The organism is Tritonibacter horizontis, from assembly GCF_001518015.1.
Lineage (GTDB): Bacteria > Pseudomonadota > Alphaproteobacteria > Rhodobacterales > Rhodobacteraceae > Epibacterium > Epibacterium horizontis.
Genome location: NZ_LPUY01000012.1, coordinates 1 through 55,903, shown reverse-complemented (window position 1 = coordinate 55,903; position 55,903 = coordinate 1). Strand labels below are relative to the sequence as shown.

The window sequence follows — 55,903 nt, the reverse complement described above, 5'->3', positions numbered from 1 at the left end:
ACATGTTCCATCTCAGCACGCAACGCAATTGCGCGTTCCGTCGACGGTGGACATGGTGCCACGCTGGTCGCTGCAGGGCCACATCTGTCAAGAGGATGCCAGGTGATATCGTTTTTGTTTGACAAAACTGCATGCTCCGGTTGAGCAAGAAAGATAGCGGGCGTCAGGCGCGCGGATGGATTTCCGATTGACCCCTGGTGAGAGACCACCAATCGGGAAACCTCTTGAGCCTCTGGTCTCCCACGGGACTGTTGCCGCCGCGACTGCGAACGAAACCCTTTGCATCCAAGCGATGGGATGCATCGTTGCAGTGTTCAATGGAGATGTAATCGTGTTTGAACAAATTGAAGCCCCTGCAGAAACAACAGCTCACCGCAGGCTTTCAGAAAGCGAACAGATCGCAGCGTGGAACACGCAAAAAGAACAGCGGCGTAAGGATTTTTCCGATGCCATGAAGCTGCGCCCTCAAACGAAGGTTCTTTTGAGTGACGGAATTTTTGGCAAAGCCGAAACGACGGATCAGATTTCCTTTGTAAATCTGAACACTATCGACCACTTCGAGCCAGCAACGATTTACATTCTGAACAATAACGACATCGCAAAAGCGGGATTGCAAAAATATATCGGCATGTACACCAGTCAGCCCCGCGCGCATGTGTGCATCTGGGATTTCGACAATCACCATCAGATCGCAGAGTCGCTTAACCTCGCTGTGCTGTCCGACTTCTATGTGCCTTGCCATCCCCACAACAACGAAACCTTTCAGGCGGCGACCAATGCAATGGGCGCCCCTGTCAGCGCCGGGGTTATCCAATGGTCGCGCGCTTATCTGACCGAGCATCGCGAACGTCTTCTTGCCGTTTCCCGGAACCCTGCACCCCTGGGACGTCATATCGTCTATCCGCAATTTCCCGAGCGAAACGCGATGTTGCAAAGCCTGAACACCCATTTCCAGCATGTTGGCCCCTCGACCCGGACCTATCATGATCGGACAGAACTTGACCGGCTGGATGAATGGGCCTCGCATATGAGCCATTGGATCGTACCAACCCGCGATGATCTTCCGATCCGGGTCTTTGATGCCTTGATTACCGGGGGCCTGCCAATCCTGCCTGCAAGCCTGAAGGACCTGCCGGCGCTGTCCCCACTGCAGGACCATCTGTTTTATTTCAAGCCGACAGATGTGGATGCCCCCTACGCGATTGCAAAGGCCGCGACGGATCAGTTTCGGGCCCAGGGCGAGGCGGGGGTGATCGCGCGCCACGACCTGGCGATGGCGACCAGCCATGTTGACACGAGAGTGCAGGAGATCCTCGCCCAGATTTACCGGCACCTCACGCCGGGCAACTAGCCATCATCAGGCGCCCCTTTGCCGCGACCGAACGTTCAATCGCATCCAGGCTGCGCATCACCGCCTCGGCCTCGCTCAGGGGGGAGGGGTTCGGGCAGGACCCCTGGATCATGGCCACAAAGGCCCGCAATTCACGTGTCAGCGGAGGCTCAGGATCGTAGGTAAGAGCTTGGCAGCTCTCGGAACGGTGCAGCATCACTTTCTGGTCGGCCTTGTCGTCAAAAACAAGGCGTCCCTCCGGTCCGATGGCGGTGATCTGAAAGCAGGGTGTGGCGGCACGCCAGCTTGCCTCAAGATCGAAGGAACGCCCCTGATAGGACAGTGTCGCCGCGACATGTTGCGGGCACGTGCCGCCCACAAGGCTGCGGGCTGTCACCTGTTCTGCCGGGGTATCAAACAGTCGCCCTGCCAGGGACAGCGGATGAGGCAGCCAATCCCAGATGACCGAAGTATCCGACCGAGGTTTGCCATTGCCGCAGATCGCGGTGGCCGATTGGATCGGCCCGATCTGTGGCAGGGCTGCGCAAAACGCCTCTGCTGCCGGGTTGAACCGATGCAGATGCCCGGCAAAGACCTCGGATCCGCGCGCCTCCGCCGCGGCCTTCAGGCGCAGAAAATCCTCCAGACAGGTGGCCAGAGGTTTTTCGACAAAACACGGGACCCCGGCCTCCACAAAGGGGAGCGCCGAGGCAAGGTGATCGCGGCTTTTGTTGGCGATAAGGACGCCGTCCACCGCCACACCGGGACCAGACAGGGATGTCCAGGCCACACCGTCCAGGCGGTCCAGAGTGGCGCCGATCACGCGGGCCCAGGCACCCCGCCCAATGAGGCCCAGCGTGACCATGATATCTTAGCCCGCCATTTTGGCCGCTGAACCGGTGTCTGCAGTTTCGGCTGGCAGATCAATATAGCTGCGCTCATTTCGCGCCCAGTCAATGAACCGCGCCAGGCCATCTTCGACATCGACCTCGGACCTGTAGCCGAAGGCATCGCGCGCCTTGGTGATATCCGGGCACCGGCGGTTCGGCTCGCCGGCCGGATAGGTGTCCGGATAGTCGATGGTCTGAAAGGCCGCGCCCGGCACCAGTCTGGGGTACATCGCCGCCAGCTCATTCATGGAGATTTCATTGTCCGGATTGCCGATGTTATAGGCCTCACCCGGTTGCCCTTCGAGAAGCGTCATCAGGAAGCCGTAGATCGCATCGCTGATGTAGCAGAAGGTGCGCGTCTGAAGACCCGTACCATGGACGGGGATGGTGCGGCCATTGAGCGCCTGATAGGTGAACATCGGGATCACACGACGGTCGTTGTGCCCCATGCCGGGACCAAAGACGTTGAACGGCCGGACGATCTTGGTTGGCACGCCGTGATGCTCATTGAAGATGGAGCAGAGCGTTTCCCCCAAACGTTTGGATTCATCATAGCAGGCACGAGGGCCGACGGTGGAGACATTGCCGTGATAGTCTTCCTTGATCGGCACCGCACGGGGGTCCGGATCACCGTAGATTTCCGACGAACTGAAGAACAGGAACCCTTCAAGACCCGCGTTGCGCGCGGCCAGGTCCAGCAGGTTCCGGGTGCCATGCACCGCACTCTCGATCGTTTCCAGCGGGTAGCGCATGTAGTACACCGGCGAGGCAATGCCCGCCCCGTGAATGATAAAGTCGATGTCTTCGCGCACCGGCAGCGGATGGGTCACGTCCGCCCAGACCTGAGAGATATTGGGATCTCTGGCGATGCTCTCATCGACGTTCTTGGTGCCCGTGATGTAGTTGTCCACCGAGATCACCTGGCATGGCTTGCGCAGCACCTCATCGTTCAGGCGCTGGAACACCTTGAGGAAGTGTTTCCCGAGAAATCCGGCTCCACCCGCCAACAGGACGGTTTTACCGGAAAAACGGTGAGCGTTCACGCCGAGGCGCTGAACAATGCATTGAATTTCATCAGACATTTCGATTTCCATTCTAGAGATCAGGGAGCTTTGAGTTCAACAAGCGGAATGGGCATGTAGTAGTCGTAGAGGTTGCCGGTCTTCTTCCGAATGTCGTCGATGTATTCGTAGGCAAACACCACCAGCACATCCGGCCGAAAGGCCTCAAGTTCCGAAGCCGCCACCACAGGTATATGCGCCCCCGGAGAGGTTCGGCCCTGTTTCAGCGGGCTGTCGTCAACGGTGAAAGGCAGCAATTCACTGTCGATCCCGCCAAAGTTCGTGATTGTCGAAAGCCGGGCCGGCGCCCCATATCCGGCCACCTTGACCCCTTCGTCGCGCCAGCGCTTCAGGCCGGCGACCAGTTTTTCGGTCAGGTCGCGGCAACGCTGTCCGAAATCCGTCAGGGCTGCGGTGTTCAGGACCTGCAACTCTGTCTCGATCAGGTCCTGCAACTCCGGCGCCTCTGTTCCCGCGGCAGCGCGCATCAAGGTGAACCGCAGCGACCCACCGTGCTGGGCAACCGGCTCAACCCCGGTGATCACCATCCCATGTTTGGCAAAAAGCGCCTTCATCGACGAAATCGAATAATAAAAGATGCGGTCGAGGTAGAACCGTTCGAATTGCACCTGGTTGATCATGTTGAGAATATACTCGACCTCGATCACCAGCTTGCCGTCACCGGCCAACAAAATCTCGGCGGCGCGAATAAAGTCATCTGGCGCGTCAAGATGGGTGAACACGCTGCTGGCCACGATCACATCGGCAGCACCATGGCTGTCCAGCACCCGCCTGGCAGAGGTCTCATCAAAGAAGGCGCAGAGCGTTTCCAGCCCTTCGTCATTCGCGAGTTTGGACACATTGACCGAGGGTTCGACCCCCATTGCACGCACGCCAAGGCTCTTGAGCGGCCGCAACAGCACCCCATCGTTGGAGCCCACGTCCACCACGAAACGCGCCGCTTTCAGCTCTTCTGCCAGGGCTTCAAAGTGGCGGACCAGACCGCCATTGACCGAACTGAGGTAATAATAATCCTCAAACATGATGGACCTGGGCACCATCTCGCCCAACTGCACGTTTTTGCATTCCTCGCAAAAGAAAACCTCAAGCGGGAAGAATTTCTCATCCTTGAACGCGGATGGTTTTGGGTACTTGTTCGCAAGGGGCTGGCGCCCCAGGTCCAAGAACTTGTGCAGGCTTTGCCCTTGGCAAAGAGAACAGCAGGTTTCCATTGGTGATCCTTCACCGCATACAATAAATGGCGCTCATTTCACTGCCGAGCAGGGCTGTCAGAGCAATTCAGAATCCGGTCTAGTCGAATTAGCCTAATAGAATCTAAAATTGTCCGAGATATCTGAACCGGGTATTAAATCGGTGGGGTCCATTGCGTGACTTTTGTTTCCCGCAATCAGGCCCAGTGGTGCCCTCAATCCCTTGGCATCAGAAATACATCGCGGAACGGGCTGATGATGACATCAAGATCTGAGTTCCCTCAACGTCCCGATTTCAAACTGTCCAATCCGATTGGCGCGGCAGGTTTCGACACCTGTGATCCGATTGCCAACTGGCCCTGAGCGCACAGGGATCGCGCGATCCTCAACGCGACAGCACCGGCGCGCAGCTCCTATCCGAAAAGCAGATGGAAGACTTCAGAAATTTTCAATTTTTCTTCTGGGCGCTCTCCTCCAATGATTGCAGGACACTCAAGGAGGAGCCCAATGAAACTCTCATTCTTCACGATGCCAATCCATCCTGTGGGCAAGCCCTACGCCAAAAGTCTGGCAGAGGACCGTGAGGCTTTCTTGTTGGCTGACAAACTGGGATATGCCGAGGCCTACTGCGGCGAACACACCACCGACCAAGCGGAAATCATCACCTCTTGCGTCGCGTTCCTGTCCAGCCTCGCCTATGAAACCAAGAACATCCGCCTTGGGACCGGCACGGTAAACATGCCCAATTCCCACCCTGCGCGCATTGCAGCCGAGGTCGCGATGCTGGACCACATGCTGGAAGGCCGGTTGAATTTCGGCATCTCGCCGGGCGGGTTGATGTCTGATGCAGAAGTCTTTGGCAGCATCGACAAAGATCGCAACGCCATGTTTGTCGAATCCATCAACATGGTGCTCGACATCTGGGCCGGTGAAGCGCCTTACAACCTGAAGGGCGACTTCTGGGAGGTTTCGACAGAACGCACCATGATGCGCGAGATCGGCCAGGGCGACATCATGAAGCCGTACCAGGATCCGCACCCGCCGATTATCGGGACTGCCGTGGCGCCTTTTTCCAAAGGAGTCAGTGCGATGGCAGAGCGCGGGTGGCAGCCAATTTCGGCGAACTTCCTGTTGCCCAAATGGGTGGCGACCCATTGGCCGAAATTTGTCGAAGGCTGTGAAAAAGGCGGGATCGTCCCCGACTATGCCGATTGGCGCGTGGCCAAGAACATCTGTGTTGCTGACGACATGGAAACCGCCCGTGCCTATGCCCGCGATCCGGGCAGCCCCTATGTGCTGTACTACAGCCAGTTGCTGACCAAACTGCGCGCCGGTGGCCGGTTGAACCTGTTCAAGGAAGATCAGGACATGGCGGATGACGACGTTACGCTGGACTATGTGCTTGACCGGTTGGTCATTCACGGAGATCCGCAATCCGTCGCCGATCAGGTCCTCGCCCTGCGCGAACAGACCGGTCCGTTCAAACACCTTGTCTATGCTGGCCACGACTGGACCGACTATGATCTGGGACGCAAGAGCATGATCCTGATGGGCGAAAAGGTGATGCCGATCCTGACGGAGGCCACCAAGTCCGAACCGGTCAACGCCGCCGCCTGATCCTGTGACATTGCGGGGCTTGTGCCCCGACCCTCCTCCCAACAAGAAACGGGGCGCCAGCGGATTTGGCGCCCCGTTTCTTGTGTTGACCCCGCCCTCTGATGTGAGGGCATGCGTGGGGCGCATTGGGCCTGATCACGCCACTCAGTGGCGTCAGCTATACAACAGGGCCCCAAGCCCTCTGCCGCGTTGCGAGGGCCTTGTGGAGCCGCCCGCCGACATAAATGGGGGTGGATGGGTTTGAAGCTGGCCGGCCTGACCCCCGGCCCCACCCAACCAGAGGCTGGCGGCGCCGGGGCAGGTTTCACCCCTACATTAGATTATACGGAAGCCAGGTGCTGAGGCCGGGGAACACCAGCACCAGAACCGCCACTGCAAGGATCAGGATCCAGAACGGGATCGACCCCAGAAAAATGTCTCCGAGGGCGACATCCCTGTCCGGGACCGCCGCCTTGACGGTAAAGACAAGTATTCCAAAGGGCGGTGTCAGCAGTCCCGCCTCGATCACGAGAATGCCAAAGATCGCAAAGGACAAAGGGTCAATGCCCAAGGTTGTCGCGATCGGCGCAAAGATCGGAACCGTCAGCAGGATGATCGAGGTGGAATCGATAAACATCCCCAGCAGGAGCCATACAGAGAAAATGATCCCCATGATAACGGCAGGGTTTTCGCTGATCGAAAGCAGCAGCTCCGCAATGACCTGTGTCGCGCCGCCCATGGCGAGGAACCTCGAATACATCGATGCCGCAATGAGCAGGATCATAATGGGGGCGGTGGTCCGACCTGCATTGTAGATTGCATCCATGACATCCGCGCGGGTCATGCCCTTTGCCAGCCCGAGCAGAAAGGCCCCCATGGTGCCAAACCCAGCCGCCTCGGTCGGGGTCAGGAAGCCGCCCCAGATCCCACCGATGACGATGCCGATCAGCCCGAGAATTGCCAGCCCCCCGGTCATCTGCCGACGAAGCTCTGCCGGGTCGGTCTCTTCTGCGGTGGGTGCGGCTTGCAACGGCGCGCTCTCCGGGTTTCGAATAGCATAGACAACGCAATAGCCACAGAACCCGACGGCGAGCAGCAGCCCAGGCACCAGTCCGGCGATGAACAGCGCGCCGATGGATTGCTCGGTCAGGACGGCCCAGACGATCATCAGGATCGACGGCGGGATCAACATCCCCAGGCAGGCGCTGCCCGCGACCGTTCCAAGCGAAAACCGCTTGGAATAGCCAAGCGCGACCATTTCGGGATAGGCGATTCGCGAGAACGTGGCCGCCGCCGCGATGGAGACCCCGGTAATGGCCGCGAAAACCGCATTGCCGACGACCGTGGCCACCCCCAGACATCCCGGCACCCGACGAAAGGCACGGTTGCACAGGGCATATAGGTCATTGGCAGAGCCTGAGCGGCTTACAAAATCGCCCATGAGCACGAACAGCGGAATGATGATGAACACATCCTTGCGCAACGCTTCGTAGGCGGTGGTGCTGAGGATGGAAAGGCCGATATCAAAGCTGCCCAGCATCCAGAAAACACCCAGGAAACTGACCGCCCCGAGCGCCACCGCGAGGTGAACGCCCAAGAAGATCAGCAGCATCAACAGGCCCAGAACGGCAAAAATAGTCAAAGTCATGTCATATCCGAACTGTTGAGGGGGCGTTTCGCGACAGGGTCCGGCGTATTCGGTCCCGTCAGGTCATCGATCATCATCGAAACATACGCGATTGCAGCAAATCCACTGCTGCCGACCAGCAGGAAACGAACCGGCCAGGTGTAGATCCGCATCGCACCTTCGCCCTCATATTCGCCAAGTCGGACCGCGGAAAAGGCCGCAGGCAGCGAGGCATAGGCGATAGCTGCAAACAGCAGGGCCCCCAGGATCCAGGCAAACACGCGCAGCGCCCGCGCAGCCCGCGGCCCGAGGAAATCCAAAAGCAGCGTGGTGCGCAGCATCGAGCCGGAATAGATGGCCAGAGGAAGCTGCAGAAACGTGACCGCGATGACAGAGTTTTGCAGGATCTCCTTCGTGCCAGCGATTGGTTGCAGGAAAAGCGTCCTCCCCAGAACATCTGCGATGATCAGCACGGCCAGAAGGAAAACCCATCCAGCCGAAAGAATATGCGCCCACCGCGCTAGTGTTACTTGAATTTTCATCACCCCTCCTCGGCGCCGTCAGTAGAACCAGCGTAAATTCAGTCAGGCCCATGTACAAGATTTCTGTTTATCGATTGATAAATTAATGTAACACTCAAGGTCAGGGATACGTTTCACGGATGCGGTTCTGCATGCCTGAAGCGACAAAACGGCATTGTCTTACGATGGGGAGGAGAATTTGACATGACCAGCACCACAGGCCTTTCGGCAACGTTAGGGGGCATCGTTCTGGGGGCTACCCTGGTGGCATCAGCGGCCCAGGCGGATCGCTTTACCTTTCGCATGGGATCCGGCCACCCAAAGGGACCAGCCCCCTATGTGACCACGATGTCTGATTTCTTCGTGACAGAGGTGAAACGCCGGGCCGCCGAAGAAACCGATCACACGGTGACCTTTATCGAATCCTACGGCGGCGGTATCGCTGGGGTGTCCGAGACATTGGAAGCGGTGCAGAGCGGGTTGCTGGATTTCGGCGGCTACTGCGTCTGCTTTGAGCCATCGAACCTCTATCTGCACAACTTCCCGTATTTCGAACCCTTTGGCCCACAGGCCTCGTCCGATGCAATCGCGGCCGTGCGGGTCGTCTATGACAAGAACCCATGGCTCTCCGACGTGTTCGAAGATGAGTTTGGCCAGGTGTTGCTCGGGCTTGGTGCCTGGGACAACTATCATCTCGGCACCACCAAGGAATGGAAGACAGTCGCAGACCTGAAAGGTGTGAAAATCGGCGGCGCCGGGCCGAACCTGCCCTGGCTGGAATATGCCGGCGCGGTGCCTGTCCAATCGAGCCTGCCCGAAGGCTACATGGCAATGAAAACCGGTGTGTATGATGGGTGGCTGATGACACCCGCAGGCTACAACGGGTTCAAATACTACGAGCCTGCACCGTATTACACATTGATCGGATACGGCGCGATGCCGGTTGTGGTCATGACCGCGAACAAAACCAAAATGGAATCGTTGCCCGACGACCTGCGTCAGATCATCGAAGAGGTCGGGCGCGCATGGGAAGATCGCAACGGCAAAGCCATGGATGACAGTCAGGCTGCGGGTCTGGCGGCCCTGGCGGAAAACGGTGCAATCATCAACGAACTTCCGGAAGGCGTTCGCGCGGAATGGGCGCAGAGCCTGGCGGAATTGCCCCGCAAAAGCGCCGAGGAAGCGAACGCACGCGGCATGCCCGGAACGAAGGTATTGCAGGATTTCATCGATGCCGCCCGTGATGCAGGCCATGACTGGCCCGTCGACTACGTGCTGAACTAAACGACCCTGCCGCGGCGTCTATCACATTTCCTGATAGATGCCGCGCGTAGATGTAATTTCATTTGTTGCCCGTCCTGCCCTTAGCGTTGTCGGGAGGAGGCCGTTGCCAAGGCCTCCACCTTTGGGAGGAGGCCAGAATGAAACTTGGGTACCTGTTTGTTCCACCATCCGGATCGTGGGCACATGCTCCCAAAGCGCCCGAGGCGGGGCGCGCGCAGCTCGCACGGTCGCTTGGCTTCTCTGAATTCTATGTTCCGACCACCGGCGCCGCTGCCCGTGTACGCGCGCTCCCCGGCCCCGAAGCCCACCCCATGTTGCAAATCTTGTCCGGGTCGCACTCAGTGGCGGGACCGCAATTGGCCTATACGGATCAGGCGATCAATCGCGGTTTGGCACCGGGCCGCACCCGACTGGCGGCACCTCAGGCCTGTGAACATGCCCTGCTGGAACAGTCCCGGTCGGGCCTCCTGCCGTTCTCGACTAGCTGGGTCAGTACCGATCAGTTGTCCCGGCATTGGGCGGCGCATGTAACCGGTTCGACCTATGCCGCCCGCAAATCCTGCCCGGACGATTGGCGCATTGCCCGCACGGTGCTGGTCGACGACGATGCTGCCCGCGCCGAAGCCATGATCAAATCCCCCGACAGTCCCTGCCGTGCCTATTATGCCTCGCTGTTGGCTCCAGACGCAGACGATGCCACCATCGAGACGCTGATCGACGCCTGCGTCCTCTACGGCGATGGGCCAAGCGTCGCACATCAGTTGGATTGCATCAGGCAGGCGACGGCCGCGTTCGGCACGCTGGTGTTGGTGGACCACGCCTGGGCAGATGCGGCCCGGGCCCGCAGGTCCATGGCCTTGTTTGCCGAAATGGTACACGAGAGCCTCGGCAGTGCCCCCGAACCCGCACCCCGGTTGGAGCGGGCGTAACGGCGCGGCGCACCCGTTTCGCGCCCGATGAATAAATTATCATACGATAAGTTGATGGACTGATCGTGCGAAATGCTATCTGTTGGGACAAGAATTGCGAAACCGACGGATTTCAGGTGCCGATACAGAAACAAAGCAAGCCCAGCGATGGCGCGACACCCGTGCGCAAGCGATTGTCTGCACAAGCCCGACGCGCAGAAATCGTTCAAGCCGCGATCGAGTTGTTTTCGGAAACCGGTTTTGACGGCAGCACCCGCGACGTGGCGCGTCGCGCCGGGATCACGCAGCCGCTGCTGTACCGCTACTTTCCCAACAAAGAAAACCTGATCGAAGCGGTCTACAGCCGGGTATTTCTCGAAACCTGGGACATGCAATGGGATGGCATGCTGCTGGACAGAACCCAGTCCGTGCGCGACCGGTTTCAGCGGTTCTACGAGGCCTATACCGAAACCGTTTTTCAACCTGTCTGGCTGCGTCTTTGGTATTTTGCCTTGTTGCGCGATGCCAATGTGCACGCCTGGTACCGGGAGGTGGTGCAGGAGCAAATCCTGAAGCCACTGGTCCGGGAACGCCGCGTCGAACTTGGCCGCAGCGAAGTGTTCGCGGTCACGGCGGAGGAGCTGGACGCCACCTGGCTCTTGCACGGCGGATTGCTGAACTACGGTTTGCGACAGCAGGCGGCTGGTCAGCTTGACCAGACCAACCGCCCCCGTGTCATTGCCGAGGCACTCGACATGTATATGCTGTACTCCGCCGCACGGATGCCGCCGCAGATAAATTGACCGCAAGGCCGCTCACCCAGCCGTGGCCGTCGTGTGACGGCGGCCTGCCTAGGTTCGGGGCTGGGCAAGATCGCTGTCGGACAAATGCGCCACTGTTTCGCCCGTCGCCGCAAATGTACGGGTTACAGCCCCGGAACCATAGATGAACAACATCAGCACGGGATCTGCACCAACATTGTGAAAACAATGGACCGTATCCTTGGGGATGAACGCGACCTCCATCGGGCCGATGGGATGCCGCGTGCCGTTGAATTCGGCTTCGGCCTGCCCGGCAAGGATGACGATCTGCTCATCGCAGTTGTGGCTGTGCAATTGCACCGACCGCCCCACCGGCAGCGACGTCGTTCCAGTGGTGACATCCGCTGCACAGCGCCCTTTTGAACAGAACAGCCGCGTGGAGACACCATTGCCCCGATCATGAGCGGGGATGTCGGCGGTTGTGAAAATGCGCGGCGCTTTGGCTTGCTCATTCATTGTTGAAACTCCAATGGGGCAAGGCCTGCACCCTGCGCAACACGGTTCAAGGCCTCGATCAAGACCGTTGAACAAGGGATACCGTTGGCCCGTCGGTCGCTGCGCGTGGCCAGTGCGCGGTCACCAGGCAGCCGGATCGCATCAAATCCCGGACGTTTGGCGGAGGTGCTCAGCTCCTTTCGGATCTGGTCCACCTGGCGTTTGAAAAACTCTGGCGCGCCGAGGGCTTTGAGGTCGATCACAAGGATCGATTGCCCGGTATTCGTCGGGGTTTCGTCGTCGGCGTTGAAATCCACCAGATCCCGGCCCAATGCAGCGCCGTTCAACGTGCCGGCAAGCAACCCGATCATCAGCGCCAGCCCGTAGCCCTTTGGTCCGCCGATGGGCAGCAATGTGCCCTCACCGGCGCGCTCAGGATCGGTCAACGGCGCGCCATCGGCATCGATCATCCAGCCTTCGGGCAGGTCCTGTCCCAGCGCGGCGGCCATCTTGATCTTGCCGTAGGCCGCGTTGGTCGTGGCCATATCCAGCAACACCGGACCGTCGCGCCCGCCCGGAACGCCAATGGCAATCGGGTTGGTGGACAACAACGCCTCGGTCCCGCCCCAGGGCGCCATGTGATTGGCGCTGCCGACCGCCATGTAAATGCCGATCATGTCCTGGGGCACGGGGCGCATGGCCCAGACTCCGGCAGCGCCGGCATGGTTGGAATTGTGACATCCGACCCAGGACACCCCATGGTCACTGGCCCGGGCGATCGCCTCATCAACGCAGCGGTGCACAACAAGATGCCCCATCGCGCCGTCCCCATCGATGCGCGCAAGGCCCCCCTTGCTGCGGTCGACCCGGATCTGCGGGGTCCGGTTGAACCCTCCGGCCTTCAGCCGGTCGAGATAGCGCGGCAGACGAAACAATCCATGCGCATCAGAGCCATGCAGGTCGGCCTCGATCATCATTTCGGCAACCGTCGCGGCATCCTCTTCGGGCAGACCATGATGCGCGAGCGCGGCGCTTGCGAAGTGGTGCAGGACGGAAACAGGAAGCCGTCTCACATCTGAAAGTGTCACGCGCATACCTCCTACGCTTAGCTCTTATAACTCTTATATAAGAATCATAAGGCAGCTGCGTCAACGAAGATTGCTCAGGGGCAATTTTCAGCGTCGGTCTACCAGATAGTCATGCGCGGCCGTGTTGCACCGGCTACAGCGCCACTCCAAGGGCACACGATCAAATTCATAGGCGACCCGGTCGATTTCCAGCAGGGGCGTGCCCGGATCGATGCCCAGCAGCTGCGCATCTTCGACGGTGGCGGCGGCGGCGCGCAACCGCTCTTCGGCAGAGGTCACCGTCTTGCCATAGGCCCGTTCATAGTGGCGAAAAAGATGATCAGGCAGGCTCATTTCATCGCCAAGGCCCGGCAAAACCGCTTCGGAGACCACGATCCGTTCGATGATTGTCGGAAGGCCACGCAGATGGCGCACCCGCAAAAGTCGGCGCACCGGGCTTCCCGGCGACAGCGCGAGCCGTTCTGCCTCCGCCGGTGTGGCCTGTCCTGTGTCGCATGAAATCAATTCTGCCGGGGGCAGTTCATGCTGACCATCATGGCCGATCATGTTGAAAAACAGGAACAACGAACGCCGGTCCTCGATTTCGGGAACGAAAGTACCGAGCCCCTGCCGCCGCGTCAGCAACCCTTCGTCCACCAGACCATTCAGCGCCCGGCGCACCGTCCCCTGGCTGACCCCCAATTCGGCAGCGAGTTTCATTTCGCTGGGGATCATGGACCCGGGGGGATAGGTCTTGTGCAACAACCTCTGGCGTAGTTCGCCATCGACCATTTCATAAAGCGGCACCTGACCGATCTTTCGGGACGACCCTCTGCGCGGCGCCATCAGCCGTTTCTCTGCGATGGGCAAGACGGCACGATGCGGCGCATGGACGGTTTCCTTGTCAAGACATCAGGGGCCGTACCTGTCTAGCGTGCCGCCTTGCCCCATGTAAACGCAGGAACCCAGATCGACCGGAAAAACCGCCACATGGGGATCCCCACGGGCGGTGTCCTTGCGCTGCCTGTCCCGGCCACGGGGGCCGTCAGGATCCCGACAACTGCAATTGTCGCAACGCGGCATCCACCTCTCTCACCCGCTCTGCGTTGTCGGACGCAACCGAGCCGTCGGCGTTATGAAACGAGTTCTCAAATCCGACGCGAGCCTTGCCACCAAAACGCGCAGCTTCGACCAGACTGGCCGTTTCGTCCGCTCCAAAGGCGCAGAGCATCCAGTCAAAGGTATGTCCCGCCCCCCGCTCAAGCTCCGCCAGATACTGTGACAGCGCATGGGCATTCAGACTGCCGTCGGCATAGGTTCCGCGCACCAGCTGGATCAGGTGATGCTGTCCCGGGATGTGCCCGTTTTCTATGGCAATGATGAAGCCCTGGACCTCTTGCGGGGTATAAAGAATATGCTGGATCTCGACGCCGGAGGCGGCGGCCCAGTCATAAAATGCATGGGCTGCGGGCCAATCTTCGGGGCGGCGCACCATCTCGCGCAGGGCGACCGACACATAGCGCGGCTTCAGCCGACGCACCATTGTGCGCTGCGCGTCGCCGTCATAGCGCCCCGCCGCTTCGGAGGTCACCTGCAAGTAACAGTCGGGCACATCTGTTTCCAGTTGATCCAGAAGATCGCGATAGCGCGCGACATCCAACAGATGCGCCCCCTGCGCGTCCCGCAGGTGAAGATGGATGCCATCCGCCCCCGCCGCCACGCAGCGTTTTGCGGTTTCGATCAATTCGGCATCCGTCACCGGAAGCGCCGGATGGTCGCTCTTGCTGCGGCGGGCACCGTTTGGCGCGACCATCAGCCGGGGAAGTGGCGTCATAGGGCCGGCCCCATTTCCGCGAACCGACCCCGGTGAAACAGCAAGGGTGCGACATCCTGATGATCGACCCGCAGCACCCGCCCGATAAAGATCTCGTGGTCGCCACTGATGATCCGTTTCTCGGTCCGACATTCCAGCGTCGCCAGTGCACTGCGCAAAACGGGAACCCCGAAATGGCCGGCCCACCAGTCCACGCCGGCAAACTTGTCCTCTGCCGGTGTGCAAAAGCGCATCGTCTCATCCTTGGCATCCGCGCCCATGATATTCACCGCAAAGCCCTCATGCGCACAAAACGCATCACGCGACGGCGAATTCAGACCAATACTCCACAGGATCTGCGGCGGATCGAGCGAAACCGAGGAGAAGGAATTCACCACCAGACCCACGGGGCGCCCGGTGTCGCCTAGGGAAGTGACCACGGTCACACCGGTCGCAAAACACCCAAAGACATCCCGCAAAAGTCGGCTTTCGATTTGATCGAGTTCAGTATCGTCCGACATGCTTTTCCTTTCCTATGCGTCGTTTGAGCCAGAATATGAGCGGTTGAAGCATCAAGACAATTAATATTAGACTGTAGAACGTAGAAGGAAAATGGATAGCCCGATATGAAGCTTCAGCAGTTGCGTTATTTTGTTGCGGTTTACGAGCAGGGCTCGTTTTCAGCAGCGGCGGAAAAGGTCAATGCGACCCAGTCGGGCCTTTCGATGCATGTCGGACAAATCGAAAAGAGATATGGCGTCGTGCTGTTTTTACGCAGCTCCTCCGGCGTCAGCCCCACCGAAGCAGGGAGATCATTCTACCGCGAGGCCGTGAAGGTGCTGGCCGCGGCATACCGCGCCGAGGATCGCATCCGGTCGCTGTCGAAATCTGTCACCGGGCATATCCAGGTCGGGCTGATGCCAACCTTCACGCGGGCTGTCCTCACGCCCGCCTTGCTGCGGTTCGCCGAAGCCTTTCCCGAGGTACGCCTGTCGATCCTGGAAGCCTATTCCGGGGCCCTGGCCAATGATGTGACCGAGGGGCGACTGGATTTTGCGGTGGTGCCGGCGTCTTTCGACCTTGGCGATATGTTGGTTGCGACACCGATGGGGCAGGATCAGGAATGTCTGGTCTGCGCCGCCGACCGCGACTTTCCCACGACGCCGGATGGCGTGCGTCTGCGCGACCTGCCGCCACAGAAATTTGTCCTGCCCGGGCAAGGAAATGCGCGGCGCAATCGGATCGAGGCGTATTTCGCACAAAACCAGATTGAGGTGCAGGAGCGGCTTCAACTGGATACCATGCATGGCACCATGGGGTTGGTGGCCAATTCGGACTGGGTGTCGATTTTGCCGGGCATCCTCTGCCTGCCCGATCTGGACGGCGAACGGCGCAAGGTCGTGCCGCTGGCGGACCCGCCGCTGACCGTGGACTATCTGCGCATCGAACATGCATCCCGCCCGCTCAGTCAGGGCGCACAAGGGTTTGCCGATGTTCTGCAGGCCGAACTGACCCAAGCGCTTGCGATCCCGCCCATCAGCATCCGCAATCCAAAGTCGGCTCAACCGGGCCTGCAGCCCGAAGATCCAACCGACCCAGCCTAAGCGGATACTGCGGCGAGAAAACCGGCGCGCATCGGGTTTGCACAGCCCAATGCATGCTGTCGACGGCCGCATGCTCTATCAAGAAATCAGATAGACACTCTTATTTTAAATCATTTCTTTTATGCGATCCAGAGCGATAGCGTTTTCTCAAGGAACGCAAATAGTCCGGCTAAATAGCTGATCTGAATAGAGTTTAGGCAGAGTTTATGCCTGCTCGACCAAATCCAGATCATGACAGTGGCCGGCAGCGCCTTTCGGGTTCGTCACATGGGCTTGGGGCGTCAAAGCATACGGGAAATAGCATGACTTCTATAAAACTTCACTCTTCCGTCCATGGTCCGTCCGATGCGCCGGTCTTGCTGCTGCTCAACAGTCTGGGCGCAACAGAATCGATGTGGGCGGCGCAAATCCCCTTGCTGAGTAGCCACTACCGCGTCATTTCCTGCGACACCCGCGGCCATGGGAACAGCCCCGCCCCGGAAGGGCCCTATCAGTTTGCCGATTTCGTGGCGGATGCCTTGGCTGTGCTGGATGATCATGGCGTTGAAAAAGCGACTGTCATGGGGGTCTCTCTGGGGGGCATGACCGCCTTGGGTCTGGGCCTGAACCATCCAGAGCGCATTGAACGGATCGTGTGCTGTGGCGCCCGTGCCGACGCCCCCGACCCTTTTGTACAAAGCTGGCACACCCGACTGGCCAAGCTGGACGAAGGCGGCCTGGAAGCCGTCTGGGCCGGGACTGTTGGCTTTTGGCTGAGCGATGAAACCCGCAAGAACCACCCCGACCGAGAGGCCACGCTGCGCGATGGTTTTCTTCAAACCGCCGAGACGGGATACCGGGGCTGCGCCCATGCCTTGATGCAACTGGACTACCTGCGTCACCTGAACACCATGACGGTGCCGACGCTATTTGTCTCTGGCGAGCACGACGCCGGTGCGACACCTGCAACAATGGAAGCCATGGCCGCCGCCTGCCCCGGATCGCACTATGCATGCGTCAGTGGCGCCAAACACGTGATCAACGTTGACCGCCCGCAAGACTTCGCCCTCGCGATTGGCGGCTTCCTCGGGCTGGATATCGAGTAAGGCCGTGCGGAACCATGTCTGGCCATATCATGTTTCAGCGGTCTCCCAGACCGAAACGCTCCAGGCGCGGGCCCCTGCCCCGATGGCAGGTGGGCGTGTCGGTTGATTGGCGAGATGCTGCCCATATTGGGGCCGATCGGGATTTTGGTTCTGATCGGCTACGCAATGGGACGCTACAGCAGCGGGCTGGACACGCGGACGCTCAGTACTGTTGTGGTCATGGTGGCGGCGCCGGCGTTGATCTTCAGCAGCCTGACGTCAATGCAAATCGCGCCCCAGGCCGTGGCAACCATCTCTGGCGCCGCGGCTCTGTGCCTGGTGATTTCAGCGGCTCTGGCAGCTTTGGTCCTGACTCTCACGGGCGGGTCGCTGCGCAGTTTTCTACCCGTTTTGATGATGCCGAACTCGGGCAATATGGGACTGCCACTGGTGATGTTGGCTTTTGGCGACACCGGCAAGGAACTGGCGGCTGCGTATTTCGTCGTGGTGGCGCTGGCCCAACATTCTATCGGCATGTCCATCTACGCGGGCAGTTTTCGCGTCGGTGTCTTGCTGCGTCAGCCACTGATCTATTCGGTCCTTCTGGTGGTGCTGGTTCTGGCAACAGGAATAGAGGTGCCCGCTGTCGTGGCCAACACGGCCGAAATGACGGGCGGCATGATGATACCCGCGATGTTGCTGCTTCTGGGCACCTCGCTGGCGCGGTTGCGGGTCGCGGACCTGCGATCGGCGGTATTTCTGGCCGTCGGACGGCTGGGGATCGGGGTGGTATCCGCCTTCTGCGTGATCTGGAGCCTGGATTTGGAAGGTCTGCCAGCCGGTGTGGTTTTCCTGATGGCCACCATGCCAACCGCCATTGTGATCCACGTCTTTTCCGAGCGGTTTGGCCGCGATCCGGAACGGGTGGTCGGAGTGGTCGTGGTCTCGACACTGCTGACGTTTGCCTGTCTTCCCGGTCTGACGTGGATCGCGCTGAGGATGGCCGCCCTGCCGACATGAACCAGATTCGAGCCTTGCCTGATGATGTGTCACCAAATGACCAATGCAACAAATTGGGTGACCAATTACGTCAATGTCAGGCGCGCGTGAGTACATCAACATACTGAAAAACATAATAAAAATACACCAGAAGGAATGTAAAAGAATTATGTTGTACGCCAAAAATGGCTGACCAAAACTAGTCAAGGCCGCCCTTTAGACACGGATCGACAGGCGCGGCAACACGGATTGGAGGATCCGTTTGCGGGACATAATCCGCATCACATAATGGGAGGAGACACCATGACAACTGACAGGAAACACCTGACACGTCGCGCGCTTTTGGCGCAGGGCGCAACCGCCACCGGCGTGGCCGCGATGACCATCACCATGCCCGGCGCAGCATTCGCACAGAGCTTTCCACGGCGACCGATCACACTGGTGGTCATGTATGCCGCAGGGGGCGGCACGGATGCCATCATGCGCAAACTGGCGGACGAAATGGCCAAGGCGCAGGGCTGGACCATCAACGTGGTCAACAAGCCCGGCGCGGTTGGCGGTGTCGCAACCCAATACGTCTCTGCAGCGCGGCCCGACGGCTATACGTTGCTGGGGGCGGCCAACTACAACCGGTTTGTCCGGGTCCTCGGCCACGCGGATTTCATCCCTTGGCAAGACTGGTTGCCGATGAAAGCCGCCGATGCGCCGGCCAGCTGGTCCGTCCGGGCAGAGTCCCCCTTCCAGACCATGCAGGACGTGATCGAGGAAGCAAAGGCAAACCCTGGCAAGCTTACGATCTCGACATCGGGAACCGGTGGGGTCTGGCACGAGGTATCGTTGATCATTGCCAATATGGCCGGGATCGAGATGAAATACGTCCCCTACAAGGGCGGCAAACCTGCGACTTTGGCCGGGCTTCAGGGCGAAACAGACGTTGCCGGTGGCGGGTTGCACGAACATATCGACCTGATCCGCAGTGGCGAGCTGCGCAACCTTTGTCACGCCAGCACCAATGATATCACGCTGGATGACGGCACCGTGCTGCCCTCGATCGGCGGAATTATCCCCGAAGCACAAAAAATCCTGCCCGTCGGTGCGACCTACAACTTCATGGTGCCGCGCAACCTGCCGGCTGATGTGCTGCAGCAAATCGCCGATGCCTTCCGGGCGGCCGCGACCTCTGAAGGGTTCACGGAGATGATGGCGCAAAAATTCTTCCAGCCTGGCTTGCTCATCGGGGAAGAGGCCGATCGGCAAGGCGCGCTGATGGAGACGATCACCGCCGATATCTTCAACAATAACAAAGAGGCAATCGGTGCCGAAATCAAATCCGCCGAGGAGCTGGGCCTGCCCGCGCCGGAGGATTTTGAAACCTGGTGGCCACCGCAGGGCTACACCCCGCCGCCAATCAGCTGATTGGGCGTTCAAGTCGGGCGGCGCAATTGCCGCCCGGAAAACCACTCCGCGATAACTGACCAGCCCCAAGGCTGGCACCCGAGGTGCCAATCATGACATCCCCCATTTCCGACGACATCAAGTTCGAAGGAGAGGACGCGAACGCGGGAAACGCGGCGCCCATCCTAGACCTAATCGCGGCCGGTTTTCTGATCGCGACCGCCATTGTGGTCATGGTGGCGTCCCTGCGGCTTCCGGTGCCGGGGTCCGCGTTGACCGCGCCCGGGTTGCTGCCCTTTCTGGCCGCGGCATCGCTGGCCGCAATGGCCGTGGTGCTGGGGCATTCCGCCCTGCGCCGCCGCAGCCAGACCGACGATGAAACGCAGCTTTTTGGTGATCTGGAAGAACAAAAGCGCATGTTGGTTCTGGCCGCAATGGTCGGAGCCTACATTCTCGCGCTGCAGGTCCTCGCCTTTCAGGTGTATTTCGATATCGCGGGGGTTCCGTTTGTCCTGTCCGCCTTTCAACCGGTCAGTTTCATCGCGCTCACCGCGATCATGCATGTGTTCTGGCGTGGCTCCCTATGGACCAAGACCGCCATTGCTGCCGGTTGGACGCTCATGCTCACCCTGACCTTTCAGAAGCTTTTCAACATTCCGCTGCCAGGAGGGTTCTGAGCCATGGTTGATGCGTTCCTTCAACTGATGTCGCCCATGCTGTTGTTCATGACGCTGGCAGGCGTGTCACTGGGTATCATCTGGGGTGCCCTGCCGGGGCTGTCCACCACCATGGCGATGGGCCTGCTGATCGGTCTTTCGGCAGGGATGTCACAGAACCTGGCCATCTGTTTTATGATCGGTGTCTACACCGGGTCGGTGTTTGGCGGCGCGATCTCGGCCATCTTGATCAATATCCCCGGCACCCCCGATGCGGTTCCGACAATGATCGAAGGTCACCAGTTGGCCCAACGAGGCCAAGGGGGACAGGCGCTTGGCATGTCGATCACGGCCTCCTTTATCGGCGGCACTTTGGGCATCCTGTTGCTGATCCTGTTCATCCCGCTGATCCTCAGTTTCGCACTGAATTTCCGCTCCTGGGAGATGTTCTGGCTGGCGGTGATCGGCATCATGGTTTCGGGGTCAATGGCCTCGGGCGAGATGCCGCTGAAAGGCTGGATCGCGGGGTGGATCGGCATGTTGATCGCGCTGGTCGGCCTGGATGAAATTCACGCGGTGCCCCGGTTTACCTTTGGCAGCTTCATGCTCTTTGACGGGATCAGCTATGTCGCCATCCTGATCGGGCTGTTCGGCTTTGCCGAGATCCTGCGCACCTTGCCGTCCCGCTCTGCTCCGACCATTCCCAGCGAGGTCGGTCGGGTCTTTCCACCGCTGCGCAGCCTGCTGCGTTATACACCGGCTGCAACCCGGTCGGGGATCCTCGGGGCGCTGATCGGTGCCGTGCCGGGGGCTGGCGCCAATGTGGCCTCGTTCCTGGCTTATGACATCGGCCGCCGCCGGGCCTCGCCCGAAGAGCAGGCGAAATGGGGCAAGGGCAGTTACCAGGCGCTGGTCTGCGCGGAAACGTCGAACAATGCCAATATCGGCGGCTCCATGCTTCCTACGCTGGCATTGGGTATCCCCGGCAACGCGGCCGCGGCCGCCCTGTTGGCCGCACTGACACTAAAGAACGTCAGCGTCGGACCGACCATCCAGATCGACCATCCGGGGCTGATTTATTTCATCTATGGCGCGCTTTTGCTGGCGAACATGATGATGTTCGCTGCCGCCTTTGCGCTGATCAAACCCTGCGTGAAACTGTTCAGCCTGCCACGCGGCGTGTTGATGCCCTTGATCATTCCGGTCTGCATCATCGGGGCGTGGTCGGTGAAACTGTCAATGTTTGATGTCTGGGTGATGTTCGGAGCGGGTGTCTTTGGCGTGCTCCTGAGCATCTTTCGCTTCCCCGTCGCGCCCATCGTGCTGGGCGTCATCCTGGCACCGCTGGCGGACGAGAACCTGCGCCGCGCCCTGCTGGTCTTCGAGGACAAAAGCTTTGGCTTCGTGCTGTCGCAGTGGATCGGGACGATCCTGATGGCGGCGGTGCTCTTTGTGGTGGTCGAAGGCATCCTGCGGGGCCTGCGTGCCCGTCGCAAGAAATCAACAGCCATCGCCGCGGAATGATTACGAAAAAGGAAGAACCGAAATGAAAACGGACAAACAACAGGTCGGCCTTGCGATTGTGGGCTGTGGTACCATCGGACGCATTCGTGCGGAACTGGCCCGCGCGTTTCCCGGCATTGGCTGGATCGGCTTGTGTGACATCAAATCCGACATCGGTCGCAAACTGGCCGAGGATGTCGAGGCGGATTTCTACACCGACGACTACCGCGAGCTTCTCAACCGCCCCGAGGTTACCGCGACGATCATCGCCACCGATGAGAATTTTCACTTCGACCCCACCATGCTCGCCATCGAGAAGGGGCACGCGCTGTTCATTGAAAAACCGCTGGCCACGGATGCGCGGCAGTCGGCGCAAATTCTGGCCGCCATCGAGGAAAATGGCATCGATGCCGTGGTCGGCTATACCCAGCGGTTCCGCCGCCGGTTCCTCGCCATCAAGGAACGACTGGTGACCGGCCAGATTGGCGATGTGCATTCGGTTGTAACGCGCGCCTTCATGAACCGGATGGTGCCCATCGCCACCACGCAACGCACCCAGGAACGCGCGACGCTCACTCCGATGGTCGTTTCGGGCACCCATAGCCTCGATATGTCCATGTGGTTGATGGAGGGCAAAAAGCCGGTCTCGGTCTTCGCTCAATCCTGCGATAAAGTCCTGAGCGCCCATGGCACTAAGGACAGCACCTTTGGCGTTTTCACCATGGAAGACGGTACGATCTGGTCGATGAACATCAGCTGGGCGTTGCCCGAGGTCTGGCCCGGTGCGGTCTATGGCATCGAAATCGGGATCGTCGGTACGGAAGGTGTTATCGATATCGAGGACACCCATCGCGACCTGGTGATGGCAACCAATGTGGCACAGGGCGGTGGCTACGTGCCTGACGGCTATGTGCCTCCGGCCCGGCACGTCGATTTCCTCACATCCTACCCGCCCGGTGATCTGCATGATGGCCAGCTGTGGGGCCCGATGCGCGAAGAAACCAACAGTTGGTTCCAGCGCGTTTACGCCGGTGCCCGCACCCCTCATGCCACGGCTGCCGATGGCCATCGCAACCTCATGATGACCATGGCAATGGATCTGTCTGCCAAGCGCGGCGTCCCGGTTGCCTTGCCGGTCGATCCCGACGAACTGATGCAGGAATTGGTCGGATGAGCGCCCCATTCCGCATCGTATTTGGTGGCTACCAAGGCCCGGCCTCCGTGCATACGCGCGGGGCAGAGGTCTTTGCCGCTGCCCTGACGCGGATCACCGATGGCGATGCCACTGTCGAATTGCGGCCCAATATCACCGCCGAGGGTCACAAGGCGGCTGATCTGCTGACCTTGGTCGAACAGGGCGACATCCATGGGTGCTACTTTTCGTCAAGCTATATGGCGGGCCGTGTGGCATCGCTGGCGCTGTTCGACATGCCCTTTGCCGCGCCAAAGCGGGACGCGCTTTTTACCAGACTGGACGGCGACCTCGGTGTCTACATTGCCGACGATGTTGCCCGTCAGACCGGCTTCGCGGTGCTGGGCTATTGGGACAACGGCTTGCGCCATATCTCGGCCCGACGTGCGTTGACAGGGCCGGACGACTGCAAGGGGCTGAGTTTGCGCACGCTTGCCAGCGAGGATCACCAGCGCGCGTTTCGGGCCCTGGGCTTTGACCCGCGTGTCATCGATGTAAAGGACCTGCCCACGGCCGTTGCCAGCGGAGAGGTGGACGCCCAGGAAAACCCGCTGACCAATATCTACAATTTCGGCCTGCATCGCGCACAACCTGAAATCACACTGACCGGGCATCTTCAGGGTGTCGCGCCGGTCTGGTTCCATCGCGCGACGCTGGAAAGCTGGCCCGCGGATCTGCGTCAGGCCATCCGGGACGCCATCACAGAAGCCAGCATCGCGCAGCGTGGGTTTGCCCTCGAAGACGACAGCAGCTGCACGCAAGCCCTGCGCGCGGATGGGGCCCGCCTGCACAGCCCGTCCGACGCGCAAATCCGGGCATTTCGCGACGCCGTCGCAGCAGAGAACGCCAGCACCAGGAAGCGGATCGAAGGCCCCGCACTGGAGCTCTTCGAACAGCCACAGGAGATCGCGGTATGATACATCACCACCATGCTTCCAGCGAACCAGACGCGCTGCAGGACCAGGCCGAGCGCAGCGGCGGTCGCTTTCGCAGCCCCGAGACGCTGACAATGCTCTTTCTGCTTGTTGCCTCGGTGCTGTCGCTGGTTTTCCTTGGCGCTCTGGTCGCGGAACCCAAGGCGCTGTTTGGCAGAGCCCTCTCGGCCATTCCGCCCAGCCTGTTTCCGGCCATTGTGTTGACCGCGCTGACCCTGCTCAGCGCGCTGGCGTTGTTCCTGAACCTTCGCGGAATCGCCCCGGAAGAGGACGCCCCGATGAGCGTTCAGCAATGGGCACGGGCGGCGGCGCTCTTTGGTATCATGCTGATCTACGCCCTGATCCTCGTAGAGTTCGGTTTCTTGATCTCGACCGTGATCGCGGTGGCGCTGATCTCTGTTCTGATGGGCGCGACATCCCTTCCCCAGATTGCAGTGGTCTCGGTTTCGGGTCCGGTGCTGCTTTACCTCGCGGCGACGCGCCTTCTGGCCGTGTCGCTGCCTGAACTCGACCTGATCGAGGCCATCTACGCCAACATTCCCGGCCTCTGACATTCAGATGCTTTCCGCCCCCATGAACCGCACCACTGCGAAGAGGCTCGCATGATCGAACAATTCACCCAAGGTGTCGCGATGGCGATGCGTCTTGATACGGTTGCCCTGATGAGTTTCGGCCTGTTTGCCGGAATGCTGGTCGGCGCGCTGCCGGGCTTCACGACGCTGATGGCCATGGCGATCCTGCTGCCGATATCATTCTTCCTCGACCCCATTGTGGGTATTCCTTTCCTGCTTGGCATCTACAAGGGCGGCATCTTTGGCGGCAGCGTTCCGGCAATTCTGATCTCGATGCCTGGCACCGGGGCCTCGGTCGCGACATCGCGTGACGGCTACAAACTGACGCAAAAGGGCCAATCCCGCAAAGCGCTGGATATGGCGCTGGTCTCCTCCGTTACCGGGGACACCATCAGCGATATCTTCACCATCGCGATGATCTTTCCCATTGCGTTCCTGGTGATGCAGTTCGGCCCGCCCGAACTCTTTGCGGTGCTGCTGATGAGCCTCGTGGTGATCGCGGCGACCTCTGGCGCCAACCCGGTCAAGAGCCTGATGATGATCATGCTGGGGCTGTGGCTGTCGTTTATCGGAACGGATCCGCTGGGCGGGGTCGAACGTTTCACCTTTGGCTCGTTCGATCTGAAATCCGGCATTCCGCTGCTGCCGATGCTGATCGGGGTCTTTGCCCTGCCCGAAGTCGCCTCTGTGGTGATCCGCAATGAAAAGGCGCGCAAACTGACCTCCCTCGTGGGCGATCGGTTGAGCTGGCCTGAATTGCGCCGCTGTATCCCGACGATCGGCCGGTCCACCGCGATCGGCACCGCGGTTGGCATTGTGCCCGGCCTGGGCCAGATCGTGGCCGCCATGATGGGCTACTCCGCCGCCAAGAACGCCTCCAAACACCCCGAAACCTTTGGCGAGGGGGAGCTGGAAGGCGTTGCCGCAGCCGAAGCGGCCAACAACGCGGTGAACGGGCCGACCATGGTGCCGTTGCTGACGCTGGGCATCCCTGGCGACAATGTGACGGCGATCCTGCTGGGCGCCTTTGTCGCGCAGGGTCTGCGCCCCGGTCCGCAGCTGTTCGAGGAACAAGGCGCCACGGTCTTTGCCATCCTTGTGGCCATGGTGATCGCGAACCTGCTGTTCCTGGTGATCGGCTATCTGTCGATCCCCTTCTTCTCGCGGCTGGTAACGATCAAGACCTCAATCCTGATCCCCCTGGTGATCATGTTCGCCTTCGCCGGCACCTATGTCTATCGCTCCGATCCGGTGGATCTGCTGATGCTGGTGGGCTTTGGGATCTTCGGGATCGTCGCGCGCGCGGCGCGGTTCGACGTGATGCCGATGGTGATGGGATTCATCCTCGGGCCCTCGATGGAATACGCCTTTGGCCAGACCATGGCCATGTCGGGCGGTGACGCCACCAGCTTTTTCCTGACGGAACGCATCGGCGCCTTCTGCGTGCTGCTTGCGACACCGGTGATCGGTTTCCTGCTTTGGAAACGGCTCAACGCCCGCTCTGTGCAAGCCTGACCAACAGAGCGGATTTTTAAGGCAACAAAAAGGGAGGACCTAAACCATGTTGAAACAAACTCTGAAAACATCACTGGCAGCCTTTGCGCTGGCGGCGGCAACCATCGCCGGAAGCACCAGCAGCGCCCGCGCGGAGTATCCTGAAAAGCCGGTCACGATGGTGATCCCGCTCGGGGCTGGGGGGTCGCATGACTTGAACGCGCGGGTCATCACCTCAATTATGCCGACCTATCTCAACCAGGGCATGATCGTTCAGTTGACACCGGGTGCTGGCGGTCAAAAGGGCACGCAGGAAGTGGCCCGTGCAAAGGCAGATGGCTACAAGCTTCTGTTCACGCACAACTACATCGACATGCTGCAGCAATATGTCGAAAACCTGCCCTATGATCCGATGGCCGACTTTGTACCCGTCGCGCGGGTCAACTATGCGCCGACCTCGGTGATCGTGCGCGCTGACAGCCCCTACCAGACCTTCGAGGATCTGGTCGCGGATGCCAAAGCCAATCCCGGCAAGGTACAAATGGCCCATTCCGGCAACTGGGGGGCCTTCTTCGTGCCCGCAGCCCAGGTGATGCAGGCGTTGGATATTTCGCTCAACCTCGTTCCCTATCAGGGTGGCGGCCCCGCTCTGCAGGCGTTGCTGTCCGGCGATGCCGATGTCACGATGGCCTTCCCCTCGGCGCTTGGTGAAATGCTGCGCGCCGGCGAAATCCGGGTTCTGGCCACCGCTGGTGACAAGCGGATCTATGACGACGTCCCGACCTTTTCCGAGGTGGGCGTCGAAGGCGACATCGGCTTTATGCACCGTGTTGTGCTGGCCCCCAAGGGCACACCGACGGAAGTTCTTGACACCCTCTCCGCAGCATTTGCAAAAATGTTCGAAGACCCGACCTTCATCAAGCTGATGAATCGGTTGGGCGAAAGCGTGGATCCGCTGACGGGTGACGAGTATCAGGCGCTGCGCGAGTCCCAGGCCACAGCCTACAAAGGACTTGTTGCGGATCTGACCTCCAACTGAGGGCCGATTGCATCGAAAACCGTGGTGTGCCTCTCGGGCGCACCACACGCCGGTGTTGCCCCTGCAGCACAAATAGACGACCAAAGTTCGACCCGAACGGCAAACCCACCGGCCAGAAATGCCAATCCCAGAGGACGGATGAGCGACAAGATCTTGACACGGATGCGCAACTGGATCGCCACCTCGGGCCTCGCCGAAGGTGACCGGCTGCCCCCCGAGCGCACATTGTCGAATAAATTCGGAGTGACCCGCTCCGAAGTGCGCAAATCGTTGCTCCTGTTCGAAGCCGAAGGGCTCCTGTCGCGTCACGTCGGACGCGGAACCTTCCTGGCCAAGCTGCCAAAAGCGGCTGGAAATGCCGGAATAGAAGCGGCAATTTCCGCCCTGTCGCAAACCACGGGCCCCGTCGAGTCAATGCAGGCCCGGCAAGCCCTGGAACCAGAGCTGGCAGCCCTTGCCGCGATGCACGCCACCCCGGCCCAATTGCGCGAATTGCGCCGCCTGTGCCAGGCGATGCCAGTGGCCAGCAGCTGGTCGAGCTACGAAAACCTCGACAGCCAGTTCCATGAAACCATCGCCGCCGCCTCGGGCAATACACTGTTGCAGTCGATGCACCGGATCGTCAACGGTGTCCGATTGGTCGTCGTTTGGCGCAAACTCGACACCCCGGACCGTGGCCCGGAAACCGACTATCATTCCTTTGCTGAACACGATGCCATCCTTGCCGGGATCGAGCGCCGCAAACCGGAAGAGGCCCGGCAGGCGATGCTGCGGCATTTGAATTCGACGCTAGCGGCGATGATTTCGCGCCACTGAACAAAGACCTGCGCCATGGGATCGGGAATGTTCATGGCCGCCATCAGATTAACTTTATTCCGGCAACGCTCTGTCCGCACTATGTTTTTGCAACAACAACCTTTGTGAGGAGAACAGGATGCGACAGGTCGAAGTGGCGGTGATCGGAACAGGCTGGTGCGGTGGAATGCGAGCGGAATCGCTGGCGAAATCGGCCCTGGTCGACAAGTTGCACATCTGTGAAATCAAACCCGAACGCCTGGCCGAGGTGGCCGCGCTGACAAATCCCGTCACCGCGACGGACAATTACCAGGATATCGTGGCGAACAAGGCAATCGAGGTGGTCTATATCTCGACGACGCCGGAACCGACCCACTATCCGATTGCCCGCGACTGCCTGAAAGCGGGCAAACATGTTCTGTTGGAAAAACCCATTGCGATGGACCTCGCCGAAGCCGACGACCTGATCAACATTGCCAAATCCCAAGGCGTCAAATTCACCATCGGCTATTCCCAGCGGTTCAACCCAAAGATCGCATATGCGCGCAAGGCCATCGCCGAGGGCAAACTGGGCAAGATTGTCAACGTCATGGTCAGCCGGCACCTGTCACGCAGCCTGGGCTCCCGCATCGCCAATCGGGTCAAGCTGTCTCCGGCAGCAATGGAAAGCACCCACGATCTCGATTTCGTCTTTTGGCTGCTCGCCCCGGCCATTCCCGAACGGATCTATTCGCAAGGCGCCTATGGTTTCATGAAAGAACTCAACGGCTCTTATGATTGCATGTGGAACACGGTGAACATGAGCGACGGCAGCCTTGTGGTGATTGGCGGCGGCTGGAACCTGCCACCGAGCTACCCCAACTACTGCGCCACCTGGATCGAGATCACCGGCACCGAAGGATCGCTGGTGCTGGATGATACCGCGCGCGACCATTGGCTGAACACCGTCGAAGGTGGAACCCAATTCCCGATGTCGACGATGCCCGGCGAACACCTCGATCATATGTATGCCGGGCAGATGGGGCCGGAGACCTTGCATTTCCTTGAATCTGTCCTGCTGGACCGTCCGCCGCTCGTGGCGCCCGAACATGCGCGGATGGTCATGGAAAGCTACCTGGGCGCTGATATTTCCGCCGCAACCGGCGAGGTGGTCGGCCTGCCGTTGTCCAACAGCGCCTTGGCAACATTGGCCGACCTCAAGGCCGCCCAATGATCACTTGCGGCGTCGTCGGGCTGGGCCAAATGGGGCGGGGCATCGCCCGCCGCCTCGATCAGGCTGGAGTGTTGGTGGCGGCGCAGGATGCCAATGCTCAAGCCGTCGACGCCGCAGCGCTGTCACCGGGGGTACACACCGACGTTCTATCGGCGGAGGTGCTGCTGTTTGTGGTGCCGAGCACGGCGGATATCGACCATTTTCTGGCCGAGGCGCCCCTCCGCAACGGGCAGGTGATCATCGACCTGACCACCTCGCACCCGGATGACAGCGCTGCCTTGGCAGAGCGGTTGGCGACGCAGGGCTGCGCTTATGTCGATGCCGCCATGACCGGCGGCGCGGCCGGGGCGGATGCGGGCAAATTGACCTTGATGATGGGCGGCGCACCGGAGGTGATCGCCAGGATCGACCCGGTTCTGCAGCAGATTGCGCAACAGCGGTTCCATATGGGATCTGTCGGTGCGGGCCATGCGATGAAACTGGTGCACAACCTGATCCTGCACAGCGCCTTCATGGCCACCTGCGAAGGTCTGACGTTGGCACAAAAGGCGGGCTTGGACGTGGCGCGCGCCGTGGACGTTCTGAATGCAGGCAACGCGCGCAGTTTCGTTACCGAGGTGCGGTTCCCCCGCGATATCCTCAGCGGCACAATGAACGCGCGCTCGCGTATCTCCAATCTGGAAAAAGACCTGGGGCTGGCCCGCCAGTTCGCACAGGCGCTGGATGGTCCTGCGTGTTATACCAATTTGACCCATCGCCTGCTGCACCAGGCGGTCACGCAGGGCGCAGGCGAGACAGATTTTTCGCATCTCTTCGAGATGTCAGGCCCGCTGACAAAAGAGGTCGACAATGCCGGGCGCTGATCTTGAAATCGGGGTGTTTGGCCTTGGGCTGATCGGCACCGCCTTGTCCGGTCGGCTGTTGGCCGCAGGAAACCATCTGCGCGGTTTTGATCCTGACCCGCAACGCTGCAGAGATTTCGCAGCAGCGGGCGGCACCGTCTGCACGGCACAGGAGGTCTGGGCAGCTGATGTGGTCTTTTCTTGTGTTTTTGATACCGACCAGCTTGCGGCGCTGATCGCGTCGGCGCCACGGGCAGATTGCATCCTGGTCTCTGTCAGCACCTGTGATCCCGACCGCATGGCCCGTCTTGCAGACCAGGCCGCCGCCAAGGGCATTCGCCTGATCGAAGCACCGGTCTCCGGCACCTCCCGCGCACTGGCGGATGGCACGGTTCTGTTCCTCGTGGCCGGCGATCAGGCCGCCGCGACCCGGGTTGGCCCGGTGCTGGCACGTTTGTGCCGCAGGCAGATCCACGTCGGCGCCATCGGCAATGGCAACCGGGCCAAGCTGGCGATCAATCTCGTGCTGGGACTAAACCGCGCCGCTTTGGCCGAAGGGTTGGTCTTTGCCCAGGCGCTCGGTCTGGGTGCCCAGGACTTCATGGACATGGTGCGGGCATCGGCTGCGCATTCAGACGTGATGGAGGCCAAGGGAGATCTGATGATCGCCCGGAATTTTGCACCACAAGGACGCATGGCACAATCGTTCAAGGATTTCAGCCTGATCGAAAACCGCGCAGCAGAACTGGGGCAAGGTCTTCCCTTCACCGACACCTATCTCGCGATGATGCGCGATGCATTGGAACAGGGAGAAGGAGATTTGGACAATTCCGCAATTCTCCTGCCTATTGAACGGAGTCGCCCGCGCCAGACATAGCGCAAATTCCACCCCGTCTGACCGGACGCCTCTGGCCAGACATGACGAACCGCGCATTTCGCGCAGACGACAGACAGGACACATGATGATCGATCTATACACCTGGACGACGCCAAATGGCCGCAAAGTATCCATTCTTCTCGAAGAGCTGGGCGTGCCCTACACCATCAAACCCATCGATATTTCAAAAGGGGAACAGTTCGCGCCCGATTTTCTGGCCATTGCGCCGAACAATCGCATTCCGGCCATCGTCGACCACGAAACCGGGGTCAACCTGATGGAGACCGGGGCGATCATGCTCTATCTCGCGCAGAAATATGACCGCTTCCAGGTGACTGGCGATGAATACTGGCACATGGTGGAATGGCTGATGTGGCAGATGGGGGGCCTGGGGCCGATGCTGGGCCAGGTGCATCACTTTGTGAAGTACAACAAAGGCAAATCGGACTATGCCGAAGAGCGCTACACCACCGAAGCAAAGCGGCTTTATGGTGTGTTGGACCGGCGCCTGGAGGGCCGGGACTACGTCGTCGGAGAGGGACGCGGCACCTACACGATCGCAGACATGTCCATGTGGCCCTGGATTTCTCGTCACGACTGGCAGGGGATCGACCTTGCAGATTTTCCCAATGTGCGCAGTTGGTATCAGCGTCTGCGCGCCCGCCCGGCCGTGCAATCGGGATATCATTTGCCCAAAAAAGTGAACGAAATCCCGGAAGGCTGACCACGATCTGCGCCCGGTGCCTGTGCTTCCGGGCGCAGTGTTTCTAGAAGGTTTCAAAAATCGCGGCGGTGTCGAAATCGTCGGGCAGATCGGCCAGGGCTTGTGAATACAGGCGTCTGGCCTGCGCAAACAACGGCGCCGCGCGGTCCCGACTGGCAAGATCGGTCTCGATCAGGTCCAGATCTTTTTCGAACATACGCAAGGTGGCCGTGGCCGGCCGATAGGCGCCCGAAATCATCAGCGGCATCCGCAAATCGGACATGCGGGACTGCCCTGCCCCGGTGCTGAGAAGTCGATAAACCGCCTCCCGGTCCAGCCCCAACGCGTCCGCATAGGCAAGCGTTTCCGCCGCCGCCGCATTGTGCACCGCCACCGCGTGGTTTGCCATCAACTTCATGCGGATGCCGGTCCCAAAGGGGCCGACCCGCTGCACCAGCCGGGTGAACCCCTCAAGCACCGGCAGGATGGCCTCCAGCGCCGCGTCCTCTCCCGAGGCCATCATCACCAGATCCCCGGACTTGGCCTGGCTCCCGGTGCCGCTGACAGGACAATCCAACACGGTGATCCCCGCAACCGCCAACCGGTCCCGCAGGGCCAGCTTGTCCGCCAGGGCAAATGTCCCGGTCTCCACCACGATTTGTCCGGCGCGCAGCAGCCGTTCCAGATCCGCACCCACCGCGCGCAACACGTCGGGCCGGGACAGCGACAGGATCACGGCATCACAGGCGGCCAACCACGGTCCCGGCGCGGAATAGGTGGTCACGCCCAATCCCGACACCGCCTCGCGTGCGCTGGCAGAGGGATCGGCCCCCTGCACCGCGAAGCCGGATCTGATCAGATTGGCGGCATAGGCCGATCCCATGATGCCCAGCCCAATCACGCCGACGTTGCCAATTGCGCCCGTGCTCATGCCGTGCCGCCTGGCAGCAACAGGCTCGATCCGGTGTTGCGGCCCGCTTCCAGATCGCGATGCGCCTGCACAACATCGGACAAAGCGTAGACCTGGTCGATATTCACCGAAACAGCCCCGCACGCGACCATGCCAAAAACCGCATCGGCGGCGGCAACCAGATCGGCGCGCTCTGCGATGTAATCCGCCAAAGTCGGACGCGTGAAATAGAGCGATCCATTGTGCTGCAACTGGCTTGGGGTGACGGCCGGCGCCTCGCCGGTTGTGGCCCCGAAAGACACGAACATGCCGTACCGCCCAAGGCTGCGCAACGAGGCCTCGAAACTGGCCCGCCCGACACTGTCATAGACGACCTGCACGCCCCTGCCATCGGTGATCTCGCGCACCCGGGCCACCACATCCTCGGTCGTCCGGTCGATGGCATGCGCATAGCCCACGTCGCGCAACCGCGCGCAGTTTTCCGCGCCGGCTGTCACCCCGATCATCCGCGCCCCAAGTGCATGGCCCCATTGCCCCGCCAACTGACCAACCCCGCCAGAGGCCGCCCAGAACAGCACATCATCGCCCGGTTGCACCTTGTAGGTCCGGGTCAGCAGATAGTGCACGGTGGTGCCTTTCATCAACACCGCAGCGGCAGTGCGGGCATCAATCGCATCAGGAAGTCTGACCGCTCGCGCCGCAGGCAGGTTGCGGCATTTCGCATAGGCGCCCAGCACCGGACCATAGGCCACGCGATCCCCGATCGTGAATTCCGTCACCCCGGCTCCAAGGGCGATCACCCGCCCTGCGCCTTCCAGGCCCAAGGGGCTGGGCAATGTCAGCTCATACGCGCCGGAGCGCTGATAGACGTCCATGTAATTCAGGCCAATGGCATCCTGCACGATCTGCAACTCACCCGGCCCCGGAGCCGGGAGGGGGGCCCGGCCAAGCTGCATCACCTCGGCCTTCCCCTGGGCATGCAAGGTGACCCGCATCGTTTCATCGGTGTGTTCTGTGACCGTCACTGTGTGAACTCCCCCGCTTCGAGGACGACAGTCTCGACCTCACCCGCGCCGTTTTCGCGACGATGGCGCGCCGCCTCATTGTATTCCTCCGATTGAAAACACCGCACGCCGCTGTCAAAATCGGGAAATTCAATGACAACGAACCGTTTGAATTTTTCCGGCCCTTCCATGACCTGAAATTTTCCACCCCGCGCCAGGACCTTGCCGCCGTGGCGGGTGATGATATCCGGGACTTGGTCCGTGTATCGTTTGTAGGCGACGGGATCGTTGATCACCGAGCGTGCAAGCCAATATGCAGGCATAAGAAGGCTCCTTTTACATCAAGAGGTTGGGAAAGAAATTCGCGATTTGGGGAAAGCCGATCAACAACAGCACCACAATCAACATCACCAGCCAGTAGGGCACCGAGGCCAGAAAGATATGCTGAATGCCCACGTCCGGGTCGTTGATTGCCGCCTTGACCGTATAGACCAGCAGGCCAAAGGGCGGCGTCAGCAATCCCGCCTCGATGGCGATGATGCCAACAATGGCAAAGCTCAGCTGGTCAAAACCAAAGGCCATGGCGACCGGCTCTACGATTGGCACCGTCAGCAGCATGATCGAAATGGAATCGATGATCATGCCCAGCAGGAACCAGACCAGGACAATGGCGGCCAGAACCATATAGGGCGAGAGGCCGGACTCCACGATGGTTTCGCGAATGGCCGTGGTGACACCCGTCATCGCCAGCGTGCGCGAATACAGCGCCGCCGCAAGCAGCAGGATCATGATCGGTGCCGCAATCCGCCCCACCGAGAAAATCGCCGCGACAAAGCCATGCCAGCGCATGCCCCGCAGGATCGCCAGACCCAGGGCCAATGCCGCCCCGGCCCCCGCCCCTTCGGTCGGGGTGAACAATCCCATCCAGATACCCCCCAGGATCGACGCCACGATACCAAAGAGACCCACGGCCGCCCCCAACAGCTGCATCGGGGGCAGCGGTTTGGTCGCCGTGTCCTCGACAGCAGAAAGAGGATCATCTGGCGCAGGCTGGCTCTGCGATCCCTCACTCTTCCCCTCGCCAACCAGCGCCGGGCGCAGCAGGGCCGCGGCCATGATGTAAATCACAAAGAGCGTCGCCAGAAGAACACCAGGGGCCACCCCGGCCAGAAACAATCGGCCAATGCTCTGCTCCGTCAGAATACCCCAGACGATCATCAGCACCGACGGCGGGATCAACATGCCAAGGCAACTGGACCCCGCAATGGCCCCAAGCGCAAACCCGCGATCATAGCCATGGGCCCGCATTTCCGGGTAGGCGATGCGGGAAAACGCGGCCGCCGACGCGATGGAAACACCGGTCACAAAGGAAAACACCGTGTTGCCCAGCACCGTCGCAATCGCAAGCCGCGCCGGCACCCGCCGCAGCCCCTTGTTGATGCCGATATAGATGTCGGTGATGACACCTGATCGCCCCATGAACTCGCCCATCAGCATGAACAGCGGGATCACCGCAAAGGTAAAACTGCGCAGCGCCTCTGCCGAGGTCGACGCCAGCACCGCCTGGGTGATCCGCAGGCTTCCGGTGGCAAGATAAAGCCCGACCGCGCTGGTGACCGCCAGCGCGACAGCCACGTGAAAGCCCAGCAAAACCAGACTGATCAACAACGTGATCACCAGGGTCGCGGTGGTATAGTCAAACATCGAAGCCCCCCCAAAGCGTAAGATTTCCAAGACGCAGACCCAGGAGCTCGGCCAGCAACAGGATGAGGTAATTCACCCCGGCCAACCCCGCCCCGAACAGGATGGCAAAGCGGGCCGGCCAGACCGGCACCCGCAAGGCGCCTTCGCCGTCAAATTCGCCATTGGCAAAGGACCGCAGCGCCGGGGTGATGGCCGCATGCAGCAGGAAGAAAAAGATCCCGGCCCCAGCCACAAGGCAGAGAATAAACAGCAGCCGCTGCAGGCGTGGCGGCAGCATGTCGACCAGAAAGGTGGCGCGCAGCATCGACCCGCTGCGCACGGCAAAACCGATCTGCATGAACACGATGATCACCACCGAATTGGCGACCAGTTCCTTGGTGCCTGACAACGGCGTGCCAAGCGCGCGAAATATGATGTCCGCAAGGATCAGGAAACACAGGGCAAAGGCCCAGATCGCGCCCAGCACCATTAGGCTCCGGGTCAACCCGTCGGACAGGCGTATAAGTAACATGACATCTCCAGATGAACGTGGATGGAGGGTGCCGGCGGGGCGGCCCACTCCGCCGCCCCCCCGGTCATCTGGCAACAGTCACTTGATGTCGTAACGCACCGGCCAGGCGTAGCCATGCGCCTCGGCCCGCTCCAACGCCAAGTTCAGCACCTGTGACCCCGGCAGGCCCTGCGCATCCAGCGCTTCTGCCTGCGACTGTGGCCAGGGCGCCAGCGCCGAGGCCCAATCCAGCCGCGCCTGCGGGTCGATTTCCTTGACCGTGATCATCCCCCGCAGCTCTTCGACAAGCCGGTCATATTCTGCGCGGTTCTTGCGCCCGGTTTCCTCCTCGAACTCCGCTGCAACCTCCAACAGGATCGGTTTGACGTCTTCGGGCAAGGCCTCAAAGCTGTCCTTGTTCATCGTCAACCCGTGCCAGGTGATGGAGCCAAACCCGGTCAGCGTGTAAAACGGCCCCGGCTCATGGAGCTTCAGATTGACCCAGGCTGACGGGAACATGATCCAGCCTTCATAGACATTGGTCATCATCTCCGAATAGGCATCCGCCAGCGACGACTGCACCGGCAACACCCCGGCATAATCCAGCCAATTGAGGTTCAGCCCCGCTCCGGCGATTTTCTGCCCCTGAAGATCGGACAGATTGTTCCAGTCAAACGACGTCCCGAGGTTATACCCGCCGTCGGCAATCCGCGCCAACAGCACCTGATTGAACTTGTCCTCAAAGACATCGTTCATATAGGGCACTTCCTCGTAGACCTCCTGGGCGACCTGCAGGGAAACCTCAGGGTTCATCGGCCCGAACGGCAGCATTGCCTGGAACGCATGCAGCGGCAAATTCGAGGATTCAAAGCAAAAACACATGCCGCCGATATCCAGGATCCCGTCTTGCACCCCATCGAGCACCTCGGTCACCTTGACGATCGATCCTGAATAGCCTTCGACAAAATTGATCGTATGGTCGGTCCGCGCCTCGACGCGGGATTTCAGCTCCGCCTGAAAAAAGTCGATCATAAGACCTGCATAAACGACGCTGGGCGGATGGCCCGACCCGATCCGCAGGTTGATGTTATCCGCACTGGCGGCAGTCACGCCGATCACGCTGGACGCAGCGAATGCCGCGCCCATGATAAGAGATTTCGTCATGGTTTCCTCCCTAGGACGATAAGCCGCCTTACTGCGTCCCGGGTCCTCCCCCCATGACGCGAAAGCGGGTCTGAATTACGGGAATAACGTCACCTTCCCGCAGGCGTTCAGGTCGCAAAGGTGCCGCGCGCCGGGTAATCCTGCGCCAGGGCGTAGGCCGCCTTTGACAACAGAAATTCCAGGTCCGGGCGGGCCCAGGGCATATTTGCAATATCAACGAGATAGAGCCGACCATCCGGTCTGATCCAGAACAGGCCCGGTTCGGCAAAAATCTCCTGCTCGGTGTCCTTGAACGCTTTTGAGATCCATAACCCCCAGTCGCGGGCCATCTCTGGTGTCAGGTCATAGGCGATGCGCAGCTGCCCCAGCGCCCAGTCCTGCTGGCTGCGTCTGGCAAGTTCGGCATCGTTCATAGAAACCGCAACAACGCTGAAACCCGCCGCCTCGTACTGCTCCAGCAAACCGGACAATTGGGTCAGATAGGCCTTGCACACAGGGCAGTGGTGGCCGCGATAAACAACGATCATCGTAAAGGCGTCTGGGGTCTCGGTCGCCAGGTCAAACCGGCCACCGCCAACAAGCGGCAATGACATCTGCGGCGCGGGACGGTCAGGCATCAGTTTGTGCGACATGGCTCAGCTCTCCTTTGCGCGCAGGCTCTCGTAGGACACCATGACCCCCTCGACATAGGCGGGTCGCTGTTGCAATCGGTCGTAATAGGCCTCAAGCGCAGGCAGGGCCGGGCGGTCGAAGGCCATGGTGAAATAGCGATACAGGCTGGACCCCACGACGATATCGCCAAGCGTCAGCCGCTCTGCGACCAGAAAATCGCGTCCTTCCAGCTGCTGATCCAATAGCTGATAGGCGCTGTTCAACCGCTGTACTGCCGCCGCGCAGGTGCCCGGATCCCGGTCGGCACGCGGCAGGCGCACAGTCTGGTAGAACACGGCCGTCAGCGGGGCAAAGGCGGTGCTTTGAAACCATTCCATCCACATGTCGGCCTGCGCGATCTCGGCCGCAGATCTGCCTTCGACAGCGCCCTTCGAATGGTGCCGTGCGAGATAGCGCAGAATAGCATTGGACTCCCAGAGGACCAGATCGCCATCCACGAGCACCGGCACCAGCTTGTTGGGATTGAGGGCGGCAAATTCCGCTGTATCCAGCCCTCCAAACGCCCCGCCAAGTTCCTGCAATTCATGTGCCATACCCAGCTCTTCCAGCAGCCAGCGCACTTTCTGGACATTGATCGAGGTCTTTCTTCCGTAGAGCTTCATATCGGGTGTCCTTGGGTTTGAGGGGCGTTTGGCAAGGGCTCAGATGTCGCGCAGCCTTACGGTTTGCCCGGTGTCAGAGGAGCGCGCGATTGCCTCCAGGACTTCTATATTGTGCACCATTTCGCGAAGGGTAAATGGATATGGGGCCTCCCCCATGGCCGCGCGGGCAAAGGCCTCCAGATTGGCGGTCACGCTGTCTTCCCAATCAAAACTTTGCTGGACCACATCTTCCCCGCTGCGCGCGCTCAGGACCCGCACCTTGCCATCCGGCGTGTCGGGGTGGCTGTCATTGAGCACTTCGGTCCATTGCTCTGTGCCAAACACATGCATGCGAATGAAATGCGGCGTGTGCAGAACGGCGCTGAAGGTCGCCGTCATTCCGGCCTCGAATTTCATCTGCACAGTGACCACATCGCCGGTTTCCCAGCCCAAAGAGCGATCAGCGGTAAAGGCATGCAGGCTTTCGACCGGGCCAAAGAAGGAAATCATCAGATCCGACAGGTGAATCCCCATCGCGGTCATGCCGGCCGCCGGGCAAACATCTTTACGGGTGCGCCAATCATTGGCCGGAACACCGATCAATTTGTCGTGGCTAAAGGCCGCTTCGGCATGCATGACAGTGCCAAGCACACCGGCCTCCAACTGCTGGCGCAGCAATTGCATCGCAGGTTCAAAACGCCGTTCGTGGCCAATGCCCAGCTGAACGCCGGCGGCTTCACAGGCCTGGACCGAACGGCGCGCACTCTCGGCGGTCAGCCCCAGCGGCTTTTCGCAGAACACATGTTTTCCGGCGGCGGCAACCAGGCAGATCTGTTCCTCATGCAGGGTATTTGGCGTCGTCAGAATAACCGCATCGATGTCATCACGGGCAAGGGCCACGTCAAAATCCGCCCATGGCTCAAGCCCCATGGCGACGATGCCCGGATGGTTCGCCGTCGCGGGTTCGATAATCCCGGCAATGCTGAGCCACGGATGATCCTGCAAGCGTGTCGCAATATGCTTGCCCCACCAGCCGAACCCGGCCACGGCGACTTTGAAGCCTCTGGATGCCATTGATTTTCCCTTTTTCGCGTCCCGCTCCGCGCCAACCAGACGCGTGTCGAACCTGTTGTTCCCCCAAAGCCTAGCGTGCGTCTGATCGCCAAATCAATTGATCTAAAACGATGAAGTATATCAACAAATCAGATACTTGGCCTCTGTCTCAGACACGGCCGCTCACCCCGCGCGCGGTGGGCGCGGGGCAGGCGTTTCCTGACCCGGTCGGACCAGTTTCAACAGCGGATCGACGACCGGAATTCGCTTGTCGATCCGCCCTAATGCGCCGTTTCCGGCGCGTTCAGACGCATGTGATCCGGGATCGGCAGCGGCGCATTCGGACCGTCGATGAATTCAACGGTCGTGAAAATCAGCTCTGTATCGCCGATGTTCTCGACCGCATGCAGCATTTCGTCATCCTTGCCATAGTCAAAATGCCGGGTTTCCCCCTTGTAGTGCTCCACATCGCGGATCTCGCCGGACGAAAAATAGCCCCGCGCCTTGCCATCCACCATCGCTGTCCAGAAATACCGGTTGACGTGCCGGTGAAATCCACACCGTTTGCCGGGCGCGATATGCAGATGCCACACGCGCATGGTCGGCGTTTCAGACACCAGGATCGATCCCACACACCCGTTGTCGCGGCTTTGCAGCATCTCTTGATACAGCCCGTCTGGCCAATGCGCAAAAGCAGCCGGATCGGGGTTCATTTCCACATGATCAGGGCCGTGTGCCCGTGTTTGGGTCATTGTCGTCTCTCCTCAGCTGACAGGTTCGGCGGCAGGCTGCAGTGCCGCGAGATCGGCGCGCAATGCCTCGGCAACCTCCTCGGCAAGCGGGCGCAACGGCGGGGCCATCCGCAGCCAGGCCTTGTCACCGCTCCGCCAGGATTCCGCCGTCTTCATTGCTGCCATCAGCGGATATTTCCCGGCTGTTGCACGGGCCAGGCGCACCTGCTCCATTGCGGAGTCGCGCGCGGGCCCCTCCGGCGCATGGCGCGCGGTCTGCACCAGATTGGCAAAAATGTTTGTCGATCCGGAAATAATCCCGGCAGACCCGATATCGAGCCCTTGCCACAGGAAGGCCTCGGACGAGGGGTAGACGTCGAAATCCTCGGCCACGCCCCCGGTCGCCTCGATGAAAGCGCGCGATTGTTCAAAATCGCCGCTGCTGTCCTTGAGCCCGGCGATCACCGGACCATAGGCCTTGCGCAGCCGCAACACCAACTCGGTCGACAGCGGCACCTGCGACATCTGCGGGAAGTGATAGAGATAGATCCGCAGGTCATCGCGGCCCACCCGCTCGATCAGATCGGCGTAATAGGCAAACAGGCCGTCATCGCTGGGGGACTTGTAGTAATAGGGCGGCAGCACCAGGACGTTGGTGAACCCCGCCTCGACACAGGCCAGTGTCAGCGCCTGACAATCCCGCGCCGATGGTGCGCCGGTGCCAAAGATCACCCGCTCCGCTGCGAAGCCTGCCGCTGCAAATTGTCCGGGCAAGGCCAGCCGGTCGGCCATGGCGATGGAAGTGCCCTCGCCGGTGGTGCCGGTGGGGGCCACCCCATCGCAGCCGCCGTCACGCAGCAGATGTTGGCAATAGCTCACGAGCCGTTCGTGATCGAGACTGCCATCCGCGTGAAACGGAGAAACGGCAGCAGCATAAATGCCTCTGATGGCTTTCGTCATGTCGTTGTCCAATCTTGTCGAAAAGGAAGTCACTTGTCGCCGCCGGATGTGCTCTTGTGCATCGACACCACAACCTTGATCGCATCGTCGATGCGCTCTGCGGCGTATTTCAGCGCCGTGGGCAGTTCATCCATCGGGAAGGTGTGGCTGTGGACGAGCCCCGCGTCGAACCTGCGGTCCGCCATAAACGCCATGGCACGGTGGGTCGCTGACCGCCCCTCGCCCCGGATGCCGTAGAGGTAGATATTGTTGACGGCCAGGGCGCCCAGGTCAAAGTTCACTTTGTTCTTCGGAAAGGCCGCCAGGCAGATCCGCCCGCCCCGATTGGTCATGTGGACCGATTGGTTCACCGTCGTTTCATTGCCGGCACAGTCGATGACGTAATCGGCGCCCTTGCCGGTCAGCTCCTTGACGCGGGCCACCGCGTCTTCCTCGCGCGGGTTGATGATGTAATCAGCCCCCAGCTTGCGGCCGATCTCGTTGCGGCTGTCGCGGGTCCCCACCAGGATCACCGGCGAGGCGCCCAGCGATTTCGCAACCGCAACAGCCAGCAGGCCAATGGGTCCGGGGCCGATCACCACCACGCTTTCTCCGGCGACAAGCCCGCCCAGTTCGGTCAGCCCGTACATGGAGGTGCCGGCGGTGACGACCAGCGTGGCCTCTTCGTCGCTCATGTCATCCGGGACACGGATCATCGTGTTGACGTTGTTGACGACGTATTCGGCAAACCCCCCGTTGGTGGTGAACCCGTTGGCCCGATGGCCCTTGTCATGGTCGCCGTAGTTCTGCCCGTAGTTGTGGCAGGAGGTATACATCCCCATGCGGCAGCGTTTGCATTGGCCGCACCCTGCATGCACTTCGACGGTCACCCGGTCACCGACGGCAAATTGGTCAACACCCGGTCCAAGGGCGGCAACCGTGCCCATGTATTCATGCCCCGGTGTGAAATCCTTGTTGAATGGTGCGCCGCCTTCAACCAGAGCCGGGGTGCCATATTCCAGGATCTCCAGATCCGTGGCACAGATCGCCACTGCATCAACCCGGACCAGCACTTCGGCCCGACCGGGGGTCGGCACCGGTTTGTCGATCATCTTCATTTCGCCCGGGTTCCCCAGAACCCAGGCCCGCATCGAGGCGGGCACCTCCGGTCCGCTGCCGTGTGGCCGTTTATGGGATTGCGGGGCAGTGGAAAGATCGTCGGGCATTGTCTTCTCCGAAGAATATGGTTGACCAATGTGAGCCATTCAGGCGCAAGGGCATTAGAGATCAGCCCCGCCTCAAGATCCAAATTCTTTCGAAAACTGCCATTTTTTAAGGGAAACCAGATGAATTCAGCGATGTGATTGGTCGACCATTGATTCCGCTGAGGCTGGAAATGAACACTGCATTGAGGTCAGCGAACGGCACCTGTCTTCCGGGTCCACCCTGATGCCAGAGGTGATCCCGCAAGGTCTCGACGACACGTGCCAATTGATTTTGGGTGATGCGCTGCGCCGGGTCGGCCAGGGCGCCGGATGCGCGACGGGGCCCGCCGGGTCGCTCTGAGGACCTTCGGTCATGGAACAAGCCCGCTTGCCCACGCTCACCGCCGATCCAGCCCCCCGCCGATCGCTCTCCGGCGGGGGGGCAGTCCTTGTCTCGCTCAGGTCCCTTCGAGCCGCAGCTTGGGGGACAGGGCGGACGGGTCGAGCTTGAGATGCAGGATCGCCGGCAGGCCGCTGTCTCGGGCCGCCTGCAACGCCGGGCCAAAATCCTCGGTCGCGCTGACCGTGGCACCGAACCCGCCATAGGCCCGCGCCAGGGCGGCGAAATCCGGGTTCTTCAACTGCGTGCCGGAGGGGCGACCGGGGTAATGTTTCTGCTGGTGCATGCGGATGGTGCCATACATGCCGTTGTCGACCACAAGCACGATCACATGTGCCTCTTGTTCGCAGGCCACCGCAAATTCCTGCACCACCATCTGGAAACAGCCGTCCCCGGCCAGGCAGATCACCTCGCGCTCCGGGTGCTGCAATTTGGCGGCGATGGCGGCCGGCAGGCCATAACCCATCGACCCGGATGTCGGCGCCAGCTGGGTGCGCCAGCCGCGATAGCGATAATAGCGATGCAGCCAGGCGGAGTAATTGCCCGCGCCGTTGGTCAGGATCGCATCATCGCCAAGGGTCGCGTTGAGATGCGCGATGACCTGTTCCATTTTCAGCGCGCCCGGCGTTTCCTGCGGCTCCTGCCAGGCCTCGTAATCGGCCCGCGCCTCGGAGAGCCACGCGCCCCCCTCGCGCGCCCGTGCCGCCTCTGCCAATTGTATCGCCACCGGACCCGGTTGGGCCACAACCGCCAGATCAGGCCGGTAGACATGGCCGATTTCCGACGGATCCGCATGGATATGGATCAGCGCCTGCGCCGCGGCGGGCGGCGTCAGCAGGGTATAGCCAGAGGTGGTCATCTCGCCCAGCCGGGTACCAAGCGCGAGGATGACATCTGCGTCCCGGACCCGCTGGGCCAGCGCCGGGTTGATGCCGATGCCAACATCGCCAACGTAGTTGGGATGCCGGTTGTCGAGAAAATCCTGACAGCGAAAGGACGCCCCGACCGGCAGCCCCATGGTCTGGGCAAAGACTCCCAGCGCAGTTGCCGCCTCGGCCGACCAGCTGGCGCCGCCGACAATCACCAGGGGCCGTTCGGCCGCCGCCAGCCGATCCACCACGGCGGCGATATCCGCATCCGCCGCCGCACCCGATGGCAGGGTCGCGGCGGCCACGGCAACGGCTGCGGCGGGACCAGACAACATGTCTTCGGGCAGGGCCAGAACCACCGGTCCGGGGCGCCCGGATTGCGCGATGTGGAACGCCCGGCTGACATATTCGGGAATGCGGTCGGCGCGGTCGATCTCTGCCACCCATTTGGCCAGCGGGCCGAACATGGCGCGGTAATCGACCTCCTGAAAGGCTTCGCGGTCGCGCTGGTCACTGGCGACCTGTCCGACGAACAGCACCATCGGGGTGCTGTCCTGAAACGCGACATGCACGCCGCAACTTGCATTGGTGGCGCCGGGACCACGGGTGACAAAGGCCACACCGGGTTTGCCGGTCAGCTTGCCGGTCGCCTCTGCCATCATCGCAGCGCCGCCTTCGTGCCGGGCCACGATCACCTCGATGGCGCTGTCGTGCAGCCCATCCAGCGCCGCAAGAAAACTCTCGCCGGGAATGCAGAACACCCGCTCGACCCCCTGCGCCGCCAGGCACTCCACCAGAAGCGCACCGCCATGCGGCGATGTCTGTGTCTCTTTCATTATGTCGTATCCTTTCAGGCGAAATCTGCGCGCGCGGCAAGCCGCTCCGCCGCGCGTTCAAAACGGGTGCGCGTGGCCGCACGGGCCGCCTCGGCATCCTGGGCATGCAGCGCGTCCAGCACGGCGCGATGCTCCTGCATGATGGCAGGCCCGAATTCCGAGGCCGCGGCGTTTTTCAGAAACGCCGAACGCAGGTTATTCTGGATATTGGTTTCGATCATCGCAACCACCTCGGCATAATAGGGGTTGTTCGAGGCCTCGGTGATGTGACGATACAGCAAAAGCTCGCTGTCCACCCGCGCCTCCAGCGCGTCGGCGGGGCCGCGCGCGTCGGCCTCGGCCATCTGCTGGAACAGCGCGTCGATCTGCGCCATCTGCGCCTCTGTCCGGGTGCTGGCGGCCAGCGCCGAGGCCCCGGCCTGCACTCCGGTGCGCAGCTGCAGCAACTGCACGATCTGCTTGCGTTTTTCAAAACAGGCCGGGCTGATGCGAAAGGACGACCGCTGCGAGGCATCGGTCACAAAGGCCCCCACCCCACGACGCGAATCCACGATCCCGTCGTAGCGCAACAGCGATATCGCCTCGCGCACCACCGTGCGGGCGACGCCAAATCGCTTGGCCAGTTCTGCCTCGGTCGGCAGCCGGTCGCCGGGGGCGAGCTGCCCGCCTTCGATGGCGGCGGTGATCGAAACCGCAACCTCGTCCGGCAGACGGCGCGGCCTGTCGATACGATCAAAAAGCCCAGGGGCATCAGGCATATTGCGAACCTCCAATTGTCGACCTCGGACTGTCTAGCCTTGGCGCGTGTTTAGCGCGCCGGTCGGGCCTCTTCAATTTTTTTATCAGAAAACAGGTTGTCAGACAACCTGTTTTAGTTCTTTCTAGGGGCAGAACGTGGAGGACAAGATGAGAATCGGATTGATCGGGCTGGGCGGCATGGGCCGTGGATTGGCCAAGAACATGGCGGCAAAGGGCGTGGACCTCACGGTGACGGATCTCGACCCGGACCGGGTCGCGCTGGCCGCAAGCCAGGGGGCCACCGCTGCCGAAAGTGTCGCGCAGATGGCGCGGGACTGCCAGGTGCTGATGGTCTGCATCACCACGGCCGAGGCGGTTCAGGCCCTGTGTCTTGGCCCCGATGGCGCATTAGCGGCCATGTCCCCCGGCGATGTCCTGGTTGATCATACCACCGTGTCCGCCGACCATGTGGACGTGATGCGCGCCGCCTGCGACGCGGTTGGTGTGCAGTATTGCGAGGCGCCAATGACCCGCACCCCGGCCCATGCGGACCGAGGCGAGGTCAATATCCTCTTCGGCGGCGAAGAGGATCTGATGGAACGCCTGCGCCCGATCTTTGAAACCTACGCTGAAAACATCTTTCACGTGGGGCCCGCCGGGCACGCGATCCGGCTCAAGCTGATCCACAATTACATCGCCTTTGCCAATGTCGCCTCCTTTTGCGAGGGCTTCGCGCTCGCCGCCAAGGAAGGGCTGGATATGACCAAGGTGATCGGCATCATCTCCGCCGCCGGTGGCAAATCCGGGATGATGGACCTCTACGGTGAAATGACCCTGCTCCGGGATTTCACCCCGCATATGTCGCTCTCGAACGCGCAAAAGGACGTGCGCTACTACGCCGAATGGCTGCAGCAGGCAGGCCTGCCGGGCTTCATGGCGCAATCGGTGCACCAGACCTATGCCCTGGCCTCGATCATGGGGCACGGCGACGAAGGCTGCACCGCCGTCATCAAGGCCTACGAAGACCTCACCGGCGTCGAGGCAAAACTGCCCACGGCGGAATAAACGACCCGTCCTGCGTCCGGGAGAGCGCAGGGCAAAACACATCAAAGGGAGGAAACCACATGATGTTCAAGACCTTGCTCGTATCGGCCGCCACTGCGGCGCTGCTGTCTGGTGCTGCCATGGCGCAGGACGTGACCCTGCGACTGGCGCATTTCGCCGCCGAAACCCACCCCGGCCATATTGCCGCGCAATCCTTTGCCAAGGCCGTGGCAGAGCGCACGGAGGGGGCCATCGCGGTCGACCTTTACCCCGCCAACCAGCTCGGCAGCCCGCCGGAACAGCTGGAACAGACCATTCTCGGTGCAATCGAGATGAACCTGCCGACACAGGGCGGGCTCGACAAATACGAAAAGGCTTTCGGCACCGTGATGACGCCCTTTGCCTTTTCCAGCTATGACCACGCCCATGAGGTGCTCGACGGGCCATTTTCCGACTGGGCCGGTCCCAAGCTCGAAGAACAGGGGCTGGTGCTGCTGTCCAACTGGGAATACGGCTTTCGCAACATCACCAATTCCAAACACCCGATCAACACGCCCGAGGATGTCGCAGGGCTGAAACTGCGCACCCCGCCAGAGCTTCAGATCGTGGCCGCGCTTGAAGGTCTGGGCGCCACCACCACGCAGATCGCCTTTCCCGAACTGCCAAACGCGCTCAACCAGGGTGTTGTGGACGGTCAGGAAAACCCGATTGGCGTGATCTACCACTACAAGCTGAACGACTTTCAGGAAAATCTGGCGCTGACCCGGCACGTCTATAACTCCATGGTGCATGTCATCAACAAGGATGTCTTTGACCAGCTGACCGAAGAGCAGCAGACCATCCTGCGCGAAGAAAGCAAGAAAGCGGGCGACATGATGCGCGCGGCTGTCATCGCACAGGAAGAAGAAGAGATCGCCGCCCTCGAAGCGGCCGGCATGGCGGTCACCCGTCCCGATCTTGCGCCCTTTGCCGCCCTGATGGGGCCCGCCCGTGAACGGGTCGGCGAATACTCCGGGCAGGACAACATGGAGACCTTCCTGAGCTTTCTGAAATAACCCCCGGCCACCCGCAGGGTCGTCCTGCGGGTGGCAGCTGAAGGTCGATGACATGACAACTTTTCTGATACTCGGCGCGCTGCTGATCCTGATCGGGCTGGGCGTACCAATCGCCGTATCGCTTGGGCTGACCGCGGTTGGCTTTTATGCGCTGCAGGGCGATTTCCGCATCCTCGCGATGCTGCCACAACGCATGTTCTCGGCCACCACCGGGTTCACCTTGCTGGCGATCCCGTTTTTCATTCTCGCGGGCACGCTGATGAATACCGGCGGCATAACCGAACGCATCTTTCGCTTTGCCAATGCCTGTGTCGGCCATGTGCGCGGCGGGCTGGGCCAGGTCAACGTGCTGGCCTCGCTGTTCTTTTCCGGCATGTCCGGGGCGGCAGTGGCCGATGCGGCCGGCCTGGGCCAGGTGGAGCTGAAGGCGATGGCCGACAAGGGCTATGACCCGGATTTCAGCGCCGCCATCACCGCCGCCTCTTCGACCATCGGGCCGGTGTTTCCGCCTTCGATCCCCTTTGTGCTCTATTCGTCGATCACCGGCGTTTCGGTGGCCAAGCTGTTTCTGGCCGGCGTGGTGCCGGGCGTGCTGATGGCGCTGGCGCTGATGGCGGCGGTCTGGCTGATGGCCGTCCGCCACAAGATGCCGCGCGCCGATCACATCGACTGGTGCGAAATCTGGCAGAGCTTCAAGGGCGCGGCGCTGTCGCTGCTGACCCCGGTGATCATCATCGCGGGTATCTTTGGCGGCCTCTTCACCCCGACCGAAGCCGGCGTTGCCGCCAGCGCCTATGCAATGTTCCTGTCGATGGTGGTTTACGGCGAAATCAAACCCAGCCAGCTGCCCGGCATTTTCTGGAGCACCCTGCAAAGCACCATCAGCGTGATGTTCGTCATTGCCGCCGCCGGTTTCTTTGGTTGGCTGCTGGTGCATCAGCGGGTGCCGGATGCGCTGGTCTCCTCGATGATCGGCTTTTCGGACTCGCCCGCCGTGATCCTTGCCATTGTGGTGCTGATCCTGCTGGTGCTTGGCATGTTCCTCGAAGGGATCGCCGTCATCGTGCTGACCGTGCCGCTGTTTGCGCCGGTGATGGCACAGATCGGCGTTGATCCGATCCAATTCGGCGTCATCATGATCATGTGTTCCATGCTGGGGCTGCTGACGCCGCCGGTGGGGATGGTCCTGTTTGCCGTGTCGGCCGTGGCCAATATGTCCGTGGGCCGCCTGTCCCGGGCGCTGACCCCCTATCTGATCGGGCTGGCGCTGGTGCTGCTTTTGGTGGTCTGCGTGCCGGCGGTTTCAACCTGGCTGCCCTATATGGTGCTGGGCCAATGAAACAGCTGGATCATCTCATCGGCCACCTGCTGCGCGCTGTCCCGATTGCCTGCCTCGGCGCGCTGTTTACCCTGCTCTTTGTGAACGTCGTGGCGCGCACGCTTCAGCTGGCCGGTTTCGCCTGGTTTGACGAGATCGTGCAGGGGCTGTTTGCCTGGATGGTCTTTGCCGGGGCGGCGGCGCTCTGGCGCGAACACGGCCATTTCCAGGTGCTCTGGCTGGTCGAGGTCCTGTCCCCCGGCCCGGCCCGCGCGCTGCGTGTTCTGATTGCCCTGCTGGCGCTGTGTTTTCTGGTCACCATGACCTGGCACGGCGCCACGCTCACCGCCAAGGCCCGGGCCCTGACCCCGATCCTCGGCCTGCCGACATCCTATTTTTATGCCGCGATCCCGGTCTCGGGCGCGGTGATGATCGCCTATGCCCTGGCCGATCTGTTCCGACTCCTCAGACAAAAGGACCCCTCCGTATGATTCTGGATCATCGCACCTACACCTGCCACCCCGGCCGCATCAAAAAACACATGAAGCTTTACGAAGACCACGGCTGGGAGGCGCAGCGCCGTCATCTGGGCGAACCGGTGGTCTATGGCGCGGTCGAAACCGGCGACGTCAATTCCTACGTCCATATCTGGGTCTATGAGGACGCCGCCGACCGCGCGGCCAAGCGGGCGGCCCTCGCCGCCGATCCGGAGTGGCAGGCCTTCCTCAAGCTGAGCGCCGAAAGCGGCAATCTCGCCAGTCAGGTCAACACCATCCTGACCCCGGCGCCGTTCTTTGGCAAACCCGCCAAAGGCTGACAGCCAAGGTCACAGACATCCGAAAGCCCCCGCCCTCAGGATGACAGCGGGGGCTTTCCTGTCGCATGGCCCCCGGACTTGATCGCCGACAGACCGGCGCGGGACTGGTCTCAGGCCGCGTGCAACCGCGCCGGGCTATGGCGACGTTTCATTCATGAGCCAGCTGCGAAAGGCCTCGATCTCATTGCGCCCCTCTGCGTCATCGCGCACCACGAGGTAATAGGCCTCCCGGATCGGCAAGCGGTACTCAAAGGGCGAAACCAGATCGCCACGTTCCAGAAACGTCTGTGAAAAACTTTTGTGGATCAAGGCGGTGCCAAACCCCGCCGCAATGGTCTGAAGCGCGATCAACGACGAATCCGCCTTCATCCAGACCAGGGGCTCCGGGCAGTCCAGTTCGAACAGATCCGACAGGCGGCGCCATTCAATCTCAGAGCCAAACACCGGCACGACACCTGCCGCCAGAACCTCCTGAATGCGCGGCGCGGCACCAAAGGAGGCTAGGTGATCGGGGTGACAGACAAGGGTCGCCACCTCCTCGCCCAGCTTCCAGATTTCATCCTCCGCCCAATGGCCGGTGCCATATCGTATGTCGATATCGATGGTTTCGTGATCCATCCGATCCGACCAGACAGCCGTAGACAATGCGATTTCGATATCCGGATACAGGTCGTGAAACGACTTCAGCCGAGGCGCCAGAACCAGCGTGGCGTAGCTGATCGAGGCCCGGATGCGGATCTTTCTCTTGCGCCGGACGGTAAACAGGCCTTCGGTCGCGTCCTGCATCTCGGCAAAGGATTTTCGCACCGGCAAGGCATAGGCCTGCCCCATATCCGTCAGCGCCACCCCGCGCGGCAGGCGCCGGAACAATTGCGTGCCCAGATGCTGTTCCAGCAACCGGATCTGCTGGCTGACAGCCGCCGGAGTCAGATTCAACTCGGCTGCGGCGTCGGAAAAACTGCTGTGGCGCGCGGCGGCTTCAAAAGCTCTCAACCATGTCACATGGGGCAGTCGCATGGAAATCCTTCACCCTGTCATGCGCCGGGCGGTCACCAAGCGTTCGCCAGAAAGATACCGCACATGTTGGCAAAGGGAAGCCCGCGACCACCAAAAGGAACCACCCCATTGGGGCAAGAACGATTGTTTGTCAGCACCGCCCCAGTGCGATCACATCCGCCAGGCGACTTTGGGGACGATTGCGGCATGCCTGATCCTACTTTTGACTACATCGTTGTCGGTGCGGGCTCGGCCGGTTGCGCGCTTGTTGAACGGTTGACCCGTGACGGCAAAACCCGTGTCCTGTTGATCGAGGCGGGCGGCTCGGACCGGCGCTTCTGGATCAAGGTGCCCATCGGATATGGCGTCAACTTCGCCAATCCCCGCCTGAACTGGGGCTACCACGCCGAAGCCGAAGAGACCCTCAACGGACGGCGTATCTACTGGCCACGGGGAAAGGTCATCGGTGGATCAAGCTCGATCAACGCGATGGCCTATATGCGGGGCCTGCCGCATGATTTCGACGATTGGGAAGCGGCGGGCGCGACCGGATGGTCCTGGGCCGCGGTGCAGCCGGCCTTTGACCGGATCGAGCGGCGCCTGGAGCGCAGCGCCGACGGCAAACCGCGCGAGCAGGGCGCGGGCCTGCTGACGATCAGCGACCTGCGCGACCAGATGAACCCGTTCTCGCAACGCTTCCTCGCCGCCGCCCAGGACTGCGGTTGGCCCGCCTGCGACGATCTGAGCCGCACCCTCGGGGAATCCGTCGGATATTACCGCAGCACCGTACGCCACGGCCTGCGCTTTTCCGCCGCCGACGCGTTCCTGACCCCGGCGCGACGCCGCCCAAATCTGCAGGTCGTTTCCAATGCCATGGTCGAACGGGTGTTGTTCGACGGTTCCCGGGCCACCGGGCTGACCTATCGGGTCGGGGACCAAACCATGCATGTCACCGCAGGGCGCGAGATCATCCTCTGTGCCGGTGCGGTCAACTCGCCCAAGCTCCTGCAGCTTTCGGGGGTCGGCCCGGCGTCGCTGCTGCGCGGATTGGGGGTCACCCCGCTGCACCACCTGCCAGAAGTCGGGCGTGGCCTGCAGGACCATTTGGCGATTTCCTACATGTACCGGGCCACACAACCGACCTTGAACAACATTCTCGGCCGGGTGCCGCCGCGTCTTCTGGCCGGGGTTCGCTATCTGATGACACGCCGGGGCCCGCTGAGCGTGCCGGTCAACCAGGTCGGGGGATATGTTCAAAGCACACCGGACACCACCCGGCCCGACATGCAGATCTATTGCAACCCGCTGTCCTACTGGAATGCGCCGGACGGCCGGCCGCTTCTGGACCGCGATCCCGGCTATTTGCTCTGCGCACAGCTGTGTCGACCGACCAGCCGGGGCGAGATCACGATCCGATCCGCCGACCCCCGCGCGGCCCCGCTGATCCGCCCCAATTCCCTGGCGACCCCGTATGATCAGATGGGCGCCCGGCGCGCCATCGACATCATCAATCGTCTGGCCACCTCCCCGGCCCTCGCCGGTGTCACGCAGGCGCGCCTGATCCCCGACCCCGGCCAGACGGACACCGATGCCCTGATGGATGATTTTCGACAGCGCGCCTCCACCGTCTTTCACCCGACCTCCACCTGCCGCATGGGCCACGGCCCAGCAGACTCCGTTCTGGATGGGCGTTTGCGGGTGCATGGTCTCAGCGGACTGAGAGTGGTCGACAGTGCCGCCTTTCCGGCCGTGACCTCCGGCAACACCAATGCCCCGACGATCATGCTGGCGACGCGGGCCGCGGAAATGATCCTGGAAGACGCCATCACCGGGGCAGACAAAAGGAGACTGGCCCATGCGCCTTGAGACGATCGAAACCTTCGTGTTTGGCAACCCCCCGCCCCGCCATGGCGGGCGCTATTTCATCTTTGTCCGGCTCACCACGGCCTGTGGCATCACCGGCGTTGGCGAGATCTACAACGCCACCTTTGGTCCCGATGTCGTGACCGCCATGGCGGTCGACATGTTCACCCGCCAGTTTGAAGGCGCCGATCCGCACCACATCGAACGGCTCTGGCGGCAAAGCTATGGCGCCGGTTTCACCCAGCGACCCGACGTGACCGTCATGGGGGTTCTCAGCGGGCTCGAGATGGCATGCTGGGACATCATCGGCAAAGCGGCGGACCAGCCGGTCTATCAGCTTCTGGGCGGTCTGGTGAACCCGCGTCTGCGCAGCTACACCTACCTTTACCCGCCCGCTGGCGACGTCTATCCGGAACCGGGCGCACCCAGCGTCTATGACGATCCCGACCTCGCGGCAGAGGTGGCCGTGCAGATGGTCGACAAGGGGTTCACCGCGGTGAAATTCGACCCCGCCGGCCCCTATTCGATCTATGACGGCCATCAGCCCCGGCTGGAGGACCTCACCCGGTCCGAGCTTTTTTGCAAACGCATCCGCGAGGCGGTCGGCGACCGGGCGGACCTGCTGTTCGGCACCCATGGGCAGTTCACCGTATCCGGCGCCAAACGCATGGCGCGCCGGTTGGAACGCTACGATCCCTTGTGGTTCGAGGAACCCACCACGCCGGAAAATCCCGCCGACATGGCCGAAATCGCCCGGTTCACGTCGGTGCCGGTGGCGGCCGGGGAACGGCTTTGCACCAAACACGAATTCGCCCGCCTGCTCGAAGCGGGCGCCGCCTCCATCCTGCAAATGAACCTGGGCCGGGTCGGCGGGCTGCTGGAGGCCAAAAAGATTGCCGGACTGGCCGAAACCCGACAGGCGCAAATCGCGCCGCATCTTTATTGCGGCCCCGTGGTGGCGGCGGCAAACATCCAGATCGCCGCCTGCAGCCCGAACTGTCTGATCCTGGAAAGCATCGGCACGTTTGACGGCCCGTATATGTCCTGCCTCAAATCCGATATCACATGGGAAGACGGGTATGTCATTCCGCCCACCGCGCCGGGCCTGGGCGTGGAGCTCAACGATGCGGTGCTCGCCGCGTCACCTTATACCGGCACGGAGCTGCATCTGACGATGGATCCGCACCCGGTCACCCCCTGACGCCAAGAGGACGACAATGAACACCCTGGACAAATTCTATATCAACGGCGCGTGGGTCCGCCCGCTCGGCAACGAAACCCTGCCCATCAAGAACCCCGCGCAGAACAGCCAGATCGGTACGCTGACTTTGGGCAACAGCGCCGATGTGGACCGCGCGGTGGCCGCGGCCAAGGTCGCCTTTGACAGTTTTTCGCTGACCACCCGACAAGAGCGCCTGACGCTGCTGCACAAGCTGTTGGCGGTGACCAAACGCCGACAGGGCGACCTCGCCCGGGCGATCACCACCGAAATGGGCGCTCCGACCACCATGTCCTACGACGTGCAGGCCGAAAGCGGCATCGGCCATCTGGTGTCCTTTATCGAGGCCCTGGAACAACACGTTGAACACGAAACCCTGCCCAACGGCGATCTCCTGACCCGAGACCCCATCGGCGTCGTCGGCATGATCACGCCGTGGAACTGGCCGATCAACCAGATCGCGCTCAAGGTGATCCCGGCCCTGGCCACCGGTGCGACCTGCGTTCTGAAACCGTCGGAACATACCCCCCTGTCGGCGCAAATCTATGCCGAGATCGTGCATGAGGCAGGGTATCCAGCCGGGGTGTTCAACCTCGTGCACGGGGATGGCCCGACCGTTGGGGCCGCCCTTGCGGCCCATCCCGATGTCGCCATGGTCTCGTTTACCGGCTCGACCCGCGCCGGAACCGAGGTCTCCCGCGCGGCCGCTGCGGGGATCAAACGCGTGACCTTGGAACTGGGTGGCAAATCGCCGAACCTCGTGTTTGCCGATTGCGATCTGGAAACCCGTATCCCCGAAGGCATCGCCGCCTGTTTTGACAACACCGGGCAGTCCTGCAACGCCCCGACGCGCATGCTGGTCGACCGCAGCGTCTATGATCAGGCGCTTCGCCTGGCCTCCCGCGCCGCCGAAACGCAACAGGTCGACGACCCCGCCAAACCCGGCGATCACATCGGTCCGCTCTTTGATGAAATCCAATATGACCGGGTGCAGGCCATGATCGAAAAAGGCATCGACGAAGGCGCCACCCTGCTGGCGGGCGGGCTCGGCAAACCTGACGGGCTGGAACACGGCTGGTATGCGCGCCCGACAATCTTTGCCGATGTCACCAATGACATGGCAATCGCGCGCGAGGAAATCTTTGGCCCGGTGCTGGTGATGATCCCCTTTGACACCGAGGAAGAGGCCATCGCGCTGGCCAACGATACAGACTATGGGTTGGCCGCCTATGTTCAGACCGGTGATCCTGCGCGCGCGGATCGTGTCATCAGACGTCTGCGCGCCGGTGTAATTTCGGTCAACGGGCGCGACACCGCCTATGGCTCCCCCTTCGGCGGATACAAGAAATCCGGCAACGGGCGGGAAGGCGGTCGTTTCGGGCTTGAGGACTATCTCGAAATCAAGGTGCGGGCCCCGTTTCAGCCCTAGCGCAGGCAAAGCGCGCCGCGCCACCGGTCCCCGACGTCACCTGTGTGCGTCGGGGTCGCTCCGCCGGACCGTGCAAGACGCCCACTTGGGCCGCGCCCACGGGTGACCGCGACCGCGACCGGTCATCGCACAGCACTATCAAAGCCGGTCCAGCCCTTCGCCGATCTGACGCGCGATGCCCATTGCCTTTGGTCCCATCCGCTCGGCCGAAACCCGCAGCCCCATCAGGTCGGATTGGTATTTCTGCGCCAGCGCAACCGGGTCGTGCTCGGCTGCGATGATCTCTGCCGCCTGCGCCTGCCGAAACAATTCGGTGAACCGGGCCTCCATGCCGCGCAGATGGGCATCCGCACGCGCCGCCAGCGGATGGTCGCGCTGGTGCAGCTCGATCAGCGTCTTTGCCAGCATACAGGCCCGGGCCGGGGCGTTCCCCTCTTCGAGGATCAAAACCGGATAGCGTTTGAGCGCGCCCAACGGACCCTCCGCCTCGGTCAACGCCTCAAGACGCCGCGCGCCATCCTCGGCATAGGTGTCCAACGCCAGGCCAAACAGCGCATCTTTTGACCCGAACGCAGCATAGAAGCTGCCCGGCTTCAGCTTCAGCTCCGCCTCAAGATCCTTGAGCGACGTTCCCGCCCAGCCCTGTTTCCAGAACAGATCACGGGCCCGGGCAATCAAATCTGTTCGGTCGAAACTGGGCTTGCGGGGCATCGGATCACCATGAGTTGAGCAATCACTCAAATATATACTTGAGTGATTGCTCAAGAAAGACTAAATCGAAGGCAGACGCAACACAGTGAAGGATTCTGACATGCTGAATTTCCCCTCCCACGACCAGGACACCGCGCCCGAGGCCTCCAAGCCGCTGCTCGAAAAGTCCCAAAAGGCCTTTGGCCGCCTGCCCGGCCTGCACAAGGTCCTGGCCGAAAGCCCCCAGGCCTATGAAGGCTACCAGGTGCTGCACAAGCTGTTCACCGAGACCGATTTTGACGCCGACGAGCTGACCGTAGTCTGGCAATCCATCAACGTGGAACATGCCTGCCACTATTGCGTCCCGGCCCACACCGGCATTGCAAAGAACATGAAGGTGTCCGACGACATCACCGAGGCGCTGCGCAACGAAACGCCGCTGCCGAGCGCCAAGCTCGAAGCCCTGCGCACCTTTACGGTGCAGATGGTACGCGAACGCGGCAACGTCAGCGAAGCGCAGATGCAAGCCTTCTTTGACGCAGGCTACGGCCACCGCGCGGTTCTGGACGTGATCCTCGGCCTGGCGCAGAAAACCATGTCCAACTACGTCAACCACGTTGCTGAAACACCCGTCGACGCGGTGTTCAAGCCCCTGGAATGGACCCGCAGCGACACACCGCTGGAGGTCTGACAGACCGACGTTCCGGCCCGCGCGCCACAGCGCGCGGG

56 protein-coding genes are annotated in these 55,903 nt (G+C 61.2%); 30 read left to right on the top strand and 26 right to left on the bottom strand.

Annotated elements, in window-relative coordinates; all coding sequences use genetic code 11:
- Positions 1–175: 175 nt before the first annotated feature.
- Positions 176–1,351: a hypothetical protein gene (locus TRIHO_RS02325; protein ID WP_232367685.1), complete on the top strand. Its 1,176-nt coding sequence runs from the start codon at positions 176–178 to the stop codon at positions 1,349–1,351.
- On the opposite strand, the gene TRIHO_RS02320 is transcribed toward TRIHO_RS02325, so the two are convergent.
- Genes TRIHO_RS02320 through TRIHO_RS02310 form a run of 3 tightly spaced genes read right to left on the bottom strand, consistent with a single transcriptional unit; the run spans position 1,335 to position 4,513 of the window.
- Complete coding sequence (locus TRIHO_RS02320; RefSeq protein ID WP_068240067.1) at positions 1,335–2,195, bottom strand: Gfo/Idh/MocA family protein; 861 nt, start codon at positions 2,193–2,195, stop codon at positions 1,335–1,337. The two genes, TRIHO_RS02325 and TRIHO_RS02320, sit on opposite strands and share 17 nt — an antisense overlap.
- Positions 2,196–2,201: 6 nt before the next feature.
- Positions 2,202–3,302, bottom strand: a complete 1,101-nt coding sequence (locus TRIHO_RS02315; RefSeq protein ID WP_207498616.1) for an NAD-dependent epimerase/dehydratase family protein — start codon at positions 3,300–3,302, stop codon at positions 2,202–2,204.
- A gap of 20 nt (positions 3,303–3,322) precedes the next feature.
- Positions 3,323–4,513, bottom strand: a complete 1,191-nt coding sequence (locus TRIHO_RS02310; protein ID WP_068240065.1) for a class I SAM-dependent methyltransferase — start codon at positions 4,511–4,513, stop codon at positions 3,323–3,325.
- A gap of 486 nt (positions 4,514–4,999) precedes the next feature.
- Between TRIHO_RS02310 and TRIHO_RS02305 the strand changes: the two genes are divergently transcribed.
- Positions 5,000–6,109 (top strand): LLM class flavin-dependent oxidoreductase, encoded by a 1,110-nt coding sequence (locus TRIHO_RS02305; RefSeq protein WP_068240061.1) that lies wholly within the window; start codon positions 5,000–5,002, stop codon positions 6,107–6,109.
- Between the two features lie 310 nt (positions 6,110–6,419).
- Here TRIHO_RS02305 and TRIHO_RS02300 read toward each other — a convergent pair whose 3' ends face one another.
- Both TRIHO_RS02300 and TRIHO_RS02295 read right to left on the bottom strand, forming a co-directional pair.
- Positions 6,420–7,736, bottom strand: a complete 1,317-nt coding sequence (locus tag TRIHO_RS02300; protein WP_068240060.1) for a TRAP transporter large permease — start codon at positions 7,734–7,736, stop codon at positions 6,420–6,422.
- Positions 7,733–8,257, bottom strand: coding sequence for a TRAP transporter small permease (locus TRIHO_RS02295; protein ID WP_068240059.1), 525 nt, complete (start codon positions 8,255–8,257; stop codon positions 7,733–7,735). Before TRIHO_RS02295 ends, TRIHO_RS02300 begins: the two co-directional genes overlap by 4 nt.
- A gap of 183 nt (positions 8,258–8,440) precedes the next feature.
- Here TRIHO_RS02295 and TRIHO_RS02290 point away from each other — a divergent pair, with 183 nt between their 5' ends.
- From TRIHO_RS02290 to TRIHO_RS02280, 3 genes are all read left to right on the top strand, one after another.
- Positions 8,441–9,520: a C4-dicarboxylate TRAP transporter substrate-binding protein gene (locus TRIHO_RS02290; RefSeq protein WP_068240058.1), complete on the top strand. Its 1,080-nt coding sequence runs from the start codon at positions 8,441–8,443 to the stop codon at positions 9,518–9,520.
- Between the two features lie 137 nt (positions 9,521–9,657).
- Complete coding sequence (locus TRIHO_RS02285; RefSeq protein ID WP_068240057.1) at positions 9,658–10,449, top strand: hypothetical protein; 792 nt, start codon at positions 9,658–9,660, stop codon at positions 10,447–10,449.
- Between the two features lie 65 nt (positions 10,450–10,514).
- Positions 10,515–11,231 carry a TetR/AcrR family transcriptional regulator gene (locus TRIHO_RS02280; protein WP_068240056.1) on the top strand — a complete coding sequence of 239 codons (717 nt, stop codon included), beginning with the start codon at positions 10,515–10,517 and terminating at the stop codon, positions 11,229–11,231.
- Between the two features lie 48 nt (positions 11,232–11,279).
- Here the strand turns inward: TRIHO_RS02280 and TRIHO_RS02275 are convergent, their stop codons facing one another.
- From TRIHO_RS02275 to TRIHO_RS02255, 5 genes are all read right to left on the bottom strand, one after another.
- Positions 11,280–11,705: a cupin domain-containing protein gene (locus tag TRIHO_RS02275; protein WP_068240052.1), complete on the bottom strand. Its 426-nt coding sequence runs from the start codon at positions 11,703–11,705 to the stop codon at positions 11,280–11,282.
- Positions 11,702–12,772 carry an Ldh family oxidoreductase gene (locus TRIHO_RS02270; RefSeq protein ID WP_207498614.1) on the bottom strand — a complete coding sequence of 357 codons (1,071 nt, stop codon included), beginning with the start codon at positions 12,770–12,772 and terminating at the stop codon, positions 11,702–11,704. The genes TRIHO_RS02275 and TRIHO_RS02270 overlap by 4 nt, the downstream gene beginning before the upstream one ends.
- Positions 12,773–12,859: 87 nt before the next feature.
- Positions 12,860–13,597 (bottom strand): GntR family transcriptional regulator, encoded by a 738-nt coding sequence (locus TRIHO_RS02265; RefSeq protein WP_131811165.1) that lies wholly within the window; start codon positions 13,595–13,597, stop codon positions 12,860–12,862.
- A gap of 199 nt (positions 13,598–13,796) precedes the next feature.
- Entirely contained in the window at positions 13,797–14,585 is a 789-nt protein-coding gene (locus TRIHO_RS02260) for a 3-keto-5-aminohexanoate cleavage protein (RefSeq protein ID WP_068240050.1), read from the bottom strand.
- Positions 14,582–15,085 carry a flavin reductase family protein gene (locus tag TRIHO_RS02255; RefSeq protein ID WP_068240048.1) on the bottom strand — a complete coding sequence of 168 codons (504 nt, stop codon included), beginning with the start codon at positions 15,083–15,085 and terminating at the stop codon, positions 14,582–14,584. The genes TRIHO_RS02260 and TRIHO_RS02255 overlap by 4 nt, the downstream gene beginning before the upstream one ends.
- 105 nt (positions 15,086–15,190) lie before the next feature.
- Between TRIHO_RS02255 and TRIHO_RS02250 the strand changes: the two genes are divergently transcribed.
- The 16 genes from TRIHO_RS02250 (at position 15,191) to TRIHO_RS02175 (ending at position 31,468) form a co-directional block, all read left to right on the top strand.
- Positions 15,191–16,168 carry a LysR family transcriptional regulator gene (locus tag TRIHO_RS02250; RefSeq protein WP_068240046.1) on the top strand — a complete coding sequence of 326 codons (978 nt, stop codon included), beginning with the start codon at positions 15,191–15,193 and terminating at the stop codon, positions 16,166–16,168.
- A 302-nt stretch (positions 16,169–16,470) separates the two neighbouring features.
- The gene (locus tag TRIHO_RS02245; RefSeq protein WP_165595874.1) at positions 16,471–17,253 is read left to right on the top strand and encodes an alpha/beta fold hydrolase; all 783 of its coding nucleotides are present in this window, start codon (positions 16,471–16,473) and stop codon (positions 17,251–17,253) included.
- Between the two features lie 114 nt (positions 17,254–17,367).
- Positions 17,368–18,252, top strand: a complete 885-nt coding sequence (locus tag TRIHO_RS02240) for an AEC family transporter (RefSeq protein WP_068240041.1) — start codon at positions 17,368–17,370, stop codon at positions 18,250–18,252.
- Positions 18,253–18,534: 282 nt separating this feature from the next.
- Positions 18,535–19,647 (top strand): Bug family tripartite tricarboxylate transporter substrate binding protein, encoded by a 1,113-nt coding sequence (locus TRIHO_RS02235; protein WP_068240040.1) that lies wholly within the window; start codon positions 18,535–18,537, stop codon positions 19,645–19,647.
- Positions 19,648–19,739: 92 nt separating this feature from the next.
- Complete coding sequence (locus tag TRIHO_RS02230) at positions 19,740–20,303, top strand: tripartite tricarboxylate transporter TctB family protein (protein ID WP_068240037.1); 564 nt, start codon at positions 19,740–19,742, stop codon at positions 20,301–20,303.
- 3 nt (positions 20,304–20,306) lie between these two features.
- Positions 20,307–21,806 carry a tripartite tricarboxylate transporter permease gene (locus TRIHO_RS02225; RefSeq protein ID WP_068240034.1) on the top strand — a complete coding sequence of 500 codons (1,500 nt, stop codon included), beginning with the start codon at positions 20,307–20,309 and terminating at the stop codon, positions 21,804–21,806.
- Positions 21,807–21,828: 22 nt separating this feature from the next.
- Complete coding sequence (locus tag TRIHO_RS02220) at positions 21,829–22,959, top strand: Gfo/Idh/MocA family protein (protein WP_068240033.1); 1,131 nt, start codon at positions 21,829–21,831, stop codon at positions 22,957–22,959.
- The gene (locus TRIHO_RS02215) at positions 22,956–23,894 is read left to right on the top strand and encodes a TRAP transporter substrate-binding protein (protein ID WP_068240032.1); all 939 of its coding nucleotides are present in this window, start codon (positions 22,956–22,958) and stop codon (positions 23,892–23,894) included. Before TRIHO_RS02220 ends, TRIHO_RS02215 begins: the two co-directional genes overlap by 4 nt.
- A complete protein-coding gene (locus TRIHO_RS02210) occupies positions 23,891–24,463 on the top strand; it encodes a tripartite tricarboxylate transporter TctB family protein (protein WP_068240030.1) in 573 nt (190 codons plus the stop codon). The genes TRIHO_RS02215 and TRIHO_RS02210 overlap by 4 nt, the downstream gene beginning before the upstream one ends.
- A gap of 51 nt (positions 24,464–24,514) precedes the next feature.
- The gene (locus tag TRIHO_RS02205; RefSeq protein WP_068240029.1) at positions 24,515–25,999 is read left to right on the top strand and encodes a tripartite tricarboxylate transporter permease; all 1,485 of its coding nucleotides are present in this window, start codon (positions 24,515–24,517) and stop codon (positions 25,997–25,999) included.
- Positions 26,000–26,045: 46 nt separating this feature from the next.
- Complete coding sequence (locus TRIHO_RS02200) at positions 26,046–27,017, top strand: Bug family tripartite tricarboxylate transporter substrate binding protein (protein WP_068240027.1); 972 nt, start codon at positions 26,046–26,048, stop codon at positions 27,015–27,017.
- Between the two features lie 138 nt (positions 27,018–27,155).
- On the top strand, positions 27,156–27,833 hold the full coding sequence (locus TRIHO_RS02195) for a FadR/GntR family transcriptional regulator (RefSeq protein ID WP_068240023.1): 678 nt from the start codon (positions 27,156–27,158) through the stop codon (positions 27,831–27,833).
- A 118-nt stretch (positions 27,834–27,951) separates the two neighbouring features.
- Entirely contained in the window at positions 27,952–29,025 is a 1,074-nt protein-coding gene (locus tag TRIHO_RS02190; protein WP_068240021.1) for a Gfo/Idh/MocA family protein, read from the top strand.
- On the top strand, positions 29,022–29,888 hold the full coding sequence (locus TRIHO_RS02185; protein ID WP_068240020.1) for an NAD(P)-dependent oxidoreductase: 867 nt from the start codon (positions 29,022–29,024) through the stop codon (positions 29,886–29,888). Before TRIHO_RS02190 ends, TRIHO_RS02185 begins: the two co-directional genes overlap by 4 nt.
- Entirely contained in the window at positions 29,875–30,744 is an 870-nt protein-coding gene (locus TRIHO_RS02180; RefSeq protein ID WP_068240019.1) for an NAD(P)-dependent oxidoreductase, read from the top strand. Before TRIHO_RS02185 ends, TRIHO_RS02180 begins: the two co-directional genes overlap by 14 nt.
- 85 nt (positions 30,745–30,829) lie before the next feature.
- The gene (locus TRIHO_RS02175; RefSeq protein WP_068240323.1) at positions 30,830–31,468 is read left to right on the top strand and encodes a glutathione S-transferase family protein; all 639 of its coding nucleotides are present in this window, start codon (positions 30,830–30,832) and stop codon (positions 31,466–31,468) included.
- A gap of 43 nt (positions 31,469–31,511) precedes the next feature.
- Here the strand turns inward: TRIHO_RS02175 and TRIHO_RS02170 are convergent, their stop codons facing one another.
- The 14 genes from TRIHO_RS02170 to TRIHO_RS02105 all read right to left on the bottom strand — a co-directional run bounded on the left by TRIHO_RS02170 (position 31,512) and on the right by TRIHO_RS02105 (position 44,763).
- Positions 31,512–32,378, bottom strand: coding sequence for an NAD(P)-dependent oxidoreductase (locus tag TRIHO_RS02170; RefSeq protein WP_068240018.1), 867 nt, complete (start codon positions 32,376–32,378; stop codon positions 31,512–31,514).
- Positions 32,375–33,382, bottom strand: coding sequence for a quinone oxidoreductase family protein (locus TRIHO_RS02165; protein WP_232367684.1), 1,008 nt, complete (start codon positions 33,380–33,382; stop codon positions 32,375–32,377). The genes TRIHO_RS02170 and TRIHO_RS02165 overlap by 4 nt, the downstream gene beginning before the upstream one ends.
- Positions 33,379–33,684 carry a DUF1330 domain-containing protein gene (locus TRIHO_RS02160; RefSeq protein ID WP_068240016.1) on the bottom strand — a complete coding sequence of 102 codons (306 nt, stop codon included), beginning with the start codon at positions 33,682–33,684 and terminating at the stop codon, positions 33,379–33,381. The genes TRIHO_RS02165 and TRIHO_RS02160 overlap by 4 nt, the downstream gene beginning before the upstream one ends.
- A 13-nt stretch (positions 33,685–33,697) precedes the next feature.
- On the bottom strand, positions 33,698–35,065 hold the full coding sequence (locus TRIHO_RS02155; RefSeq protein ID WP_068240015.1) for a TRAP transporter large permease: 1,368 nt from the start codon (positions 35,063–35,065) through the stop codon (positions 33,698–33,700).
- Positions 35,058–35,576 (bottom strand): TRAP transporter small permease, encoded by a 519-nt coding sequence (locus TRIHO_RS02150; RefSeq protein ID WP_082704980.1) that lies wholly within the window; start codon positions 35,574–35,576, stop codon positions 35,058–35,060. Before TRIHO_RS02150 ends, TRIHO_RS02155 begins: the two co-directional genes overlap by 8 nt.
- Before the next feature lie 78 nt (positions 35,577–35,654).
- Positions 35,655–36,719: a type 2 periplasmic-binding domain-containing protein gene (locus TRIHO_RS02145; RefSeq protein ID WP_082704979.1), complete on the bottom strand. Its 1,065-nt coding sequence runs from the start codon at positions 36,717–36,719 to the stop codon at positions 35,655–35,657.
- A gap of 107 nt (positions 36,720–36,826) precedes the next feature.
- Complete coding sequence (locus TRIHO_RS02140) at positions 36,827–37,351, bottom strand: peroxiredoxin-like family protein (protein ID WP_068240012.1); 525 nt, start codon at positions 37,349–37,351, stop codon at positions 36,827–36,829.
- Between the two features lie 3 nt (positions 37,352–37,354).
- On the bottom strand, positions 37,355–37,993 hold the full coding sequence (locus TRIHO_RS02135) for a glutathione S-transferase family protein (protein WP_068240011.1): 639 nt from the start codon (positions 37,991–37,993) through the stop codon (positions 37,355–37,357).
- Between the two features lie 39 nt (positions 37,994–38,032).
- Positions 38,033–39,046 (bottom strand): Gfo/Idh/MocA family protein, encoded by a 1,014-nt coding sequence (locus tag TRIHO_RS02130; RefSeq protein WP_068240010.1) that lies wholly within the window; start codon positions 39,044–39,046, stop codon positions 38,033–38,035.
- 260 nt (positions 39,047–39,306) lie between these two features.
- Positions 39,307–39,777 (bottom strand): cupin domain-containing protein, encoded by a 471-nt coding sequence (locus TRIHO_RS02125; RefSeq protein ID WP_207498612.1) that lies wholly within the window; start codon positions 39,775–39,777, stop codon positions 39,307–39,309.
- Between the two features lie 12 nt (positions 39,778–39,789).
- Complete coding sequence (locus tag TRIHO_RS02120; protein ID WP_068240009.1) at positions 39,790–40,716, bottom strand: dihydrodipicolinate synthase family protein; 927 nt, start codon at positions 40,714–40,716, stop codon at positions 39,790–39,792.
- A gap of 29 nt (positions 40,717–40,745) precedes the next feature.
- Positions 40,746–41,921 carry a zinc-dependent alcohol dehydrogenase gene (locus TRIHO_RS02115; RefSeq protein ID WP_082704978.1) on the bottom strand — a complete coding sequence of 392 codons (1,176 nt, stop codon included), beginning with the start codon at positions 41,919–41,921 and terminating at the stop codon, positions 40,746–40,748.
- Positions 41,922–42,358: 437 nt separating this feature from the next.
- Positions 42,359–44,005 carry a thiamine pyrophosphate-binding protein gene (locus tag TRIHO_RS02110; protein WP_068240005.1) on the bottom strand — a complete coding sequence of 549 codons (1,647 nt, stop codon included), beginning with the start codon at positions 44,003–44,005 and terminating at the stop codon, positions 42,359–42,361.
- 14 nt (positions 44,006–44,019) lie between these two features.
- Entirely contained in the window at positions 44,020–44,763 is a 744-nt protein-coding gene (locus TRIHO_RS02105) for a FadR/GntR family transcriptional regulator (protein ID WP_068240004.1), read from the bottom strand.
- A 148-nt stretch (positions 44,764–44,911) separates the two neighbouring features.
- Here TRIHO_RS02105 and TRIHO_RS02100 point away from each other — a divergent pair, with 148 nt between their 5' ends.
- From TRIHO_RS02100 to TRIHO_RS02080, 5 genes are read left to right on the top strand one after another with little or no spacing between them, the layout of a single operon-like run.
- Positions 44,912–45,808, top strand: a complete 897-nt coding sequence (locus TRIHO_RS02100) for an NAD(P)-dependent oxidoreductase (protein WP_082704977.1) — start codon at positions 44,912–44,914, stop codon at positions 45,806–45,808.
- Positions 45,809–45,867: 59 nt separating this feature from the next.
- A complete protein-coding gene (locus tag TRIHO_RS02095; RefSeq protein WP_207498610.1) occupies positions 45,868–46,842 on the top strand; it encodes a TRAP transporter substrate-binding protein in 975 nt (324 codons plus the stop codon).
- 52 nt (positions 46,843–46,894) lie between these two features.
- On the top strand, positions 46,895–48,181 hold the full coding sequence (locus TRIHO_RS02090) for a TRAP transporter large permease (protein ID WP_068240002.1): 1,287 nt from the start codon (positions 46,895–46,897) through the stop codon (positions 48,179–48,181).
- Positions 48,178–48,651 carry a TRAP transporter small permease gene (locus TRIHO_RS02085; RefSeq protein ID WP_068240001.1) on the top strand — a complete coding sequence of 158 codons (474 nt, stop codon included), beginning with the start codon at positions 48,178–48,180 and terminating at the stop codon, positions 48,649–48,651. Before TRIHO_RS02090 ends, TRIHO_RS02085 begins: the two co-directional genes overlap by 4 nt.
- Positions 48,648–48,977: an NIPSNAP family protein gene (locus TRIHO_RS02080; RefSeq protein ID WP_068239999.1), complete on the top strand. Its 330-nt coding sequence runs from the start codon at positions 48,648–48,650 to the stop codon at positions 48,975–48,977. The genes TRIHO_RS02085 and TRIHO_RS02080 overlap by 4 nt, the downstream gene beginning before the upstream one ends.
- A 135-nt stretch (positions 48,978–49,112) precedes the next feature.
- Here the strand turns inward: TRIHO_RS02080 and TRIHO_RS02075 are convergent, their stop codons facing one another.
- Positions 49,113–49,994, bottom strand: coding sequence for a LysR substrate-binding domain-containing protein (locus TRIHO_RS02075; RefSeq protein WP_068239997.1), 882 nt, complete (start codon positions 49,992–49,994; stop codon positions 49,113–49,115).
- Between the two features lie 186 nt (positions 49,995–50,180).
- On the opposite strand from TRIHO_RS02075, the gene TRIHO_RS02070 reads away from it, so the two are divergent.
- The 3 genes from TRIHO_RS02070 to TRIHO_RS02060 are packed head-to-tail and all read left to right on the top strand — an operon-like array spanning position 50,181 to position 54,484.
- Complete coding sequence (locus tag TRIHO_RS02070; protein ID WP_068239996.1) at positions 50,181–51,839, top strand: GMC family oxidoreductase; 1,659 nt, start codon at positions 50,181–50,183, stop codon at positions 51,837–51,839.
- Positions 51,829–53,037 carry a mandelate racemase/muconate lactonizing enzyme family protein gene (locus TRIHO_RS02065; protein ID WP_068239995.1) on the top strand — a complete coding sequence of 403 codons (1,209 nt, stop codon included), beginning with the start codon at positions 51,829–51,831 and terminating at the stop codon, positions 53,035–53,037. The genes TRIHO_RS02070 and TRIHO_RS02065 overlap by 11 nt, the downstream gene beginning before the upstream one ends.
- A gap of 16 nt (positions 53,038–53,053) precedes the next feature.
- Positions 53,054–54,484: an aldehyde dehydrogenase family protein gene (locus tag TRIHO_RS02060; RefSeq protein WP_068239994.1), complete on the top strand. Its 1,431-nt coding sequence runs from the start codon at positions 53,054–53,056 to the stop codon at positions 54,482–54,484.
- A 138-nt stretch (positions 54,485–54,622) separates the two neighbouring features.
- Here the strand turns inward: TRIHO_RS02060 and TRIHO_RS02055 are convergent, their stop codons facing one another.
- On the bottom strand, positions 54,623–55,195 hold the full coding sequence (locus TRIHO_RS02055; protein WP_068239993.1) for a TetR/AcrR family transcriptional regulator: 573 nt from the start codon (positions 55,193–55,195) through the stop codon (positions 54,623–54,625).
- 100 nt (positions 55,196–55,295) lie between these two features.
- Between TRIHO_RS02055 and TRIHO_RS02050 the strand changes: the two genes are divergently transcribed.
- Complete coding sequence (locus TRIHO_RS02050; protein ID WP_207498608.1) at positions 55,296–55,865, top strand: carboxymuconolactone decarboxylase family protein; 570 nt, start codon at positions 55,296–55,298, stop codon at positions 55,863–55,865.
- Positions 55,866–55,903: the final 38 nt, after the last annotated feature.

Excerpts from the sequence above, each read along its gene's own strand:
- TRIHO_RS02180 (WP_068240019.1), top strand. The coding sequence starts at position 29,875 with ATGCCGGGCGCTGATCTTGAAATCGGGGTGTTTGGCCTTGGGCTGATC.
- TRIHO_RS02050 (WP_207498608.1), top strand. The coding sequence starts at position 55,296 with ATGCTGAATTTCCCCTCCCACGACCAGGACACCGCGCCCGAGGCCTCC.
- TRIHO_RS02115 (WP_082704978.1), bottom strand. The coding sequence starts at position 41,921 with ATGCCCGACGATCTTTCCACTGCCCCGCAATCCCATAAACGGCCACAC.
- TRIHO_RS02085 (WP_068240001.1), top strand. The coding sequence starts at position 48,178 with ATGAAACAGCTGGATCATCTCATCGGCCACCTGCTGCGCGCTGTCCCG.
- TRIHO_RS02155 (WP_068240015.1), bottom strand. The coding sequence starts at position 35,065 with ATGTTTGACTATACCACCGCGACCCTGGTGATCACGTTGTTGATCAGT.
- TRIHO_RS02315 (WP_207498616.1), bottom strand. The coding sequence starts at position 3,302 with ATGTCTGATGAAATTCAATGCATTGTTCAGCGCCTCGGCGTGAACGCT.
- TRIHO_RS02295 (WP_068240059.1), bottom strand. The coding sequence starts at position 8,257 with ATGAAAATTCAAGTAACACTAGCGCGGTGGGCGCATATTCTTTCGGCT.
- TRIHO_RS02150 (WP_082704980.1), bottom strand. The coding sequence starts at position 35,576 with ATGTTACTTATACGCCTGTCCGACGGGTTGACCCGGAGCCTAATGGTG.
- TRIHO_RS02325 (WP_232367685.1), top strand. The coding sequence starts at position 176 with ATGGATTTCCGATTGACCCCTGGTGAGAGACCACCAATCGGGAAACCT.
- TRIHO_RS02210 (WP_068240030.1), top strand. The coding sequence starts at position 23,891 with ATGATACATCACCACCATGCTTCCAGCGAACCAGACGCGCTGCAGGAC.
- TRIHO_RS02260 (WP_068240050.1), bottom strand. The coding sequence starts at position 14,585 with ATGACGCCACTTCCCCGGCTGATGGTCGCGCCAAACGGTGCCCGCCGC.
- TRIHO_RS02090 (WP_068240002.1), top strand. The coding sequence starts at position 46,895 with ATGACAACTTTTCTGATACTCGGCGCGCTGCTGATCCTGATCGGGCTG.
- TRIHO_RS02200 (WP_068240027.1), top strand. The coding sequence starts at position 26,046 with ATGTTGAAACAAACTCTGAAAACATCACTGGCAGCCTTTGCGCTGGCG.
- TRIHO_RS02135 (WP_068240011.1), bottom strand. The coding sequence starts at position 37,993 with ATGAAGCTCTACGGAAGAAAGACCTCGATCAATGTCCAGAAAGTGCGC.
- TRIHO_RS02250 (WP_068240046.1), top strand. The coding sequence starts at position 15,191 with ATGAAGCTTCAGCAGTTGCGTTATTTTGTTGCGGTTTACGAGCAGGGC.
- TRIHO_RS02070 (WP_068239996.1), top strand. The coding sequence starts at position 50,181 with ATGCCTGATCCTACTTTTGACTACATCGTTGTCGGTGCGGGCTCGGCC.
- TRIHO_RS02055 (WP_068239993.1), bottom strand. The coding sequence starts at position 55,195 with ATGCCCCGCAAGCCCAGTTTCGACCGAACAGATTTGATTGCCCGGGCC.
- TRIHO_RS02265 (WP_131811165.1), bottom strand. The coding sequence starts at position 13,597 with ATGGCGCCGCGCAGAGGGTCGTCCCGAAAGATCGGTCAGGTGCCGCTT.
- TRIHO_RS02170 (WP_068240018.1), bottom strand. The coding sequence starts at position 32,378 with ATGAGCACGGGCGCAATTGGCAACGTCGGCGTGATTGGGCTGGGCATC.
- TRIHO_RS02075 (WP_068239997.1), bottom strand. The coding sequence starts at position 49,994 with ATGCGACTGCCCCATGTGACATGGTTGAGAGCTTTTGAAGCCGCCGCG.
- TRIHO_RS02240 (WP_068240041.1), top strand. The coding sequence starts at position 17,368 with ATGCTGCCCATATTGGGGCCGATCGGGATTTTGGTTCTGATCGGCTAC.
- TRIHO_RS02245 (WP_165595874.1), top strand. The coding sequence starts at position 16,471 with ATGACTTCTATAAAACTTCACTCTTCCGTCCATGGTCCGTCCGATGCG.
- TRIHO_RS02195 (WP_068240023.1), top strand. The coding sequence starts at position 27,156 with ATGAGCGACAAGATCTTGACACGGATGCGCAACTGGATCGCCACCTCG.
- TRIHO_RS02145 (WP_082704979.1), bottom strand. The coding sequence starts at position 36,719 with ATGACGAAATCTCTTATCATGGGCGCGGCATTCGCTGCGTCCAGCGTG.
- TRIHO_RS02305 (WP_068240061.1), top strand. The coding sequence starts at position 5,000 with ATGAAACTCTCATTCTTCACGATGCCAATCCATCCTGTGGGCAAGCCC.
- TRIHO_RS02095 (WP_207498610.1), top strand. The coding sequence starts at position 45,868 with ATGATGTTCAAGACCTTGCTCGTATCGGCCGCCACTGCGGCGCTGCTG.
- TRIHO_RS02130 (WP_068240010.1), bottom strand. The coding sequence starts at position 39,046 with ATGGCATCCAGAGGCTTCAAAGTCGCCGTGGCCGGGTTCGGCTGGTGG.
- TRIHO_RS02080 (WP_068239999.1), top strand. The coding sequence starts at position 48,648 with ATGATTCTGGATCATCGCACCTACACCTGCCACCCCGGCCGCATCAAA.
- TRIHO_RS02175 (WP_068240323.1), top strand. The coding sequence starts at position 30,830 with ATGATCGATCTATACACCTGGACGACGCCAAATGGCCGCAAAGTATCC.
- TRIHO_RS02120 (WP_068240009.1), bottom strand. The coding sequence starts at position 40,716 with ATGACGAAAGCCATCAGAGGCATTTATGCTGCTGCCGTTTCTCCGTTT.
- TRIHO_RS02215 (WP_068240032.1), top strand. The coding sequence starts at position 22,956 with ATGAGCGCCCCATTCCGCATCGTATTTGGTGGCTACCAAGGCCCGGCC.
- TRIHO_RS02205 (WP_068240029.1), top strand. The coding sequence starts at position 24,515 with ATGATCGAACAATTCACCCAAGGTGTCGCGATGGCGATGCGTCTTGAT.
- TRIHO_RS02285 (WP_068240057.1), top strand. The coding sequence starts at position 9,658 with ATGAAACTTGGGTACCTGTTTGTTCCACCATCCGGATCGTGGGCACAT.
- TRIHO_RS02110 (WP_068240005.1), bottom strand. The coding sequence starts at position 44,005 with ATGAAAGAGACACAGACATCGCCGCATGGCGGTGCGCTTCTGGTGGAG.
- TRIHO_RS02125 (WP_207498612.1), bottom strand. The coding sequence starts at position 39,777 with ATGACCCAAACACGGGCACACGGCCCTGATCATGTGGAAATGAACCCC.
- TRIHO_RS02185 (WP_068240020.1), top strand. The coding sequence starts at position 29,022 with ATGATCACTTGCGGCGTCGTCGGGCTGGGCCAAATGGGGCGGGGCATC.
- TRIHO_RS02275 (WP_068240052.1), bottom strand. The coding sequence starts at position 11,705 with ATGAATGAGCAAGCCAAAGCGCCGCGCATTTTCACAACCGCCGACATC.
- TRIHO_RS02235 (WP_068240040.1), top strand. The coding sequence starts at position 18,535 with ATGACAACTGACAGGAAACACCTGACACGTCGCGCGCTTTTGGCGCAG.
- TRIHO_RS02105 (WP_068240004.1), bottom strand. The coding sequence starts at position 44,763 with ATGCCTGATGCCCCTGGGCTTTTTGATCGTATCGACAGGCCGCGCCGT.
- TRIHO_RS02190 (WP_068240021.1), top strand. The coding sequence starts at position 27,952 with ATGCGACAGGTCGAAGTGGCGGTGATCGGAACAGGCTGGTGCGGTGGA.
- TRIHO_RS02065 (WP_068239995.1), top strand. The coding sequence starts at position 51,829 with ATGCGCCTTGAGACGATCGAAACCTTCGTGTTTGGCAACCCCCCGCCC.
- TRIHO_RS02140 (WP_068240012.1), bottom strand. The coding sequence starts at position 37,351 with ATGTCGCACAAACTGATGCCTGACCGTCCCGCGCCGCAGATGTCATTG.
- TRIHO_RS02255 (WP_068240048.1), bottom strand. The coding sequence starts at position 15,085 with ATGTCGGACGATACTGAACTCGATCAAATCGAAAGCCGACTTTTGCGG.
- TRIHO_RS02320 (WP_068240067.1), bottom strand. The coding sequence starts at position 2,195 with ATGGTCACGCTGGGCCTCATTGGGCGGGGTGCCTGGGCCCGCGTGATC.
- TRIHO_RS02310 (WP_068240065.1), bottom strand. The coding sequence starts at position 4,513 with ATGGAAACCTGCTGTTCTCTTTGCCAAGGGCAAAGCCTGCACAAGTTC.
- TRIHO_RS02300 (WP_068240060.1), bottom strand. The coding sequence starts at position 7,736 with ATGACTTTGACTATTTTTGCCGTTCTGGGCCTGTTGATGCTGCTGATC.
- TRIHO_RS02230 (WP_068240037.1), top strand. The coding sequence starts at position 19,740 with ATGACATCCCCCATTTCCGACGACATCAAGTTCGAAGGAGAGGACGCG.
- TRIHO_RS02220 (WP_068240033.1), top strand. The coding sequence starts at position 21,829 with ATGAAAACGGACAAACAACAGGTCGGCCTTGCGATTGTGGGCTGTGGT.
- TRIHO_RS02225 (WP_068240034.1), top strand. The coding sequence starts at position 20,307 with ATGGTTGATGCGTTCCTTCAACTGATGTCGCCCATGCTGTTGTTCATG.
- TRIHO_RS02290 (WP_068240058.1), top strand. The coding sequence starts at position 8,441 with ATGACCAGCACCACAGGCCTTTCGGCAACGTTAGGGGGCATCGTTCTG.
- TRIHO_RS02100 (WP_082704977.1), top strand. The coding sequence starts at position 44,912 with ATGAGAATCGGATTGATCGGGCTGGGCGGCATGGGCCGTGGATTGGCC.
- TRIHO_RS02160 (WP_068240016.1), bottom strand. The coding sequence starts at position 33,684 with ATGCCTGCATATTGGCTTGCACGCTCGGTGATCAACGATCCCGTCGCC.
- TRIHO_RS02060 (WP_068239994.1), top strand. The coding sequence starts at position 53,054 with ATGAACACCCTGGACAAATTCTATATCAACGGCGCGTGGGTCCGCCCG.